Here is a 56,063-nt window from a genome sequence, read left to right as displayed (position 1 = left end):
ACCGGGCAGGGACCGGAGCCAGGAGAAGACCAGGATGGACAGGATGAAGAGCGTCGGGATCGCTTGTAGCAACCGACGCACGAGGAAACGAAGCACTTGCAGTCCTTTGGTGCCGGCCCGGGAATCAGGCGCAGGGGGTGGGTGCGGTAGCACCCACCCCCTGCCTTTGGCTGAAATCCAGAATCAGCTCACGGTCACGGTGTTGAAACGCTCGTCGGTGAGCGGGCTCGCCACCAGACCCTTGACCTTCGGGCCGACCACGATCGCCGGGGTCGGGTAGGCGATCGGGATCGCCGGCAGGAAGTCCATGATCTTCTTGTTGACTTCCTGGTACGCCTTGGCGTGGGCGTCACCGGCGGGCGAAGCGTCCGCCGCGCTCAGGGCCGAGAAGAGCTCCGGGTTGTTGAACCCGAACTCCTTCTTCTCCCGGCCGAAGAACGTGCCGACGAAGTTGCCGGCGTCGTTGTAGTCACCGGTCCAGCCGAGCAGGTGGAGGTCCTGCTTGCCGGCCTTCTGCACGTCGTCCTTGTAGCCACCGTTCCACGGCTCGGCGTGGGCCTCGATGTTGATGCCGATCTTCTTGAGGTCCTCGGAGATCGCGGTGAAGGTGTCCGCCGGGTTCGGCATGTACGGACGGCTGACCTCGGTCGGGTAGTAGAACTTGAGCGTCATACCCGTCGCGCCGGCCTCCTGCAGCAGCTGCTTGGCCTTCTCCGGGTCGTACGGGTACTTCGTGACGTCGTCGGTGTAGCCCGAGATGACCTTCGGGACGAACTCGGTCGCGACCTCGGAACCCTCGGCCAGCTTCGACTTCACGAACTGCTCGCGGTTGACGCCGTAGGCCAGCGCCTGGCGGACCTTGACGTCCTTGAGCTTCGGGTTGTTGGCCTGGTTGATGCCCAGGTACAGCACGTTGAACGACGGGCGGATGAGGACCTGCTCGCCGTCGTTGCGCAGCAGGCCGTAATCCGCCGGGCTCGGGTAGTCGTAGCCGTTGATGTCGCCGGCCTTGAGCGCCTGCTTGCGGGCGTTCTCGTCCGGGATCACCTTGAAGATCAGCTTGTCGAGCTTCGCGGGCGACGGGCTGGTGTCGTTGCGCACCAGGGTGATCTCACCCTTGGCCTGGTCCCAGCTCTCGAACTTGAACGGGCCGGTGCCGACCGGGAACTTGTTCGCGTACTCGCTGTAGGTGAACGAGTCGCCGCTCTGGGTGACCTGGTCCGCGTTGTGCGCCTTGAGCGCGGTCGGGCTCTCGATGGAGAACGACGGCAGCGTGAACGCCGACGGGAACGCGCCCTTGGCCTTGTTCAGGTTCAGGACCGCGGTCGTCGGGTCCTTCGCCTCGCAGCTCTTGTAGACGGGGTCGCCGCTCGCGTCGCCCTCGTTCTTGGCGAAGCCCTCGAAGACGTCGCCGTAGTAGATCATCTGGCTCTGGGCGGCGGCGCCCTTCATGTTGTACCAGCGGTCGAAGTTGAAGCAGACCGCCGCGGCGTCCATCGGGGTGCCGTCGGAGAACTTCACGCCGGACTTCAGCGAGAACGTCCAGGTCTTGCCCTCGTTGCCCGACTCCCACTTCTCGGCGAGAGAAGGCTCGAGATCGGCGGTGCCCGGCTTGTTCTGGATCAGCGTGTCGTAGATCTGCCGCGTGATCCGGAATGTCTCGCCCTCGTCGTTGAACGCGGGGTCGAACATCTTCGGGTTTCCGGCGGCGCCGAAGATCATCGTGCCTCCGGTACCACCTCCGGCGCCCTCTTCACGCTTCGAATCCGCACAAGCGGACAGCGAAACCGCGAGCGCGCCGGTGAGCCCGATCAGGGCCACGCGGCGTGTTCGGGTCAGCCGCAACTGCTGCATCTGGCACCCCTTGGGAGATGTTCGGGTTTTAAGTCACCGTCCGGTCGGTCAGGAACTCGACGGACGGTCGGTGTGCCCGCCGACACTAGCGGGAACTCGCCCCAGGCTTAAGTACGTGAGGTTACGATCGCGCTACGTGGGCGCCGATTTGACCGCAATGTGTCCGTAAATCACGACAGACTGTGACCATTTGTGGCTGACCACTCCGCCCAGTGCCGGTTCCCTAACTCAGATGGCGGTACCAACGTTAGCCCGGTCGTGTTGACCGAAAGGGCTTCCCTTGATCGATCCGGAACGGCTCGTTCACGGACGGTGACGGATCGGTTCCCTACGAAAGTCGGGTGTCGGCGGCCGCGGCGGTGCCGTCGACGGCGAACCAGCCGCACTCGAACCGTTGCCAGCGGCCCAGTTCGGCGCGTGCGGCCACGCCGTCGCGCGCCACGGTCCGAGCCAGCCGCGAGGCCGCCGGCCCGCCGGAGAGCCAGCAGAGGCGCGAAAGCAGGGGTCTTACCGAAGTGCGGCCGCACGAGACGCCCTCCAGCACCAGGACTTCCGGCACGGGCACCCGGACGAGGTCACCCGGCCGGGGTGCCCCGGCCGCCCAGTCCATCCGCCGGTAAGCGCCTTCGACGCCGTTCGCGAGGGGCCGCAGGACACCCTCGACCAGCTGTGGCCACCAAGAAACCGGGTCATCCCAGGTCGCGAAGGCATCGGTGCTCACCAGCTCGGTCCGGCACCCGCGAGCACGCAGTTCCGCCACAATCCGGGCGGCCAGTGTGGACTTCCCCGCGCCCGACGGGCCGTCGATGGCCAGCAGGCGCACCGCCCCCAACCGGGCGGGCGCGGCGAGCAGGGCTTCGATCAGCGCGTCACTTGCTGACGCGCTCGACCTCGGGAAGTCCTTTGACGTCGTCCGGCGCGGTGGTCCGCGCCTCCAGCACGGCGATCCGGTCCGCCAGCTCGCGCTTGGCGTCCTCGAGCTCGCAGCGCAGCAGCGCGGTCTCCTCGACCGACGTGCGCACCTCTTCCTCCAGGTGCCCGACCTCGGTGGACAGGTGCAGTGACACCAGTGCCAGCACGACGCCGGCGAGGAGGAAGACGAAGTTCGACGGGGTTTCGACCCCGGTCAGCCGGGCGAGGAACTGCGCGGCCGACGGGATCACGGCCAGCACCACGACGCCGACGGCGACGACCAGCCACACACCCGCGTACTTCTCGCGGAGCTTGCGTCGCCGCATCATCTCGATGACGACGAACAGCACCAGGCAGGCGATGACGATGCTGAGGATGCGCCAACCGGCCATCTTCGCAAGCTCCTTATGCCGAGTCGGAGGAGTCGACCGCGGGGCGGCGCCGGACGAGCGCGAGCAACAGCGCGAGGCCGGCCCGGCCCAGGTAGACCGCCGATTTGACGGGTGAGTGGCTGGGCGTGCCGCCCACCCGTTCCCGCATGATGACCGGAATCTCCTTGATGGTCAGCTTGGCGCGGATGGCCATGACCAGCGATTCCACCGTGTCGCCGAGGTACTCGGCCGGGTAGTAGTAGGCGAACAGCCGGATCGCGCGCGGCCCCATCGCCTTGAAGCCCGACGTGACGTCGGTGAGCTTGGTCTTCGCCAGCCGCGAGAACACGAGCGAAAGCACGACCATCGCGTACTTGCGCGGCCCGCTGGCCTTGTAGGAACCCTTGCCGGCGAAGCGGGAGCCGATCACGATGTCCGCGTCGTCCAGGCCGCGCAGCAGGGCGTCGAGCTCGTCCGGGTCGTGCTGGCCGTCCGCGTCCACCTGCACGACGACGTCGTACCCGCGGGCCGCGGCGTACCGGAACCCGGTGCGCATGGCCCCGCCGACCCCGAGGTTCACCGCGAGCCGGGCCACCTCGGCGCCGGCCGCGCGGGCGAGCTTGGCGGTCTCGTCGACCGAACCGTCGTCGACGACCAGCAGATCGCCGTCCGGCAGGGCGCTCTTCACCTGCTGGATGACCGAAGCGACGCTCGCGGATTCGTTCAGCGCGGGCATCACGATGAGCACGCGACGGCTGCTCACAGGGGTCGTGGACACGCGATCACTTTACCTTTCGGCTCTGCGGCGGACTTCCAGCCCCCGCCGGTCACTGGCCGTCACCGGGCGCGGAACCGGGCGCCGCGCCGGACGTGACCACGCCCTGCTGGCCTTCGATCTCGTAGATCGAGGCGCCGGCGTTGCGGTAGACCAGCTTGAAGCTCGGGTTGGTGTCGAGGTGCTGGAGACCGAGGTCCCGCACCGTCGTCGGCGTGACCTTGCCCGCCCCGACGAACGCGTACCGCACCTTCAGGTCGGTGAGCAGTTCGCGCACCTTCGGGTACTTGTCGACGCCGTTGCCGAACATGCTGAGGTAGCCCGCGTCGGTGGCCAGTTCGGCGCCGTAGAACGTCCACTGCGTCGGCTGCACGCCGGCCAGCGCGTACATCCAGACCGAGCCGTCCGACTTGTCGTTCAGCACCCGCTCGCCGGGCGCGGTGTGCGCGGCGAGCCAGCCGAACGCCGCTTCCTCGTCCTTGGTGACCGTCGGCCCGCCGTTGTAGCTGTTCTGCAGCCGGGCGGCGTTGCGGCCGATGTAGCCACCGCGGCTCAGCCCGCCGACGACCAGCGCGAGCACGACGAGACCGAGGACGGTCAGCGTCGCGGGCTTCAGCTTCGGCAGCCGCGGGGCGGCCTTCGCAGCGAACCAGCCGGCCGCGGTGTGGGCGAACTCGCCGAACGCGACGCAGCCGGCCAGCGGCACGAGGGCCGCGACGCGCCAGTGGTCGTTGTAGAACGGGCTGGTCAAGGTATGCACCAGGCCGGTCTCGAGCGAAACCGTGGCGGCGAACAGCCCGCCCAGCACCACGTACGCGGCGACCATCCACAGCATCCGCCGGTGCTTGACCAGCAGGAACACCCCGATGATGGCCGGGATGCCGATCCACCACTGCGGGAAGTCCGCCATCGGCGAGAACGTGATGGTTTCGCCGACGGCGCCGGTGACCGTCGCTTCGGACGACCAGTAGGCGCTGGTCACGCCGCTGGCGTTGTAGAGCGAAGGCAGGACCACCGGAATACCGAACGCGGCGGCCAGCACGACGGTCGCGATCAGCGACGGTGCCGACCGGCTCCAGGTGATCGGCTCCCAGCGGACCAGGACGGCGACGAGGATCAGCAGGAAGTAGACGATGACCACGAAGACGACGCTCGTGTGCAGGCCCGCGAGCCCGGCCACGCCGACGCCGATCGCCACCGGTCCGGCGATCCCGCGCGGCTCCAGCAGGTGCCGCGCGACCGCGAGGATGGCGGGGATCAAGGCGATGCCAGCGACGTACGGCCACAGCGGACCGCGCCACAGCGAGTCGTAGGGGAAGACGGAGAACGAGGCCGAAACCGCGGCGGCCGCGGCGACGCCGATCGGCGGCATCCGCCAGGCGTGGCACATCGCGGCGACACCCAGCGGGACGGTGAGGACCACCGCCAGCGCGGCCAGGTTCAGGGTCGGCATGATCGTCAGGCCGCCCTTTTCGTAAATCAGGGCGAGCAGCGCGTGGTAGGTGTCCGGGTAGAAGTAGTCCGTCTGGCCCGGCAGGTTCGAGATCGTGCCGACGGTCGACGGCCGGGCGTCGCCGTGCTCGGCGATCCAGCGCACCAGGTTCGCGTGGAACGGCGCGTCCCAGCCCTGCTGGACATTGCCGGTGTTCCGGATGCCCCGCAGGAACGTGACGGTGCCGACACCCATGCCGGCGGCGACGCCGAGGCCGATGAGCACGTGGTCGCGCACGCTGCGCGCCGGCCGCTCCGGCTCTTCCCGGTCGGGGTGGCGGCGCCGGGTGAACCGGGACACCGCGAAGGCGAGCCCGAAACCGGCCGCCGAGACCACGAGCGTCCACAGCGCGACGTCGAGCATCGTCCAGCGGATGCCGAACCGGCCCAGCACCGGGATGCCGAGGGCGACGAGGCCGAAGGTGAGCATCGGCGCGGCGGCGGCCAACGTCCAGCCCCGCAGCCGGATCGCGGCGCCGAACACCAGCCCCGGCAACCAGAACGCGAGCAAAACGAGCAGAACGTTCATCGAATTCGCAGTCCAAACCTCACCGGCGCTTCACGCCGTTCCCGTCCCACCAGCGGGCGCATGCCACCTTACTGGCCACTATGAAGACGCTTCAACGGCGCCCGCGGTTGTCGCGGTCCCGTTCTTCGGGGCACGCCGCAGCACGAAAGCGAGCACGACGGCCAGTCCCAGCGCGGGCGCCGCGGCCAGCGCGACGACCGCGCGGAACACGGTGTCGCCGGGCAGGAAGAGCAGGAGCAGCGACGCCGTGCCGGTGACGACGGCCCAGCTGACCAGCACGAGCTTCGCCTGGGTGCGGGCCACGAGCACGGCCGTGAGCAGCTGCATCGGCACCAGCAGCACCGAAGACCACACCAGCCCCGCGACCGACCAGCCGTCGATGTCGTAGCCGGGGCCGCTGACGAACCGCACCGCCCAGGGGCCGAGCCACAGGCCGACCAGCGCACCGAGCGCGGCCAGGGCCAGCGAGGCGAGGGCACCGAGAGCCAGCACGCGGCGCAGGCGGTGGCGCCCCTCTTCGGTGACCGAAAGCCGGACGACGAACGGCACGGCCAGCGACTGGACCGGCCCGATCAGGGTCAGCGGCAGCCGCGCGATGACCAGCGCGGCGAACAGGGAGCCGACGCGGTCGCCGTCACCGCCCGGAGCCAGCAGGCCGACCAGCGCCGGGTAGCCGGTGATGACCGCCGACGTCAGCGCGGCGCCGGCCAGGAGCATGCCCATCCGGCGGCTGGTGACGCCCCAGCCGTCGCCCTCGACGTGCGGGTCGAGCAGGCGCCGGGCCGGCCGGGCGAACAACAGCCAGGCGAACGAGCCCGCGGCGACCGCGATGGCCAGCGAGACGACGTTGTAGGCGACCGACACGAACAGGACGCCGAGGATGAGCGCGCGCACCGCCGGTTCGGCGACCACGAGCAGGGAGAACGCTTTCACCTTGTGCTGCCCGATCAGCAGCCCGCGGGTGCCGAACTGGCAGGCGAAGGCGACCCCGCCGGCCAGCACGATGACCGCCAGCGACCAGTCGCCGCGGAACAGCCGGTCGTTGATCGGCGGGATCAGCAGGGCCAGCGAGAAAACGGCCGCCACGACCACGCCGACGGCGACCGCGCGCAGCGCCGGGCGGCCCGCCTTGCCGCCGTCGAGGGCCGCCACCGCCGACTGGCGGGACAGCTCCTGCTCCAGCGGCGAAAGGGTGCTGCCGAGACCCATCAGCAGGCCCCAGAACGTGACGAAGAGCGCGTATTCCTGCGGCGGCAGCAGACGCTGGCAGGCGACGGTGAGGACGTAGCCGAGGCCGATCGACACCAGCAGCGAGCTGCCGAGACTGCCCGCCGTCGTCCGGCCGTTGCGCGCGCCGGCCTCCACGCCCTTCACCCCCGCGGCACTCATCGACGCCGGAGCCGGGCCCGCACGGCCATGGCCAGTCCACGCAGGACGCCCGCGCCGAAGCCGCCGGCGAACACCGGCAGCAGCTTGGTGACCGCGCGCGCCTCCGGGCCGGTCGCGCCGCACTTCTTCACGACCTCACCGGCCGCGACGGCACCGAGCACGCCGGCGACCAGGGTCGTCTTCGGCTTCTTGGCGGCGAAGACCACGCCGACGGCACCGGCGGCCAGCGCGCCGAACAGCGCGTTGCGGGCCGGGCCGGGCGAGCCGATGTAGGAGTCCACATAGGTCGTACCGCGGAAGTAGGCCTGCTGCGCGAACTTCTTGAACGAGTCGCGGCCGTTGTAGACGGCGGAGAACCCGGGCGCCAGCCAGATCCGCTCGCGCTCGGCGATCCAGCGCAGCATGCGGGTGTCGTCACTCGCGAAGCGGATGTCGTCGAACAGCGACGTGAACGCCGTGATCGATCCCTCGAGAAGCGCGCGGCGGGCGCAGAAAAACGTCGTGCCCTTCGGGTAGACGTCGAATTCCTCTATTCCATACGACGTCAACCGCGGATTCGCGAAGTATTTGCGCCACGGCACCTTCACCAGCCCGGCCATGAACCCGGCGTACGGATTGTGCTCGGAGGCGACGTCGATGTGCCCGTTCCAGACCGCGCGCTCGGGGTGGTCCACGAGCTGGTCGCGCAGGAACGTCAAGCTGCCTTCGTCGACGATGACGCGGCTGTCGAGCAGCGTGATCCACTCGCCGGACGACTTCGCGATCCCCGCGCTACGCGCCTCGAACCGGCCCGAGTTGGCCTGGCTGAGGACGGTGATGCCGTGCCGTTCGCGCAGCTCGTCGAGCCGCGCCGGCGTGGCGTCGGTGCTGCCGTCGTCCACGACGACGACCTCGATCGGCCAGTTCGCCGCCTCGGCCGAGGCGAGCAGTGCGCCGACACTGCGGTCGATCCAGTCCTGCTCGTTGTAGACCGGGATCACGACACTCAGCGAGGGGAGGAGCGGGTTCGCACTCACCGTGCCGAGGCTACCCGGCGGCCCCCGTGGCGGGTCGGCCAGTATCCTTACGCCACCGCACCCGACCAGAAATGGGCCCTCACGGTGATTTCCTTCATCCTCGGCACCACCGCGGAACTGATCAAGATCGCCCCGGTTTACCACGGGATCGTCGAGCGCGGGGTGCGGCCGAAGATCTGGTTCACCGCGCAGCACGTCGACGAGGTCGCCGACGTCCTCTCCGATCTCGACCTGCCGGAGCCGGACCTCTGGTTCGTGCCGCGTGAGAAGGCGCACAACCTCGAGTCGCCGGCGCAGGTGCCGGGCTGGGCCGCCCAGGTGCTGCGCACCGCGTGGGGCCGCCGCCAGGAGCTCCGCGCCACACTGACCGAGGACGGCCGCCCGCCGCTCGTGCTGGTGCACGGCGACACGTTCACCACGCCGTACGGCGCGCTGATCGGGAAGCGAATCCTCAAGTCGCGGGTCGGGCACATCGAGGCGGGCGCGCGGTCGGGCAGCATCCTGTCGCCGCTGCCGGAGGAGCTGAACCGCAAGATCGCCGCGAAGGTCGTCGACATCCACTTCGCGCCGACGTCACGCGAGGTCGCGAACCTGAAGAACACCCGCGGTGTGGTGGTCGACACCGAGGCGAACACCGCGATCGACTCGATGCGCCTGGCGATCGGCCAGCCGCTGGTGGTCGACGTGCCGGAGAAGTTCGGCCTGGCCACGCTGCACCGCTTCGAGCTGCTGTCCCGGGCGGACAAGTACCGCGAGGCGCTGGAGATCCTGCGTGAAGAGAGCCGCAAGATGCCGGTGCTGTACATGGCCGGCGCGCCGGAGCGCGAGAAGATCCGCGCGCTGGACCTCGAGCACCTCTTCGACGACAAGTTCATCATCCGGCCGAAGCTGCGATACCTGAAGTTCCTGCCGGTGGTCGCGCGCGCCGAGTACGTCGTCACCGACTCGGGCGGTCTGCAGGAGGAGTGCGGCTACCTCGGCATCCCCTGCGCCGTGCACCGCCACCGCACCGAGCGCCACGTCGGCATCGGGGCGAACATCGAGCTGACCGAGATGCGCGGCGACAAGCTGCGCACGTTCCTCGGCAGCTACGCCGAGCGCCGCGGCGACAACTGGACGGACAAGTACCACCCGTCCGAGATCGTCGTGAACACGCTGGCGCAGCTCGGCTACTGCTGATCTTTCACCCCGGCGCGCAGCCCCGGAGCCGTCAGCGGTTCTGGGGCTGCGCGCTGTCGCACGCCGGGACGCGGTAGAGCTTGAACGTGCCACCCTGGTCGATCTGGTCGAAGCCCGCCGAGGGAGCCGGGTAGGCGAGGCCGTCCCACAGGTTGCCGCGCGGGACGTCGTTGGTGAGCAGGTACCGCACGGCGAGCCGGTCCGCGATGGCACAGGCCCGCGGGTCGGTCGCCGCCTGGTTCAGGTGGCGGGCCAGGTAGACCTGGTCGCTCGTGATCCGGCCGATGTTCAGCTGCGGGAACAGCACCTGACGGCGGGTCAGCGCCATCACCACCGGGCTGCCGTTGTACGGCATCTGGGCCACGATCGTGCCGGGCTCGGTGCGCTCGGCGATCCGCTTGAAGAGGTCGTACTCCTCCTGGTTCACCAGCGGATCGATCTTGGGGTAGGCGCTCAGCACGCGGTTGCGGTGGTCGAGGACGTTCAGGCCACCGGTCGACACCAGCACCAGCAGGAGCAGCACCGGCAGCGCGACCGCCGTCGCCCGCGCGGCGAGGTTCTGGCGCCGCTCGAGGAAGTTCGCCGAGCCGAGCCAGGACCGGACCGCGGTGAGCACCGCGAGCACCCCGATCACCGCGAGCGGGACCCCGGTGATCGGCAGCATGGCGGCGAGCCGGTGGGAGTCGGTGTACCAAAACCCGGTGAAGACGTTGCGGCCCGTTCCCTGCACCCCCGCGGCCAACACGAAGAGACCGACGGAGATGACGTGCGCGGCCACCAGCCAGCGCCGGGACCGCTGCCGGAAGCACGACACGGCCCCGGCGATCACGAGCGCGGCCAGTACCCAGCCCGCGCCACGGCCGTTCGTCGCCCCGGTCAGTGCCTCGCCGAGCGCCTGCGACGGCGACTCGATCGGCTTCACGTCCGCGTTCATGGTCCCCGCGAACACCCCGGACTTGACCACGACGAGCCAGTACACCGGCGCGGCCAGCACGATCGGCGCGGCCAGCAGGCCGGCGCGCAACCGGTCACCGCCGCGGTACCGCCGCAGCGACGCCCGGGCGAGGCCGAGGAACAGCAGCGGCAGGGCGATCGCGGCCAGGGTGATCACCGCGTTGGGGTGCGCGATGGTCACGGCCACGGCGAACGCCGGCGCGAGCAGCCACGCCCGGCCGCGGCCGATGGCGTCGTCCTTGGCCAGCTTGGTCACCGAAAGCAGGGCGGCCAGCGCGGCCGGGACGAGCGAGAGCCCCAGCAGGTTGGGCCAGAGGATCCCCCAGCCGAGCATCTCCCAGGGGAACGCGCCGAAGGCGAGGCTGAGCAGGCCGGTGACGCCCAGCGCGAGCTTCGAGGGCCCGGCGAGCTGGCGCATCAGCAAGAGGCAGCCCAGCGGCCAGACGACCAGGGCGATGGTGACCGACAGGATGTTCGCCGCCGCCGGCACCGAGTTGCCGCTGATCATGACGAACAGCGAACCCAGGTCGTGCCAGGCGGCCGGGTAGAACCCGTGGGCGCGGCCCGGCACGCCGAGGGTGTCGATCATGAACGTGGAGGCGTCGCGGGTGTTGAGGATGTTCGCGATCGCGTTGTAGTGGAACGACGAGTCGTCGGTCTGGACCAGTTCTTCCGGACCGCGGATCGACAGCCGGACCGCGAGGGCGCCCAGCAGCACGGCGACGGCGAGACCGGCCGCCGAAGCCCCCACGACCGGCCAGCTGTCCCCGGGCACGGCTTGCGGCAACCGTTTGCGCAACGGCACGACCACGGCGGCGAGCACCAGCGCCAGCCCGGCGAAGACGACCAGCACGAGCAGCGGCGACCAGGCGAGACCGAGCTTCGACGCGGCGATGGCCGTCAGCACCACCACGGCCGTCACGACGACCGGGGCGAGCGCGACGGCCGTCAGGCGGCGCAGGCCGAGCAGGTAGGTGATCGGAAGTCCCGGCAGGACCAGCAGCACCCCGCACAGCACCACGCTGGGCACCGCGTCAAGCCAAGCCATGGCGGAGCTCCTCGCTCATCGGATGAAGGCGCGCGTCGTGCGGACACACATCGAACGCTCGCGCGACCCCCGATCGGCAAGCCGGACGGATTTTTTCACACGCTGACCGGCGCACGGGTACTGGGCTAGAGCGCCCGCCGTCCCGACAGCGCGCGGCCGAGGGTCAGCTCGTCCGCGAACTCCAGGTCACCGCCCATCGGCAGCCCCGACGCCAGCCGCGTCACGCTCAGGCCCGGGAAGTCACGCAGCATCCGCACCAGGTACGTCGCCGTCGCTTCGCCCTCGGTGTTGGGGTCCGTCGCGATGATGATCTCGCTGATGTCGGCTTCGCCGATGCGCTTGAGCAGCTCGCGCATCCGCAGCTGCTCCGGCCCGATGCCCGACAACGGGTCGAGCGCGCCGCCCAGGACGTGGTAGCGGCCCTTGAACTCGCGCGTGCGCTCGACCGCGAGGACGTCCTTCGGCTCCTCGACCACGCAGATGACCGTGAGGTCGCGGCGCTCGTCGCGGCAGATGCGGCACTTCTGCTGCTCGGAGACGTTGCCGCACACCTCGCAGAACTGCACGCCCTCCTTGACCTTGCCGAGGACCTCCTGCAGCCGGGAGATGTCCGCCGGGTCCGCGGCCAGCAGGTGGAACGCGATCCGCTGGGCGCTCTTCGGCCCGACCCCGGGCAGGCGCCCGAGCTCGTCGATCAGGTCCTGGACGACACCTTCGTACAAGTTCGTCAGCCGCCGAAGCCGAGGGCGCCGAGGTCGGGCATGCCGCCACCGCCGCCGAGACCGCCGGCCAGCGGGCCGAGCTTCTGCTCGGTGAGCTTCTGCGCGCTCGCCGACGCGTCGCGGACCGCCGCCACGATCAGGTCGGACAGCGTCTCGACGTCGTCCGGGTCGACGACCTTCGGGTCGATCTGGAGGCTCTTCAGCTGGCTGTCACCGGAGACGGTCGCGGTGACCAGCCCGCCACCGGCGGTACCGGTGACCTCGGTGTTGGCAAGCTCTTCCTGGGCCTCGACGAGCTTCTGCTGCATCTGCTGGGCCTGCTGCATCAGCTGGGAGATGTCGAAGCCGCCGCCGGGTTGCACCATGATCGCACTCGGTCCTCTCTGCACGCCTGTGTCGTCCGCCAGGGTAGTCGCGCCACGGGTGGGCTCGGGTTGTGGCACCGTGGTCGCCGTGCGACGCGCGATTGCCCCTCTGCTGCTGGCCGGTGCCCTGCTGCTCACCGGCTGCGCCGAAGACACCCCGGCAGCGCCGGCGCCCGCTCCCGTGACCACCCGGACGGTCACGCCGACGCCGACGACCGTGACGCCCGCCGCGTCGTCTTCGCCGTCGCTCCCGCCGCCGTCGGCCGCCGCGCCGCCGGTCGGCTCCGGCAAGGTCGTCGTCCTCGACCCCGGCCACAACGGCGGCAACGCTTCGCACCCGGCGGAGATCATCCGGCAGGTGCCCGCCGGGCGCGGGCAGCGCAAGCCGTGCAACACCACCGGCACCTCGACCAACGCCGGCTACCCCGAGCACGCGTTCACGTGGGACGTCTCCCAGCGGGTCGGAGAAGCGTTGGTGAGCAAGGGAATCCGCGTCGTCTACACGCGACAGAACGACACCGGCGTCGGCCCCTGCGTCGACCAGCGGGCCGCGATCGGCAACACCGCGAACGCCGACGCCGTCATCTCCATCCACGCCGACGGCTCGACCGCCGCTGGCGCGAACGGCTTCCACGTCGCGTACTCGTCACCGCCGCTGAACGCCGCGCAGGGCGAGCCGTCGACGCGGCTGGCGCAGGTCGTCCGCGACACGCTGCGCTCGGGCGGCTTCAGCACGTCGAACTACATCGGCGGCAACGGCCTTTCGGCGCGCACGGACCTCGGCGGACTGAACCTCTCGACGCGGCCGTCGGTGCTCGTCGAGTGCGGGAACATGCGCAACGCGGCGGAAGCGGCCCGGATGACCAGCGAAGAGGGACGCCAGCAGTACGCGTCCGCCATCGCCGCGGCGATCGAGGCCTACCTGGCTTCCTGAGCCTCGAGGACGGCTTCGCCGTGGCTCGTCGCCCATTTTGTGAGGACGCCGATGGGCCCGACGAGCGTCTGCCCGAGGGTGGTCAGGCAGTACTCGACGCGCGGCGGGGCTTCGGCGTACACGCGGCGGTCGACGAGGCCGTAGCCCTGGAGCTCGCCGTGGCGCCGGGGACCGCGGCTGAGTGCCATGGGTACCAAGGTACCGAGCGGTACCCATCGGATTCCTAGTCTCGGGGGTATGGAACTTCCCGAAAGCAGCCACCGCCTGTTCGAGCGGCCGTTCAACGCGGTGCTGACGACGATCAACCCGGACGGCTCACCGCAGACGTCGATGGTCTGGGCCAGCCGAAGTACGTGCTGGGCAACCAGGGCTCGCCGACGGCGGTGATCGTGCGGATCACCGCCGACCGGGTCACGGGCATCGGCCCCTGGGCCACCTGACCCCGGCCTCTGGTCAGGCGAGCGGGCGGGCGCCGAGGTGGGCGGCGATCGCGCGGATCACCGCCGACCGGGTCGCGGGCATCAGCCCCGGGCCCCGCCGACCCTCGGTCAGTCGAGCGGGCGGGCGCCCAAGTAGGCGGCGATCGTGCGGATCACGGCCAGCCCTCGGTCAGTCGAGCGGGCGGGCGCCCAAGTAGGCGGCGATCGCGCGGATCACGGCCGCCCCATGGTCAGTCGAGGGGGCGGGCGCCGAGGTGGTCCGAGATCAGCTTGCGGGCTAGCTCGTCCGGGTCCTGGTCCGGCGGCGGTGGGGGCGGTGGCGGGGCGGGGCTGGCGTCCTCGTTGTAGAGGTCGTCGTCGTCCTCGTCGGCGGGTTCCGGGGGCAGCGGGATGTCCGGCTCGGACGTGGCCACCCGGGGCCGGACCGGGGCGGCGGCGGGCGCCGGCGCGGGCCGGGTGGGCGCCGGGGCCGGGGCGGGCGCCGCGGCGGCCGGGGCCGCGGACTGCCGGGTGAACGACCGCTCCGCCGCGGGCGCCGCCTGCTGCGCGCGTGCGGCCGGTGCGGCCGGGGCGTTGCCGTGGACGCAGCGGACCTGCCAGTCGCCACCCACGACGTCCGCCAGCGCGCCCGCGATCTTGCGGGCGTTGTCCTGGTCGGACAGGCGACGGGCCAGTGGCTCGGACTTGTGGGTGAGGGTGAGGGCGTGCCCCTCGACGGTCGCCACGGTCGCCTGGGTCAGCATCGCCTCGAGGCTCCGGCCGCCGGTGAACTTGCGCAGGGCCGTCATGAGCTGCGGCCAGACGTTCCGGATCGCGGCGGCGTCCAGGCCGCCGTCCGCGGTCGCCGGGGCGGAACTGACGGCTTCCGGCGCGACGGCGGCCGCCGCGGCCGGGGCGGGCGTGCCGCCGCCCGGGGTGCGCGGGGTTCCCCAGCCGCTGTCCGAGGACTGGGGTGCCGAGTTGCCGACGCCCGAAGCCGGAGCGGCGGTGGCTGCGGCCGGAGCCGAGGTGGCAGCGGCGGCCGTGCGCGGAGTTCCCTCGCCATCCGCGGGCTGGCCTGCCGCCGGCGCGCGAGTTCCCGAGCCACCGTCAGCGGCCTGACCCACGGGAACCGGCTCAGCAGCCGCGGGCCGGGCAGCCGGTTCAGCTCTCGCCGGCTCCGGGGCCGGCGCCGGATCGGCCGAACCCGGGCGCTGCGACGGACGTGAGAACCGCTCCGACGCCGCCCGCACCGGCGGCTCCACCCCACCCTCGGCAGGCGCTCCGCCTCCAGTGGCCAGCGTCGCTCGGCGCTCCAGCCGCTCGATCCTGGCCAGCAGCGCGTTCTCCGCCTCCGTCACCGACGGCAGCAGCATCCGCGCGCACAGCAGCTCGAGCACCAGCCGGGGCGAGGTCGCCCCGCGCATCTCCAGAAGTCCATTGTGGACGATGTCCGCGTACCGCGACAGCGTCGCCAGGCCGATTCGCTCCGCCTGCGCGACCATCCGCGACAGCTCTTCCTCCGGCGCCGACACCAGCCCGCCCGCGGAGTCCGGCACCGCGCGCAGCAGCACCAGGTCGCGCAGCCGGTCGAGCAGGTCCGTCGCGAACCGGCGCGGGTCGTGGCCGGCCTCCGTGACCTTCTCGACCGTGCCGAACACCGTCGCGGCGTCCTCGGTCGACAGCGCGTCCACCATGTCGTCGATCAGCGCGACGTCCGTGACACCCAGCAGCGCGACCGCGCGCGAGTACGAAACGCCGTCCGGGCCCGCGCCGGCGAGCAGCTGGTCGAGCACCGACTGCGTGTCCCGCGCCGAACCACCGCCGGCCCGGATGACCAGCGGGTACACCGCCGGCTCGACCTCGACGCCTTCGGCCGCGACGTTGCTCTCCAGGAGCGCGCGCATCGCGCCCGGCGGGATCAGCCGGAACGGGTAGTGGTGCGTCCGCGAGCGGATGGTGGTCAGCACCTTGTCCGGCTCGGTCGTCGCGAAGATGAAGATGACGTGCTCGGGCGGCTCTTCCACGATCTTCAGCAGGGCGTTGAAGCCCTGCGTGGTGACCATGTGCGCCTCGTCGATGATGAACACGCGGTACCGCGACTCCGCCGGCGCGTAGAACGCCTTGTCACGCAGCTCGCGGGCGTCGTCGACACCACCGTGGCTCGCCGCGTCGAGCTCCGTGACGTCGACGCTGCCCGACCCCTCGGGAGCGAGCGCCTTGCACGAGTTGCACTCGCCGCACGGGTCCGGCGTCGGGCCCTTCACGCAGTTCAGCGAGCGCGCCATGATGCGCGCGCTGGAGGTCTTGCCGCAGCCGCGGGGGCCGGAGAAGAGGTAGGCATGGTTGATCCGCCCGGCGGACAACGCCGTGCGGAGGGGTTCGGTCACATGCTCCTGACCGACTACCTCGGCGAACGTAGCCGGACGGTACTTGCGGTACAGCGCGAGAGCCACGCCGCGAGACTACCGGGGGCCACCGACAACTAGGCTCGCCGGTCGTGGCGCGTGCGCGAAAGCCTGGTCCCGCGGCCGGGCGGTACCCGGTCCGGTTCGGGACGGCGGAGCTCCGCCGCGACCTCGACCGCGGCAACGCCTGGCTGGTGTCGGTGGACGGGGTCGCCCAGTCGTACGTCGACCTCGACGAACCGGCCAACCTGGAGTTCGACTACGTCCGGCGGTTCGGCGACGTCGTGGACCAGCTGCCCCCGGGCCCGCTGGACGCGCTGCACATCGGCGGGGCGGCGTGCACGCTGCCGCGCTACGTCGCGGCGGCTCGCCCGGGGTCGCGGCAGCTGGTGTTCGACGCCGACGGCGAGCTGGTCGAGCTGGTCCGCGCGCAGCTGGGCCTGCGGGTGCCGGGCCTGCGCGTCCGGGTGACGGATGGCCGCGAAGGGCTGGCCACGAGACGCGAGGACACGGCGGACCTGGCGGTGGTCGACGCGTTCGAGCGCGCGACCCTGGCCGGCGGCCTGGCCACCCTGGAGGCGACGCGCGCGATCGCGACGATCCTGCGTCCGGAGGGGATCTACCTGGCCAACATCACGGACGGCTCGGGGCTCCCGTTCGCCCGCCGCTTCCTGGCGACGCTGCGCGAGGTGTTCCCCGAGGTCCTGCTGCTGGCGGACCCGGCGGTCCTGAAGGGCCGCCGGTTCGGCAACCTGGTGTTCGCGGCCTCGGCGTCGGACCTCCCGACGGCGGAGATCACCCAGCGAACGGCCTCGGCGGCATTCCCGGCCAGGTGCGTCCACGGCGCGGAGCTGCGAAAGCTGGCCGGAAGGGCGGCCCCGATCACGGACGAGGACCGCCCGCCGTCGCCGCAGCCGCCGGAAGACGTGCTGGGCCTGTTCTGAGCGGCAGACCCGCGAGGCCGTGAGAGAGGCACCGTGGGGTCCGGGGGCTCGGCCCCGGGGAACAACGACGGAGTCGAGCGAGGGGCGGAAGCCCGAGGCAGAGACGAAGGGGACCCCGCGCACCCGTCAGAGCCTGCTTATCCTTGCTGCCTTCCGGCCCTGGGGAGGTTCACAGGGTGGACGCCGCGCGGGGTCCGAGGATCAGTGTAGCGAAGTACCCGCGGCCGCCTGGGCACGGGCCTTCTTGAACGTGTTGTGCAGGACCGCCAGCAGGGCGTCCCGCACCGAAAGCTTCTGCCGCGCGTCGAACGTGATCAGCGGGACGTCCTCGCTGACCGCCAGTGCCCAGCGGATGTCCTCCAGGTTGTGCCCCAGCGACCCGTCGAACATGTTCACCGCCACCACGAACGGCAGGCCCGCGTTCTCGAAGTAGTCGACCGCCGGGTAGCAGTCGTCCATGCGGCGGGTGTCCACGATCACCAGCGCCCCCAGTGCGCCGTGGACCAGGTCCTGCCACATGAAGCCGAAGCGGTCCTGGCCGGGCGTGCCGAACAGGTACAGCTTCACCTCGTCGTCGATCGTGATGCAGCCGAAGTCGAGGGCGACCGTCGTCGTGGTCTTGCGCGGGACGTGGCCCGTGCGGTCCACCGAAGCCGCGACCGACGTGATCGCCGCCTCCGTCGTCAGCGGCTTGATCTCCGAGATGGACGACACCGCCGTCGTCTTGCCGACGCCGAAGCCGCCCGCGATGACGATCTTGACCGGGGCCGGTGGGCGGGCCGCCGGTTCAGTGAATGGCTTCGAGTCCACGAATGACCCTTTCGATCATGCCGAGATCGTGTGAGGTGTGGTTCGCCGGCCGCCGGACGACGACGTAGCCCTGCTCGGCGAGGTCGGCCACCAGCACCCGGGCGACGCCGATGTGCAGGCCGAGCATGGCGGCCACCTCGGCGACCGACACGGTGCTCCGGCAGAGGGAGACGATCTCCTGCCGTTCGAACGTGAGCTTCGGGTGCGACGCCGCCCCGAGGCGGGACGTCATGACCTGCGCCTCGATCTCGAGGCTCTGGTCGACCGGCTGGGCGCGCCCCGAGGTCATCAGGTAAGGCCGCAGCAGCGAAGTGTCCGGCTCTTCGGTCATCACGAACCTACGGTGTTCTTGAGCTCCTCGATCAGGCCCGGCGTCAGGACTTCGGTGGCGCGGTTGGCGAACATCGCCATCTCGTAGGCGATCGTGCCCAGGCTGGCCTGCTTGTTGGCCAGCACGCCCAGCGAGCAGCCGATGCTGATGGTGCAGACCAGCAGGTACCCGTGCTCCAGCTCGATGATCACCTTGTCGGGCGAGCCGAGCGGGTGGCTTTCGGAGACACCGTGGGCGAGGCCGAGCATGGCGGAGGAGATCGCGGCGAGCCGGTCGGCGTTGGACCGCTCGAGCTCCGAGGACACCGCGATCAGCAGCCCGTCGGCCGAGACCGCGATGGCGGCGATCGCGCCGGCCGTGTGCTGTGCGAAACGGCTCACCAGCCAGTTGAAGTTCTGGGCTTCGACGCTGACACCAGCTGCGGGGATGCTCATTTCCTGCTCTCTTCTCGTGCGTCCATTTCCAGGTGTTCCGCCGTCACCACGTCCGCCTTGGCGAGGCCGGCGGCGAACGAGTCGAACGCCGCTCGCTCGGCCGCCGGGTCCCGCCTGCCGCGGCTCACGACGGCACGGGCGGGCGGCCGGCCCGTGGCGGTCACCGGCTTCAGGCCCGGGGCGAGCTGGGCACCGGGGACCCGGCGGACCAGGCCGTCCCGGGCTTCGGCGGCCACCGGGGCACTTTCGCGTGGAGGTGCCGGAGCGGCGGCCCGGGCGAAGGCGTCCTGGAACCCGTCCATCGCGGCCTTGGTCGCCTCCGGGTCGTGCCGCGGTCCTGGCTCCGGCGACACCGGCGCGGTGGTACCCGGGCTCGGCAGCTGGGCCCCGCGGACGCGCCGCTTGAGCCCGCCCCGGCTCGCCGGCTCTTCCGGCTCGGCGTCGGGCCACACCGGGTCCCGCTGGTCGAACCAGAGGAAGCCGTTGCGGGACCCGAGAAGCGCCGGGATCGCCGGCGAAGGCAGTTCGACCGGACGCACTGAGTCCGAAATGGACGCCGCGGCCGCCACCGCGACGGCCTCCGCGGGACGCGCCTCGGGCACGGCCTGAGCCGGGATCACCGGCTTGACCCGCATCACCGAGCGGTGGCTGAACAGCGACGGCGGGATCGTCAGCCGCGCGGTCACGCCGCCGGTGCTCGGCGTCGCGAGCAGCTCGACGCCCAGGTCGTGGCGCCGCGCCAGGCGGCCCACCACGAACAGGCCGAGCACGCTGGTCGGCGCCAGCTCGAGCCGTTCGCGCTCGACGAGCCGCCGGTTCTCCTCGGCCACCTTCTCCGCGGTCATGCCGATGCCGTGGTCGACGATGCTCACCAGGCAGGAGCCGTCGGCGAGGAACATCGTGTCGACCTCGACCGCCGAGCCCGGCGGCGAGAACGACGTCGCGTTCTCCAGCAGCTCGGCGAACACGAGCACCAGGTCGGCGCCGAAGGACGAGGACAGCAGGATCTCCGCGACGACCCCGAGCTTGACGCGCTGGTAGTCCTCGATCTCGGCGAGCGCGGACCGCAGCGCCGTGGACAGCTCGATCGGGCCGGCGATGCGCGTCTCGTCGCGGGTGCCGGACACGACGAGCAGGTTGTCGGCGTTGCGGCGCAGGCGGGTGGAGAGGTGGTCGAGCCGGTAGAGGCTGGCCAGCAGCCGCGTGTCCTGCTCGTCGCGCTCGACCTCGTCGATCAGCGCGAGCTGGCGGCCGACGAGGTTCTGCGTGCGCTTGGCGACGTTCGCGAACATCAGGCTGGTGTTGCGCCGGGTGAGCGCCTGCCGTTCGACCAGCTCGGCCGCAGTGGTCTGGACCCGGTTGAACGCCGCCGCCAGCTCGCCCAGCTCGTCGCTCGAGACGACGTCGATGGTGGCCAGCCGCGGGACCTGCGCCTCGGCCTCCTCGGTGTCGGTCACGCGGACGAGCTCGGTGCCGGCGAGGTCGGCGACCGACGTCGCCGCGGTGGTCAGCCGCCGCAGCGGCCGGGCGATCGAGCGGGACACCGCGACGGCGAGGAAGGCGACCAGCAGGAACAGCAGGCCCGCGCCGACGCCGACCAGCCACGCCAGCCGCGTGCCGGCGTCCGCTCGCCCGGTCGCCGCGTCGGCGATCTCCCCGGTGACCTTCTCCTGGACCAGCTTCCGTTGCCCCGCTTGGCGTTCCGACGCCGCGAGGACGTCGGCGAGGTACTGGCTCGTGCCCGACGTGGTGCGCGGGGCGTCGACCTGGCCGGCGAGCTCGTTGATCCGGCGGCCCGCCTCGCTCTGCTCGACGTTGACGACCAGCGCGGACTGGTCGCTGCCGCCCAGCTGGACGAACCGGTCGGTGAAGATCGGTGCCTGCTGGGTCGCGTCGTCCAGGATCGACCGGCCGGCCTCGGGCGACACCGCCGTCACGATCAACGCCATGCCGCGCAACGAGTTCTCCTCGTTCGCGCGCAGCAGCGCCTCCAGCGCGGTCAGCTCCCGCGTGCCTTCGGCGTCACTGGTGAGCTGCGGGACCAGCCGCAGTGAATCGATTACCGCGCCGATCACCGCGTGGTAGGTGCGGGCGACGCTGTCGAGCGCGACACCGCGGCGCTGCGCGTTCTGCCGCAGCTCGTTCAGCGAGCCGATCCGGGTCAGCGCCGCGGAAAGCTCGTCCGGAGCGTCGGCACCCAGCGACGCCCGCACGCTCTCGACCGCCGTGTCCACCGCCTTCTGCTGCTGCAGCATCTGGTCGGCGGGCGTCGACGGCGTCGCGACGTACGCGCCGGTCAGCAGCCGTTCACGCTGCAGCTGCCAGACCAGGCCACCGAGCTGCTGGGTGTGCCGGGCGACCGTCGCCGACTGCGTCGCGGCCACCGCGCTGTTCGCCTGGGTCAGCACGAACGGCACCGACACCAGCACCACCGCCACCAGCGGGGGCAGGAGCAGCAGGTTCAGCTTGCCGCGAATGCCGAGCCTGGACAGGATTCCCCCGCCACCGGCCCGTTCCACGGTCGCCTCGCCGTGCCTCATCCCCACACCTTCCCGTCTTCCGTTCTCACCCGTCCGCGGCAACCCGGCCGACGTGGCCGCGGTGCTGCTCCCGGACGAGGTCCTCGATCCGGGCGCGCAGCTCGAGGAACCGCGGCTCGCGCTTCACCGCCAGGTCCCGCTCGGCGGGCAGCGTCACCTCGACGTCGGCGGCGATCCGGCCGGGGTCGGAGGCGAGCACCACCACCCGGCCGCCCAGGAACACCGCTTCCTCGACGTCGTGGGTGACCATCAGCACCGTGGTGCCGGTGTCGGCCCAGACCTGGCGGATGAGCACCTGCATGTCCTCTTTGGTCTGGACGTCCAAGGCGCCGAAGGGTTCGTCCAGCAGCAGGACATCCGGTTCGCAGGCGAGCGCCCGCGCGATCGCGACGCGCTGCTTCTGGCCGCCCGAAAGCTGTTTCGGCAGCGACTTGCGCACGGCGTGGAGCCCGGTCTCGGCGAGGTACCAGTCGACGCGCTTGGCGCGCTCGCCCGCGTCGACCGGCAGCAGCTCGAGTCCGAACGCGACGTTCTTCTCGACGGTCCGCCACGGGTACAGCGCGCCGGCCTGGAAGACGAGCCCGCGGTCCGGGCCGGGGCCGGTCACCGGGACGCCGTCGAGCACGATCTCGCCCTCGGTCGGCCGGCTGAGCCCGGCCACCAGCGACAGCAGCGTCGACTTGCCCGAGCCGCTCGCGCCGACGACGCAGACGAACTCGCCGCGCGACACCTCGAGGTCGACGCCGTCGAGCGCGCGGGTCACCTTGCCGCGCACGGTGTAGTCCTTCGCGACGTTCCGCAGCTCCAGCGTCATGCCGCCCACTTCCCGACCTTCGTGCGCAGCAGGCGCAGCAGGACGTCGATGACCAGCCCGGCGATCCCGATGACCACGAGCACGGCGAAGATCTTGTCCGTCTGCAGGAACCGCTGCGCCCGGACGATCCGGTAGCCGAGACCCGCCGAGGAGTTGATCAGCTCGGCGACGACCACGAAGTTCCACGCCGCGGCGGCGTTGACGCGGATCGCGTCGATCATGCCCGGCAGCGCGTGCGGGACGACGACCTTGCGCAGGACCTCGCCCCGGCGCGCGCCGAGGGTGTAGGAGACGTCGATGAGCGACGCCGGCACGCCGCGGACGACGTCGGCGGTCATCAGCGTGTTGAAGAAGACCGTCCCGATGAAGAGGATGGCGATCTTCGACGGCTCGCCGAGGCCGAGCCAGATGATCAGCAGCGGGATGAACGCGCTCGCCGGCAGGTAGCGCAGCAGCCCGATCAGCGGCTCGAAGAACGCCTGCCCCGCGGTGAAACCGCCCATCAGGATGCCGAGCGGCACCGACACCAGCACGGCGAGGCCGAACCCTTCGAGCACCCGCTGGGTCGTCGCCCAGAGGTCGTCGAACAGCTCGCCGGTGCTCGCCATGTCCGCCCCGGCCCGGACCACCGCGGCCGGCGACGGCAGGAACGTCGGGTCGACGACCCCGCTGACGCTCAGCACGATCCACGCGAGGAACGGGATCGCGAACGACAGCACCGCCAGCGTCCAGCGCGCCGACGCGGAAATCGGCGTGCGCAGGGAAAACAGCGGTGACGCGGACTTCGGCGCGCGCCGGCGCGGCAGCGGTCCCCAGGCCGGGCGGCCCGACTCCCGGCGTTCGGCGAGCTGCTGGGTCCGACCGGTCACTGCGGTGCGGCCTTCACGAACTGGTCGTCGAAGAGGCCGTCCAGCGAAGGCCGCTGCTGGGCGAGCCCGGTGCCGACGATGAAGTCGACGATCTTGTTCGCCTGGAAGTCGAGGTGCTGGGCGGTGACTCCCGGGGTGAACGCGTCGAGGTTCTGCTGGCGCGTGAAGATCGTGGTGCCGGCGTCGTAGGACTTGTAGTCCGCGTCGGACACCCCGCCGCGCTTGGCCATGATCCCGACGGCCGCGTCCTTGTTGTTCTTGATCCAGGTCAGCGTCTCGAACCACGTGTTGACCAGTGCCTGTACGTCCTTCGGGTGCTCCTTGACCAGCTTCTGCGACGTGACGAGGTGGTCCGGGATGGCACCGGGGAACTCCGTCGACGTCGAGATCGCGCGGCTGCCCGGGCGCTCGAGGGCCTTCGACGTGAACGGGGCGAACGCGCCCACCGCGTCGACCTGCCCGCCGACGAACGCGGCCGCGGCGGCGTCGGTCGGCAGGTTGACCAGCTCGATGTCCTTTTCGGTCAGCTTCGCCTCCTGCAGCGCGAGCAGCAGCAGGTAGTGGTCGACCGTCCCCTGCTCGACCGCGACCTTCTTGCCCTTCAGGTCGGCGATGGCGTTGATCCCGTCCCGCGCGATGATCTTGTCGTTGCCGGTGGAGTTGTCGTTCACCAGCACGATCGACAGCTTCGCGCCGCCGGAAGCCGAGGAGAGCGTGTCGTTGAGGGTCTGGCTGTTCGCGTCGATGGCCCCGCTGGACAGCGCGTTGATGCTGTCGGTGTAGTTGTCGAAGTACTTCAGGTCGACGTTCACGCCGTTCTTGGCGAACAGTCCCTGTTCCTGCGCCACCTGCCAGGGGAACCAGCCCGGCCAGGCGCTGAACCCGAGGGTGATCTTGCCGCCGGTGCCGGTGGCGGAACTGTCACTGCAGCCCGAAAGCGCGGTGACCCCGGCGAGGGTCAGCAAGGTCAGGAGCACCGTCAGGAGACGGGGGCGGGAACGGGAAATCACAACGAACTCCCAGCTGCGGGGGAAGTGGAGTGGTGCCGTACCCGAGGAATCGCGGTGCTCAGGACTACGGACCGGCGGCGAGCCTAGCGACTAGCACAAGATCTCCACAACGCCCGGGCAATGCAGCCGAACGAGTGACCCCCGGCCGGGCCGACCAGCGATATCAGGCCGTTTCAAGATCGAGTTGGCCGGGTTTCTGTCGGCCGCCCGGCCAAGATCCCGGCCACGAGCACGGGCAATTGCACGGGCTGTAGTCCCTCGTCGTTACGGCACGCCGTGATCATCACCGAGCGCTATTTCCGGGAACCGAACAATCGTTCGCGATGCGCCGGTCAACGGGACCGGAATCGAACAGGTGTGCGCCTCCGCCGATACCGCACCTGCTTCGGATCCGCGAATGATTCCTCGACTGTTAACACGCCGGAAACAATCGGGCGAATTTCGATCAATTGACAGATTTTGTGAGGTCGTAAACCGTCGTGCCGCCGACGGTGGCCGGCGTGAAGTTCTGCTCGACCCACGTCTGGATTTCGCCCGAGGTGCCGCGACCACCGCCGAAGCCGCCGCGCCCGCCAGCGACGAAGTAGTGGACGTCCCCAGCGGCGACGTACTGCTGGAACCGCGCCAGCGTCGGCGCCGGGTCGCTGCCGCTGAAGCCGCCGATCGCGAGCACCGGGCGTCCACTCGAGAGCGCCAGCCCGGCCGACTGCATCGCGCCGCTCTGCGCCGCGGCCCACTTCGTCGTCGTGTTCTTCAGCAGGTCGATCACGGCGGTGTCGGTCTGCCCCTCGCCGAACCCGCCGCCGCCACGGCCGAACCCGCGTCCACTCGCGACGACCGGGCCGGACGACGGCGTGCCACCGGAGTGCGGCGTCGCCGCCGTGGCCAGGGTGAAGGACGCCGTCCCGAGCAGCGCGCCGCACAGGCCGAGCACGGCCACCGCCGGGCCGGAGCGCCGGAGCCGGTCGGCGCCGAAGAGCAGCGCCAGCACCCCGGCCGCGCCGAGCACGAGCAGCGTGTACCGGATCCACGGCTGCCAGTCCGGCGTGCGGGCGAGCAGCACGAAGCCCCAGACGGCGGTGACCGCGAGCAGGACGGCCAGCACCGCGCGGGCCGCGAAGTTCGCCCGGCCGCGCCAGAGCTCACGCGCGGAGATCCCCAGCGTGGCCGCGATCCCCGGGGCCAGCGCGACCGTGTAGTACGGGTGGATGATGCCGCTCATGTAGCTGAACACGAGCGTCGTGACGACCAGCCAGCCACCCCACAGCAGCAGTGCCGCGCGGGTCCGGTCGGTGCGGGGCGCGCGCCGCGTGAACCACAGCCCGGCGACCAGGCCGATCAGCGCGGCGGGCAGCAGCCACGACGCTTCCCCGCCGAACTCGCCGCCGAACAACCGCGTCAGGCCGGTTTCGCCGCCGAAGCCACCGCCGAAACCGCCGGCCCCGCCCGGCGCCGTCCCGCTGCCGCCCCGGCCTTCGCCGAAGATCCGGCCGAGGCCGTTGTAGCCGAACGCCAGCTCCAGCACGGTGTTGTCGGTCGACCCGCTGATGTACGGCCGGTCCGCCACCGGCCAGAGCGCGACGACCACGATCCACCAGCCCGCCGAAACGAGCACCGCCCCGGCCGCGGCGAACAGCTGGCCGATCCGGCGGCCGAGCGACGTCGGCGCCGCGACCGCGTAGGCCAGCACGAACGCGGGCAGGACGAGGAACGCCTGCAGCATCTTGTCGAGGAAGCCGAACCCGACCGCGACGCCGGCGAGCAGCAGCCACTTCGTGCTCGCGTGCTCCAGCGCGCGCACGACGCAGTAGGCGCCGGCGACGAGCAGCAGCACCAGGAAGGCGTCCGGGTTGTCGTAGCGGAACATGAGCGCGGCGACCGGCGTCAGCGCGAGCCCGGCCCCGGCGAGCAGGCCGGCGCCCGGGCCGGACAGCCGTCGCACGGCGAGGTAGAGCAGGCCCACCGAGGCGACGCCGGCGAGCGCGTCCGGCACGAGCAGGCTCCAGCTCGAGAAGCCGAAGAGCCGGCCGGACAGCCCCATGACCCACAGGGAGAACGGCGGTTTGTCGACGGTGACGACGTTGCCGGGGTCGAGCGAACCGAAGAACAGCGCCTTCCAGCTCCACGTGCCGGCCTGGGCGGCCATCGCGTAGAAGTCGTTGGCCCAGCCCGTCTTCGCCAGGTCCCACAGGTAGAGCAGGCCGGTGCCGAGCAGCAGCGCGGCCACGGAAGGCCGGACCCAGCGCGGTTTCCGGGCGGCTTCGGGCGCGGGCTGGGCGTGTTCGGGCGCCGACAGCGTGGTCGTCATGGTTCCGACCGTGTCGGCGCCGCATGTGGTGAACTTGTGCCGAAGCTGTGCGTGCGCTGTGCATCGACCCCGGACGGGTGATCACGCGGGCGCCGGCGCCTCCGGGAACGTGATCTCGAACTCCGTCCGCCCCGGCCGGCTCTGGACGCCGACCCGGCCGCCGTGCGCACCGACCACCGCGGCCACGATCGCCAGCCCGAGGCCGGTGCTCCCCGCCGCCCGTGAGCGCGAGTTGTCGCCGCGGGCGAAGCGCTCGAAGATGTCCGGGAGGACGTCCGGGGAGATGCCGGGGCCGTCGTCCGCCACGCGCAGCCGCAGCACTCCGTCCGAAGTGGACAGTGACGTCGTCACCGTCGTGCCCGCCGGGGTGTGCGTGCGCGCGTTGGCCAGCACGTTGATCACCACCTGGTGCAGCTGACCCGCGTCGCCGAGGACGCCGATCGGCTCGCCGGGGACGTCCATCAGCCACTTGTGGCCCGGGCCCGCGACGTGGGCGTCCGCGACCGCGTCGGCCACCAGCCGGCACAGGTCCACCCACTCGTGCACCACCGGGCGGCCGGAGTCGAGGCGCGCGAGCAGCAGCAGGTCCTCCACCAGCGTCGTCATCCGGCGCGACTCGGACTCGACGCGGCTCATCGCGAACGCGACGTCCGGCGGCACCTCCGCGCCCCCGCGGCGGGTCAGCTCGGCGTACCCGCGGATCGCCGCCAGCGGCGTGCGCAGCTCGTGGCTCGCGTCCGCGACGAACTGGCGGACGCGGTTCTCGCTCGCGTGCCGCGCGGTCAGCGCGTCCGCGACGTGCTGCAGCATCCGGTTCAGCGCCGAGCCGACCTTGCCGACCTCGGTGTTCGGGTCGGTGTCGGCCTCCCGGACCCGTTCCGACAGCGCGACTTCACCGCGGTCCAGCGGCAGCTCGGAGACCCGCGTCGCGGTCGCGGCCAGCCGGTCGAGCGGTTTCATCGTGCGCCGGATCGTCGCCGCCCCGACCGCGCCGGCCACGAGGATTCCCGCGAGCGCGACCCCGCCGAGGATGAAGCCGAGCCGCCAGAGCGTCTCGTTGACGTCTTTGAGCGGCAGGCCGATGACGGTCTTGTCGCCGCTGGGCGAGGTCGTCGAGACGACGCGGTAGTCGCCGAGGGTGCCGCTGAGGACGATGCTGTGCGGTTTCCCGTCGGACGGCACCGCCAGCAGCACCCGCATCTGGTCCTTGTTGAGCTGCCGGTACGGCGCCCGTTTCTTGGTCGGCGAGCCCACGGTGGAGTCGAGCACGGCCCCGGTGCCCCCCGAACCGATCTGGACGGCAGCGAGCGTGCCCTCGCCCTGGCCCAGCGCCCGCAGCGGATCCGGCGGCGGCGCCTCACCGTAGGTCCAGGGCGGCGGCCGTTCCCCGTTGTGCGACGCGCGGTCGCTCGCCGCGGCCAGCCGCTTGTCCTGCTGGCCGACGAGGAACTCGCTCAGCGCGAACTCCGTGACGACGCCGACGACCAGGCACACCAGCGCGAGCAGCGCGGCGAGCTGGAAGATCAGCCGCCGCCGCAGCGACCACGGCCGTTGCGTCCGGAACCGCCGTGGTTCAGCCCGCTGGCTTGAGGACATACCCGGCGCCCCGCATGGTGTGGATCATCGGCTCGCGGTCGGCGTCGATCTTCTTGCGCAGGTAGGAGATGTAGAGCTCGACGATGTTGGCCTGGCCGCCGAAGTCGTAGCTCCAGACGCGGTCCAGGATCTGGGCCTTCGACAGCACGCGCTTGGGGTTGCGCATGAGGTAGCGCAGCAGCTCGAACTCGGTCGCGGTCAGCGGCACCAGCGCGCCACCGCGGTGCACCTCGCGGCTGTCTTCGTCGAGGGTGAGGTCGCCGACGACGAGCGTCGACCCGCTCGCGCCGGTCACCCCGCCGGCCCGGCGCAGCAGCGCGCGCAGCCGCAGCGCGACTTCTTCGAGGCTGAAGGGCTTGGTGACGTAGTCGTCGCCGCCCGCGGTGAGCCCGGCGATGCGGTCCTCGACCGCGTCCTTCGCCGTCAGGAAGAGCACCGGTAGGTGGGGCGCCTCCGACCGCATTCTCCGGAGCACTTCGAGACCGCTGAAGTCGGGGAGCATGACGTCGAGGACGACGGCGTCGGGCCGGAAGTCGCGCGCGATCCGGACGGCTTCGGTGCCGTCGCCCGCGCTGCGCACCTCCCAGCCCTCCATGCGCAGGGCCATCGACACGAGCTCGGCCAGCGTCGCCTCGTCGTCGACGACGAGCACCCGCACCGGGCTCCCGTCGGCGCGGCGCAGGTCGGCCTTGCCGGGGCCGGGTGACGTGGCGTTCATAGCGGTCATAGTGCCACCTTCCCGGCGGCGCATCGGTGCTCACTGTGACCTCGCTGTGCGTTTCCTGTGAGAGTTCGTTCGTTCGAGGCACAGCGCTCGCTGACGCCTCGCACAGCTCAAACACAGCCTCGGCGGCGAGCCTGACCTGGACCAGTGTGGGTACGACCGGAGGACACGATGACGACCGAGCCGACGCCGAACACGCCACCGCAGGGTGAACCGGCCCCCGCCAACTGGGGCGACCCGGCCCCGGCCGCGCCGAAGAAGGGCTGGTCCGGCAAGAAGACGGCGATCGCGGCCGGCATCGCGGTGGTGATCGCGGCCGGCGGCGGCGCGGCGATCTGGGCGGGCACGAGCAGCGCCGACAATTCGGCCCAGCAGGGCCCCGGCGGCTTCGGCGGTCCAGGAGGCGGCCAGTTCCCCGGCCAGGGCGGCCCGGGCGGCGGCTTCGGCAACGGTTTCGGCGGCGGAATGGCTGCGCTGCGCGAAGCGCTCCACGGCGACTTCGTGGTGTCGAACGGAAGCGGCGGTTATACGACGGAGCGCCTCCAGACGGGAGACGTCACGGAGCTGAGCGCGACCTCGGTGACGTTGACGAGCAAGGACGGCTACAAGCAGACGTACACGCTCAACGGCTCAACCCAGAAGACGGGCGAGGTGAAGCAGGGCGACACGAACGTGACGGTGGTGGCCAAGGTCGAGGGCACAACGGCAACGGCGACATCGCTGAGCCAGGCCCAGCAGGGCCAGCGCCAGGGAACAGGCCAACGCCGCGGCGGCGGCTACTCGGCCCGCCCATCGAACTGACGTAGGTGGCGCGGGCTTGCGGGTCAGCCGCACCACCGAACCGAGGTAGGTGAGGCGGGTTCGCCGGGGCAGGCCCTCGCCGCCCAACCGATGGGTGGTGCGGCTCGCCAAGCCAGGCCCGGGCCGCCAACCGAGGCAGGTGGTGCGGCTCGCCGAGCTAAGCCCGCCCCGACCACCCAACTGCGGCAGGTGAGGCGGCTTGCCGGTCCGCGCCGCCAACCAAGGCAGGTGGCGCGGCTCGCCGGGCCAAACCCGCGCCGCCCGCCGGACCGAGGTACGTGACCCGGGCCCACCAGACCAGGCCTTCGCCGCCTGCCGGACCGAAATAGGCGAGGCGGCCCGCCGGGCCAGGCCCGGGCCGCGGCCGGCGCGAGGTAGGTGAGGCGGCCCGCCAGGCCAGGTCCGGGCCGCCCCAACCGAAGTAGGTGGTGCGGCCCGCCGGGCCGCGGCCGGCGCGAGGTTGGTGAGGCGGCCCGCCGGGCCAGGTCCAGGCCGCCCAACCGAAGTAGGTAGCGCGGCCCCACCAGGCCAAGCCCGCGCCGCCCGCCGGACCGCGGTAGGCGACCCGGCCCGGCCGCACCACCCGACCGACCACGGCCGGGGGCGCCCTGCCCGGCAGCCCCCGGCCCGTCCCAACCGCCCCAAGCTCCCACGAACCTTCCCGACCAGGGATCGCCCCGATGCTGCGGACCCCTCCCGCAGCATCGGGGCGTTCCCGCCCACCGTTGCCGCCGACTAGGGCAGAGTTGCGGGCGTGCACGACATCAGCGGGTCCCTGCGGCGCCAGTCGCTGCTGGTCGCGCTCGTCTGTGTTGTCGCCGATGCCGCCCTCTTCACCCTCCGCGGCCCGATCGGCGGGCCAGGGAACGGGACCGGAGCCGGCTGGCAGGCCTGGGCCGTCCTGCTCGGCGGGATCGCCGTCAACGCCGCCCTCGCCGGCCCCGCGCGGTACTCCGGCTGGGTCGCCCTCGCGCACGCCCTGCTCTTCGCCGGCTCGCCGCTTCTCCTCTGCACCTGCACCGGTTACGTCGTCGGGAACAACGCCGGCATCCTGATCGCCGGCTACCGGGCCGGCGCGTGGCTCCGCCCGAAACCCGCCGTCCTCGCGCTTCTCGCCCTGCTCGCCGGCGTCACCGCGGGCTGCGTCGAAGGCGGCGGACGCACCGCGGCCGACTGGCGGCTGATCGCCATCAGCGTCAGTGTCAGCGCGCTCCTGCCGTGGCTGGTCGGCCGGTACACGACCGCCCGGCGCGCCTACATCGCCGATCTCGAGCGCGAAGCCGACGAACGCCGCCAACACGAAGAAGAAGCCGTGCGCAGGGCCGTCACCGAGGAGCGGACGACCATCGCCCGCGACCTCCACGACGTCATCTCCCACCACGTCAGCGCCATCGGCGTGCACGCCGGCGCCGCCCGGCTCGGCCTCCCCGACGACGACGGCCCCGTGCGGAAGTCGCTCGGCGCGGTCGAGTCCGCCAGCCGCTCGGCGATGGCCGACCTGCGCCGGCTGCTCGACCTCCTGCACGCCGAAACCAACGCCGAACAGCCCGGCCTCGACAACCTCGACGAGCTGGTCGAGACCGTCCGCGCGGCCGGCCTGCCGACCCGGCTGACCCTGCGTGGCGAAGCCCGCGAGCTCCCCGGTTCGCTCGACGTCGCCCTGTACCGCATCGCCCAGGAAGCCCTGACCAACGCGCTGCGCCACGGCGAGGGCCCGGTCGAGGTGGAGCTGAACCACGGCCGCACCGAAGTCGTGCTCACGGTGACGAACGGCCTGCGCGCGGACCGCCCTTCACAGAAGGAACACGCCCACCGCGGCCTGGCGGGCATCCGCCAGCGCGTGACCCTGTTCGGCGGCCAGGTCTCCTACGGCGAGACCGGCGGGCACTGGCAGCTGCGCACGACCTTCCCGGTGGAGAGCACATGATCCGCGTCCTGCTGGCCGACGACCACGCGATGTTCCGCTCCGGGATGCGCGCGCTGCTCGACACCCAGGCCGACTTCACCTGCGTCGGCGAGGCCTCCGACGGCCGCGAAGCCGTCGCCGAGACCGCCCGCCTGCGCCCGGACGTCGCGGTCCTCGACGTCCGCATGCCCCGCCTCGACGGCCTCGCCGCGACCGAGGCCATCCTCGCCGCGCCGGGCAACGACACCCGCGTCCTCGTGCTCACGACCTACGACGCCGACGAGTACGTCTACCGCGCGCTGCGCGCCGGGGCGAGCGGGTTCCTGCTGAAGAGCCTGGCGCCGGAGGAGCTGGTCGCGGCGATCCGGGTGGCCGCCCGCGGCGACGCGCTGATCGACCCGTCGGTGACGCGGCGGCTGGTCGCGAAGTTCGCGTCGGTGCTCGAGCCCGCGGCCGCCGAACCGCCCGAGCTGGCCCGGCTCACCTCCCGCGAACGGGAGGTCCTGCTGCTGATCGCCAACGCCTGCAGCAACGCGGAGATCGCGCGGCAGCTGCACGTCGGCGAGGAGACGGTCAAGACGCACGTGTCCCGCGTGCTGAGCAAGCTCGGTCTCCCCGACCGCGTGCACGCCGTCGTGTACGCCTACCGGCACGAACTCGTCCCGGGCGACCGGCCTGCCTAGACTGGCCGCATGAGGCGCTGGATCACCTTCGCGGTCGGGGTAGTGCTCGTGCTCGTCGGCGCCGTCTGGGTGCTGCAGGGCATCGGCGTCATCACCGGCAGCTTCATGACGGGGCAGAAGCTGTGGTTCCTGATCGGGCTCGTCGCGTTCCTGGTCGGAGTCGTGCTGGTCGCGGCGAACCTGACGAAGCGGCGCAAACCTACTTCGTGAAGATCTCGAAGATCGGGTAGCCCGGCGCGATCTCACGCAGCTTCTCGTCGGACGCCTTGGCGTCGACACCGTCGAAGAACACGCCGACCTCGAACTTCCAGCGCTTGAGGTAGGCGCGCAGGATGCCCGGCTTCTCGTCGTCGACGAGCTCGCGGAACGTGAACTCCTCGACGCGCTTCCCGACGCGCAGCGTGCCCTGGCCGGCGGCCCGCAGGTTGCGCACCCACTGCGTCTCGCCACGCGGGGCGACGAGGTACCGCACGCCGTCGACGGTCAGCAGGTTGACCGGCACCGACCGCGGCTCGCCGCTCTTGCGGCCGACGACCGTCAGCACCCGGCTGCCCCACACGCTGAACCCCATCCGGGTCAGCTTCGCGACGGCCTCGTTGAACGCGTTGGTGGCCTTCTTCGGTTCGATGTAGCGGGCGGCGGTCATGGTGTCCTCCGAAGTTTCGGGAGAGCAGTGCTCTCGGTTAAGAGCAGTGAACACCTGAGCACCGCACTCTGTCAAGAGCACTGCTCTCTATTTTGTGCGCCGCTCTCGTCGTGGCACACTGATCCCCATGACCGCCACCAAGACCGCGCGCGAACGTGCCCGCGCCGAGCTCACCCAGGAGATCAAGGACGAGGCCCGCCGCCAGCTCGCCGACGTCGGTGCGCACGGGCTGTCGCTGCGCGCGGTGGCGCGGGAGCTGGGCATGGTGTCGTCCGCGCTGTACCGGTACTTCCCCAGCCGCGACCGGCTGCTGACCGACCTGATCGTCGACGCCTACAACGCGATCGGCGAGGCGGCCGAACAGGCCGACCCCGGCCAGGGCGCCCCCCGCGACCGGTGGCTCGCGATCTGGCACGCGACGCGTGACTGGGCCCGCGCGCACCCGCACGAGTACGCGCTGATCTACGGCTCACCGATCCCCGGCTACCAGGCCCCGCAGGACACCGTCGCCCCCGCCGGCCGGGTCGCGCTCGCCCTGGTCAAGGTCCTCACGCACACGGAACTGCGCGATATCGACGGCGAAGTCGCACCCGAACTGCGCGCCCAGGCCGAGACGCTCACGAAGGTCCTCGGGATCGTCGCCGGGCCCGAGACGGTCACGCGCCTGATCATGGCGTGGACCCAGCTGTTCGGGGCGATCAACTTCGACCTGTTCGGCCAGTACGTCGGCAGCGTCGACCCGGCCGACGCGTTCTTCACGCACTCGGCGACGCGCATGGCGGAGTTCGTCGGCCTTTAGGCGCGCAGCAGCAGGCCGACGGCTTCGGCGAGCTTCCCTGTCAGGGCCGAGACGGTACCGTCGGCCCGACGACATCGCGGGAAAGGCGGGCACGACGTGACGGGGTGGGCCGGGAAGGTCGGCAGGATCCGGGTGATCGGGACCGGGGTGATGGGCCGGGGGATCGTCCAGCTCGCCGCGACCGCGGGGGTGACCGTCGAGCTCGCCGACGTCCGGCGCGAGGCCGTCGCCGAAGCGATCGAGTACGTCGGCGGGATGGTCGACAAGCTGGCCGCGAAGGGCAAGCTCGATGACCCGCGGGCGGTCAAGGACCGGCTGGTCGCGGTGGACGCGCCCGACGCGCCCGCGGACGGCGTCGACCTCGTCGTCGAGGCCGTCCGGGAGGACATCGCGACGAAGCGGGCCCTGTTCGCCGCCCTCGAGCGCGTCTGTCCACAAGAGACGGTCTTCGCGACGAACACCAGCTCGCTGTCGGTCACCGAGATCGCCGCCGAGCTGGCCGACCCCGGCCGGCTGATCGGCCTGCACTTCTTCAACCCGGTGCCGCTGATGCGCCTGGTCGAGGTGGTCCCGGGCACGCGCACGCACGACTGGCTGCCCGCCGAGGCGCTCGAGCTGGTCAAGAGCTGGGGCCACGAGCCGGTGCTGGCGCAGGACGCGCCGGGCTTCCTGGTCAACCACGCCGGGCGCGGCCTGAACACCGAGGCGCTGCAGATCCTCGCCGAGGCGCTGGCCGAGCCCGCCGACATCGACCGCGTCGCGCGGGACGTACTCGGCCTGAAGCTCGGGCCGTTCGAGCTGCTCGACCTGACCGGCCTCGACGTCTCCCACGCGGTGCTGGAGAGCATCTGGAGCGGCTTCCACGGCGAACCGCGGCTGCGGCCGTCGTGGCTGACGCGGCCGAGGGTCGCCGCCGGGTTGTTCGGGCGCAAGAACGGTTCCGGCTTCTACTCGTACGCCGAAGGCAAGCAGCAGGTGGCCGAGGAGCCCGCCGCGCCGCCGAAGCCGTCCGGTCCGGTGTTCGTCGCGGACGAGCACCTCGGCCGCGTGCTGTCGGCGGCCGGCGTGCAGGTGGTGTCGGACGCTTACCCGGACGCGGTCCTGCTCGTCCCGCTCTACGGCGAGTCCACAGTGGACGCGGGCACCCGCGCCGGGCTGCCGCTGGACCGCGTCGCCGGCGTCGATCCCCTGGGCGGCTACGAGCGGCGCCTGACGATGTCCGTCCACCCGGGACTCGATCCGGCCGCGGGCCGCGCGGCCTGGGGCGCGCTGGCGGCGACGGGCCACCCGGTGACGGTGGTCCGCGACGGCCCGGCCCCGATCGCCCAGCGCCTCCTGGCGTCCATCGTCAACACGGCGTGCTTCATCGCGGGCCAGAACCTGGCGTCGCCGGCGGACATCGACACGGCGGTCCGGCTGGGGCTGGGTTACCCGCGTGGCCCGCTGGCCTGGGGAGACCTCGTCGGCGGCGACATCGTGCTGCGGATCCTGAATGGTCTGGCCGCGTCGACCGGGGATCCGCGGTACCGGCCGAGCCCGTGGCTGACCGAGCGGGTGGCGCTCAAGCTGCCGCTGACGTCGACCGGGACCACGCCCGCGGACCTGCGCTCCTGACGCACGGACGGAACCAGGCCGTTTCCGAGGAGGACGGCCTGGTTCACCAGGGGCGGTCGACTGCCCCGCCGGCGGCGGTGTAGGTGATGTAGCCGCCCAGGAAGTCGCTGCGGTACACGCCGTTCGACAGGGACTCGTCCGACGTCGGGTAGCGCAGGTACGAGCGCTCCCAGCCGAGGGCCGCCCAGCGCTTCCGGATCTCGCCCTTCACGACGTGCGCACCGGTCGCGTTCGTGTAGTAGATCGAGTGACCGAGGCTGAAGTGGTTGAACCGGCCGACACCGTCCGGCGTCCCGTCTTCGTCGTCGACCGGATAGCCGAGACCGCGCTCGTAGCCGTACTCCGCCCACTTCTTGCGGATCTCACCGTAGATCGCGTGCGCGCCGAGCTGGGGCGTGTAGTAGATCGAACCGACGTTGGTGCCCTTGACGAAGTGGTTGTACCGCCCGATTCCGTCCGGTGTCCCCAGTTCATCGGTGGTCGGGTACCCGAGACCACGCTCGTAGTCCAGCGCCGCCCACTTCCGCCGGATCTCCCCGTAGATCGCGTGCGCACCCGTCGCGTTCGTGAAGTAGATCGAACCGACGTTGCCCCCGTTCAGGAAGTGGTTGTACCGCCCGGCACCGTCCGGCGTCCCCAGTTCATCGGTGGTCGGATACCCCAGACCACGCTCGTAACCGAGCGCCGCCCACTTCCGCCGGATCTCCCCGTAAACCGTGTGCGCACCGTTCGCGGCCGTGTAGTAGATCGACCCCACGTTGCCGTTGTTGACGAAGTCGCCGTACTGCCCGGCGCCGTCCGACGTCACCGCGGTGTCGGACGTCGGCGGGCCGAACTTGCCGTGCCCGCCGATGGCGAGGTACTTGTCCAGCACCGGACCGGTGACGAACTTCGTGCCTCCCACCGCACTCCAGTACAGGCGGCCGTTCGCGTAGGTCCGGTGGTGGACCGGGCCGTCGGTGACCTCGGTGCCCGCCGGTGCCCCGAGCATCGCCGGCAACTCCGGGTCGGCGTTGTAGCGCTGGTCGATCGGGGTGTCGTAGTTCGCCGTCAACGTCAGGTCGCTCGTGCCGACGGTGACGACCCACGTCCGGTCCGCCGGACCGCCCTGCCAGCCGGCGAACTTCGAGACGCCGTCGGTGCCCAGCAGCGCGGCCTCGACGTCGAAGGTCGCGCCCTCGGTCACCAGCGCCGTGTTGACGCCGCCCTCGACCGGGATGCTCAGCGCCGCGGGCTGCGTGCTGAGCAGGGTGATCCGGTGCCGGCGCGGCATCGCGGTGTACGTCTTGGACGTCTTGACGCCCGCGCTGTCGGTCACCGTCGCGGTGAACTCCATCCGGGAGTCCGGGTGCTCGGTGAACGGCTGCGCGAAGCTCGTCCCGTCGCCGCCGACGCCGGGGTGCGAGTGGCACGTCGCTTCGCTCGGGCAGTGCCGGACCGCGGTGGTCCACGTGACCGGCAGCGTGCCGTCCTCGGCGTCCGTCGCGGTGGCACTGACGCTGACCTGCTGGTTCACCGCGAACGTCGCCGCGGTCCCGGGCGTGGTCAGCACGAGCTGCGGGGTGTGGTTGCCGGGCGCGACCGCGATGGTGGTCGTGCCGGTGGCCCCCAGCGGGTCCCGGACCGTCAGCTTCGCGGTGAAGGAACTGGCGCCCGCCGCGTACTGGTGACCGACGGCGGGGCCAGCGTCGGTCGCGGTGGTCCCGTCGCCGAAGTCCCAGTCGTACTTCAGCGGGTCGCCGTCGTAGTCGACCGACGTGGAGCCGTCGAACGACACCGTGCGGGTGTCCGGGTCGGTGGTCGTCGTGGCCCTCGCCTCCGGCGCGGTGTTGCCGGACGAGTAGCTCATCCGCCGCAGGGTGCCGCTCAGGATGTCGGCGTAGACGATGTCGCCGTTCGGCGCCGCCGCGAACTTCACCGGGCCGCCGATGCCGGTGAAGACCGGCGGGTTCTCCGGGGCCTGCGTGAGCTTGCCCTGGTCGTCGTAGCGCAGCGTCCAGATCTTCTGGCCGACGTAGTCGCCGAAGAAGTACGAGCCGCGGTAGGCCGCCGGGTAGCTGGATCCGTTGTAGACGATCCCGCCGGTGACGCTGTTGCCCTGCATGACGCCGCTGCCGTGCTGGTACTCGAAGATCGGGGGCTGGTTCGCCACGCCGGCGCAGCCCGCGAGGCCGCTGTAGCCCGGGGTCGCGTGGGCGCCTTCCCAGCAGGGCCAGCCCATGTTCCCGCCGCGCGGGACGACGCTGACCTCTTCCCAGTTGTTCCAGCCGACGTCCCCGGCGACCGGCAGGCCGAGGTTCTGGTCGACGCCGAACCGGAACGGGTTGCGGAACCCCCGCGCGAACACCTTGCTCGCGGCCGACGCGGGGTCGGCGGCGTCGTAGTACGGGTTGCCCGGCACGCCCTTGCCGTCGGCTGTGAGGTGCAGGATCTTGCCGTAGGGCTGGTTGACGTCCTGGGCGCGCAGCGCACCCGGGTCGACCTTCGTGAAGTCGCCGTTGTCCCCGATCGACAGCCAGAGCGTCCCGTCGGTGGCCGCGACGATGCCGTCGATGCCGTGGACGTTGTACATGCCCGGCACCTCGAACAGCGTCTGTTCGCCGGTCAGCCCGGTGGGCGCGCCCGCCGCGTCCACGACGACCGTGAACCGCGCTAGCCGCATGACGAAACCGGTGCCGACGTTGATCGAGCGCGTCAGGTAGATGCGGTGCGACGTCGCGTAGTCCGGCGCGACGGCCAGGCCGACGAGGCCGAGGTCCTCGTTGACGCGGACCGGCAGCGACGCGATCGTCCGGCCGGTCCCGCTCGCCGGCAGCCAGCGGACGTTGCCGCCCTTGCCGGTCACGATGATCGAATTGTCGGGCAGGTACGCGAAGTCCGTGAGCGGGTCCTGTCCCAGCCCGGCGCTGGTGTCCCGCAGTACGAACCCCGGCGGGAGTGCCGCCGCTTCGGCCACCCCCGACGACACCACAGGCAGCAACGCCCCGGTCAGCACCACCGCCACCAGTGCCTTGAGCGCTCTCGACAGCATCCGGCCCCCCTTCCCGACGATGGTTCATCGCCTGAGCAGGGGGGCCAGTTACTTCGACCAGGTGGTTACGGGACGACCTGCACGACGTCACCGATGTGCAGGGTGTTGAAGAACTTCAGGGACGCACCGGCCGACAGGTGGATGCAGCCGTGCGAGTACACCGAGAGGCTGCCGGTGTGGAAGGCGTCGCCCGGGTAGAAGAACACCGAGTTCGGCATCGGCGCGTTGTCGAACTCCTTCGACAGGTGCACCTTCTCCTTCGACAGCACGTGGAACGTGCCGGTCGGCGTCGCGTAGCCCTTGCGGCCCGGCAGCATCGGCACCGGCCCGTAGACGACCTTGCCGCCCTGCAGGATCCACGCCTTGTGCGCGGAGATGTCGACGCAGGCGGCGGTGCCCGACGCGGCGGCCGCGGCGGCGCACGGCACGCCCGGGTCGCTCGCCGGAGCGGCCGGCTTCGGCTTCGGCTTGGGCTTCGGCTTGGTCGTGGTGGTGGTCGGCGCCGGCTTGGTGGTCGACGGCGTCGGCGTGGCACTGGTCGTCGTGGTGGGGGCCGCGGTGGTGCTCGAAGTCGTCGGCGCCCCGCCCCCGGTACCGGCGGCCGCGACCGCCCCGCCGCCGGCGTTCGGCCCCTCGGGCGCCGCCCCTCCCCCGGAGCAGGCGGCCAGCACGAACGCGGTGGCCAGCGCGGCCGCTCCCGCCAGAAGCCTCTTCACGATCCGTTACCCCCATGTTCGATCATCGCTTGTGGACACCCGTAAAGACGGCGGTCACCCGTTGGAGGTTCGTCCGGGAAGGTCACGATTTGGGCAGCCCGGACGGGTGACGCCTCAACCCGCGGGTTGAGGGCGGGTTCCACCCGGCCCCGATCCCGGCGCCGACGAAACCCCGCCGCCGTTCGCCGAAGCTGGGAGCACCCCGGAAACCAAGGAGCCCCGAAATGCCCAGCGCAGCGAACGTCCTGCTCTACGCGGTCATCGCCGCCTTCGTCCTCTACAAAGTCGTCTACAAGCAGGTCCGCGGCACGCTGCTCGACCGCAAGACGCTGGTCCTGATGCCGCTGGTCCTGATCGCCGTCGGCGCCTACCTCACCGCGAAGGCGCTGCCCGGTGCGTCGGCCGCCGAACTCGGGCTGCTCGGCGCCGATCTCGTCGTCCTCGCCGGTCTGGGGGTCCTGCGCAGCACCACGACGACGCTCACCGAGCGTGACGGCACGACGTTCCAGAAGGGTTCGGTCGTCACCATCGGGCTGTGGCTGCTGACCATCGCCGTCCGCGTCGGTCTGGTGGCGCTGGGCACCGCGCTCGGCGTCGCCGGGCCGCTGACGTCCGCGTCGATCGCGCTCACCCTGGGCGTCAGCATCGCGGTGCAGAACGCGACGACGTACTCCCGCGTCCAGCGGCTCGGCCTGCCGCTCGCCGACCGGCGGCCGGCGGCGCTCAGCCGCTGACGCGCCCCAGCATCCTCGCGTACATCCGGCCCGGGCTGGGCACCGACGGCGGCACCAGGAAGCCCGGCAGCGGCGGCAGCCCGCCGACGAACGCGCCGAGCCGCTCGTACAGCGCGGCCGCCCCGGGCGGCCGCGCTTCCGGGTCCTTCTCGAGCATCTCGGCGAGCAGGGCGTTGAGCTGCTTCGGCACCCCCGGCACCGGCGGCGGCAGCTCCTTGACCTGGCGCTCGAACACGGCGTACGCGGTGGGCCCGTCGAAGAGCCGCCGCCCGGTGAGCATCTCGTACAGCACGCACCCCAGCGCGTAGAGATCGCTTCGCGGTTCGGCGCCGCCGCGCTGGATCTGCTCGGGCGCCATGTACGACGGCGTCCCCAGCAGCTGCCCGGCCCGCGTGAACTGCGCGGCGTCGGCCTCGCGGAGCACCGCGAGCCCGAAGTCCATCACCTTGACGCCGCCGTCCGGCCCGAGCATCAGGTTAGACGGCTTGAGGTCGCGGTGGCACACCGCGAGCGCGTGGGCGGCGGTCAGCACCGCGCACGCCTGCGCCGCGATCGCCGCGGCCCACGGCACGGGCAGCGGTCCGTGCTCGGCGAGCAGGTCAGCGACCGTCACGCCGTCGACGAACTGCATGACCTGGAACAACCGGTCGTCGTGGGTGCCGTAGTCGTACAGCGTCGGCACGCCGGGATGGTCGAGCGTCGCCAGAATTCGTGCTTCGCGGGCGAAGCGCGCTTCGAGCTCCTCGTCGCGGCCTGGCAGCCTGAGCAGCTTGATCGCCACGCGCCGGCCCAGCCGGCGGTCGTGCCCGCCGTGCACCGCGCCCATCCCGCCGCGTCCGAGCGGCAGCTCGTCGAGCTCGTAGCGGTCGGCGATCAGCATCCGTTCCCCTATCCGCCTCCTGGGCGGAGCCGTCCTTCGACAAGTCCAGCGAAGCCTAGCCTCACCAGCTCACGGCCCGTTTCCGCCGTCTCGCGCAGGACGGCGTCGAATTCCGCCAGGTTCCGGAAGACCCGGCCGTACTCGCGCTGGACGTCGTTCGGGACGCGCGGGATCCGCACGCGCCGCCCGTCGATCCGGGTCGACGCGGACGCGGCGGGCAGGTCGGCCGCGCGCAGGCAGCCGGCCAGGAAGTCCGCGTCCAGCCGATCCGGGTCGACGCGGTACACCGTAAGCCCCGGACCAACCGCCTCCGGTGGTCCACTGTGGACGTACGCGACCCCGGTCACGGACGCGACCACGTCACCGTCGTCGGCCGTCGGGTGCTCGGCGTCGGCGCGGGCCGCGTGCCGGACCTCGACCACCCCGGCCTTGACCAGCTCGCCGATCGTCGTGAACGCCGGTTCGCCGTCGGCGGCTTCGAGGGGCGGCAGCCGCGGCGCCAGTTCGGCGAACCGGCCCCGCACGGCCTGGAACGCCTGGCCGACGTCCTCGTCGCGGCCACGGCGCCGGGCCGGCGTGAGGTCGACGTCGTCGTCGAGCAGGTCGATGATCCGGACGCCGGACTCGGGGTGCTCGCGGAACTCCTGCCACATTTCGTCCACAGTGGACAGATTGTCGCCCGCCTCGGCCAGCAGCACGGTGGACGGCGGGCGCTGCCCGGGCTCCGGCCGCCGCAGCAGCCAGAGGTCGGGGCCGGCCGGCGTCAGCGTGACGACCGCGCGGACCGCGCCCGCGCGCAGCAGGTTGCCGCGGATGCGCTTGCCGCTGCGCCGCCCGGCCGCCGCGCCCGGCATCAGGATCGCCACCGCACCACCGGGTTCGACGTGGGCGAGGCAGTGCTGCACCCACGCGAGCTCGGGCTCGCCGCGCGGTGGCAGGCCGTACTCCCAGCGCGCGTCGCCGACGAGCTCGTCGTGCCCCCAGGCCCGTTCGTTGAACGGCGGGTCGCACAGCACGGCTTCGGCCGTCCGGCCGGCGAAGGCGTCTTCGCGCAGCGCGTCGACCGCGTAGACCTCGGTTTCGATGCCGCGCAGCCGCAGGCGCGACGTCGCGATCGACGCCGTCATCGGGTCACTGTCCTGCCCCAGCACGGTTTTCGCGCCGCTCGCCAGCGCGAGCGCGCCGAAGCCGCACGCGGGGTCGAGGATCGCCGAGACCGGGCCGGCGAGCCGGGCCATCAGCTCGGCGACCGGCTCCGGTGTGGCCGACAACCGCCGTGAATGCGCCTCGAAGTACCGGCGGCACAACAGTTCGAACGACTCGACCGGCCCGGCCCGGTGCGTCATCTCGCTGAGCAGGGTGATCAGCTCGGGGTCGTCGAGCCTGCTGTCGAAGGTGCCGAGGATCCCGGCCTGGAAGGCGAAGAAGGCACCCGCGCGGCTCACGCGCTCGGCGAGGTCGAGGTCGTCGCCCAGCGCGCGCAGGCGCTGCCACGCGCGTTCGCCCGCGGACAGCTCGAACTTCTTGCCGCGGGCGCGGAACCAGCCGGTGACGGCGGACAGGCCGAACAACGGGCTCGACGCCGTGCCGCCGACGGGCGGGGGGAAGTCCGGGTAGCGACGGCGCCAGTTGCTCACCGCGGCCCGGCCGACCCCGGCGAGCCGCGCGATGTCGGCCGCGCTGACCGTGGCGTCGTCGTCCATGGCGGGAACTCTATCGGAGAGTGCTCCATTCAGCCGAGTTGCTTGTGAACTCAGTCAACCAATGCTTTCATGGGTGCATGACACACGATCGGTACGTCCTCCGGTACGCCGCGGGGTCGGACGTCGGCAAGCGACGCCAGGTCAACGAGGACTCGCTGTACGCGAGTTCCCGCCTGCTCGCCGTCGCCGACGGCATCGGTGGCCAGCCGCACGGCGAAGTCGCCAGCGCGACCGCGGTCGACGTGCTGCGCGAGCTCGACGTCGACCTCCGGCGGATGGACCTCACGGACGTCGACCTGGCCGCGACGCTGGCCGGCGTGGTCAAGTCGATCGACGAAAGACTGACGGAGGTCGCCTCGAACGAGCCGACCACCGCGGGCATGGGCACGACGCTGACGGTCCTGATGTTCGACGGCGTCGAGTTCGCGGCGGCCCACATCGGCGACTCCCGCGGGTACCTGCTGCGCGAAGGCGACCTGCGGCGCCTGACCCGCGACCACACACTCGTGCAGGCCCTGGTCGAGGACGGCCGGGTCGCGGCCGAGGACGCGGCCACGCACCCGCGGCGGTCGCTGCTGATGAAGGCCCTGCAGACGACGGGCTCCAGCGACCCCGACATCTGGACGTTCAAGGCGAAGCCGGGCGACCGCTACCTGCTCTGTTCGGACGGACTGAGCGGCCCGGTGACCGAAGCCACCATGCGCGACATCCTGGCGGCGATCCCGGACCCGGCCGACGTGATCCCGGAGCTGATCCGCCTGGCCAACGAAGGCGGCGGCCCGGACAACATCACGTGCGTGGTGGCCGACGTCGTCGCGGCACCGCCGGCCGCCAACGGCTGAGACCCACCTTCAGGTCCCGGGACGGCCATCCGGTATCGTCTCCTGCGGAGGATTGGCCGAGCGGCCTAAGGCGCACGCTTGGAAAGCGTGTTGGGTTCACGCCCTCGCAGGTTCGAATCCTGTATCCTCCGCACTTGAACAGGCGAAACGCCGGGCCGCGCGCCCGGCGTTTCGTCGTTCCGCTCCGGAAGTCCGTGGCCTGTCCCGAATCCGGCTCGCACGAGCACTTGCCCGTGCGGATGCGGCCGCGCCGCTCGTCCGGGCCCGCGCTGCCCGAAATGTGAAATGTCTTTCGAGCGATTGCCGGACAAATCTGTTCGCCCACAGGGAGTTACGAGCAGGGCTGACCGCAGCCCGTTGCTCCGGTCGCGCTAGTCTCACCCCAACCCGAGCCCGACGCTTCCAGAAAGGCCAGCAGTGGCACGAAAACCGCTCTGACCTGGGGTAGCGCTGGCCAGCGACTTCAGTGTGCGAGATCCGTGCCAGGTCAACCCCGGCACGCACCGTGATCGGCCCGGCCCCGGACGTCCCACGTCCGGGGCCTTGCTGATTCCAAGCCCGTGATCACTCCGCACAATCAGATGATCACGCTGAGTCGTTGGATCTGTTTCAATAGATATCCGCCCCCGTACGACCGAGGAGTAGAGGCCCGATGGCCGGAGTCGAAGAGATCCGCGCTGGCATCGCGCTCGCCAATGAAAAGGCGTCCGCGAGCATCGCCGCCCTGCAGCAGGCAGCGCAGTCTCTCGAAGAAGCCCAGCAGTCGCTCGCACAAGCGACGCAAGGCAGCAGCCAGCACGAAGTGAGCCAGGCGCACGGGTTGCTGGCGGAGGCTCTGCAAGGCATCAACGGCTTGCAGAGCACGGTTCAAGCAAGCATTTCCTCCGCCGACTCCTACTCGGCGCGTCTCTAGCCGGATGACGCTTGCCGAACTCCACCAGCTGCTCACCGCCGTCGTGGCCGGGCTCGCCGACGCGCGCGCCCACTCCGAGCGGGCCACAAGCCTGCTCGGGGAAGCCCGGCAAGCGCTCGTGGACGCCCAGGCCAAGGCCGATCCCTGGCTGCCTTCGCAGTACGCGCAGGCCGGCGAGGGGCTGGACCAGCTCCTCGTCCGGCTGGCCGCTGCCGAAGATCTGGTGAGCGGATACCGGTCGCGCCTGTAATCCTTTTGGGGACACCTTTTCTTGGGGACGCCGATGGCCAACAAGTCAGCCGAGCAACGCAACCGGGTCGAAACCGCCCTCGACCGGGTCCGCCACCAGATCGGGCTGGTCCTGGGTGCGGCGGCCGGGGCGCGCCAAGCCGCGGAGGCCGACCTCGCCAAACTCGAGCTGGAGCGCGACATCGTCCGCGTCGGCATGAACCACGCGAGTGCCGAGCAGCAGAACGAGTGGTCCCGGCACCCCGCCGCGCACGAAGTGTTCGGCGGGCTCGGCAGCGTGCGAAGCGCTTTCTACACCGACTGGGGCAACGGACCCACGACGCTGCGCGAACTCGTCTCGCAGAACGCACCCGGCGCGGCCGGGCTGCCGCCGGGTGACTGGCTCGGGCGCGTCGGCCACAACGCCGGCATCACCTCGCCCGGACTGTGGCGCGTCGGCTCCGCGACGGCCGCCGGCGGCGACGCCACCCGCACGTTCGACGTCGCGGTCCCGCTGCTCGACGAGTCGCACCTGGCGATCACGTCGGCGCCGAAGACGCGGCCCACCATCGACGGCATCGTGCAGAACCTGCTGATCCGCGTGCTTTCGACGTTCGAACCCGGCGCGGTGCGCGTGCACCTGTGGGACATCGGGCAGCTGACCGCGATCCTGCCCGACCTCTACCCGCTGAGCCGCACGAGCGCGCTTTCCCTGTACGACCCGGGCCGGCTCGAGGACCTCCTCGACGAGCTGGCCGGGCACATCCGCCGCATCCACGCGACCGGCATGCAGGCGGGACACACGTCGCTGCGGGAGCTGCGCATCGACCGGCAGGAGCGGGTCGAGCCGTTCCGCATCGTCGTGTTGTACGGCAACGGCGAAACCCTCGAGCCGGAGCGCGCCCGCGACCTCAAACGCGTCGCGAGTGGAGCGCTGGCCGCCGGGATCTGCCTGATCATGATCGACGTCCCGACCGCCGTGAGCGCGTCGGTCGAGACGCTCAGCCTGATCGACGACCGGCAGGCGATCAGCAGCATGACCGGTACCGACCTGGTCGTCACCCTCGATCCGCCGATGCCGTCCGGGCAGGTCATCCGCGCCGCCGACCGGATCGCCGCGGCGCTGATCGCCAAGCAGGGCGGGCCGCGGTCGTTCGACGACCTGATGCCCACAGAGATCGGGCAGGAGAGCTCGGCCCGGGAGCTGCGCGCGCCGGTCGGGTTCTTCGAGGGCGAGCCGGTCGAGGTCGTCATCGGCGACGCGAGCCCGCACGCCCTGATCGGCGGACCGTCCGGTTCGGGCAAGACGAACTTCCTGTACGCGCTGCTCGGCAGTCTCGCGGCGCGGTACACACCGGACGAGCTGGCGCTGTACCTGCTGGACTTCAAGGAAGGCGTCTCGTTCGCCGGGCTGGCACCGGGGCGCAAGGACGCGAGCTGGCTGCCGCACGCTCGGCTCGTCGGCGTCAACGTCAACACCGACCGCGAGTTCGGCCTGGCGCTGCTGCGGTACCTGGCCGACGAGCTGCGGCGCCGGTCCGCGGCCGCGAAGGAGCACGAGGTCACGAACCTCGCCGACCTCCGCGAAGCCGACCCCGGCGGGCACTGGCCGCGGATCGTCGCGGTGATCGACGAGTTCCAGTACCTGTTCGCGGGCCGCGACCAGGTGACGGCCACGGCCACACAGCTGCTGGAGGACATCGCGCGGCGCGGCCGGTCGCAGGGCATCCACATGGTGCTGGCCAGCCAGGACGTCGCCGGCATCGAGGCGTTCTGGGGCAAGCCGGCGGTGTTCGAGCAGTGCACGCTGCGCATCGCGATGCCGAAGGCGCGGCGCGTGCTGGCCGAGACGAACAACGCGGCGGTGTCGGCCCCGAAGTGGCACGGGGTGATCAACCACGACTCCGGCGTCGCGCACGGCAACCAGCTGGCCCACATCCCGGACGCGAGCAGCAAGAACGTGTTCGTCAAGCTGCAGCACCGGTTGTGGGAGGAGTACGCGGGCCGCTTCCCGCGCCCGCGCCTGTTCGACGGGGCGCATTCGCCGGTGCTGGAACAGTTCCCGGCGTACCTGGACCTGAAGCCGAGCTCGCGGCCGCGGGCGCTGCTGGGCCAGTCGATCGACGTCACCGAGGCCGCGTGCGGCGTGGAGCTGCCGCGGGCGCCGGGCCGCAACGTCGCGGTGCTCGGCTCGGCCACCGCCGAAGCGTTGTCCATCATGGACTCGGCGGCGCGCTCGCTGTCGAAGCAGTACGAGCCCGGCGAAATCGAGTTCGTGCTGAGCTGCCCGATCGAGGCCTGCGCCCCGGCGGCGCTGGAGCTGACCGAGCGGCTGCGCGCCGACGGCCACGCGGCCACGCTGGTGGAAGACCTGACCGGCGTGCTGGAGTCGATGACCGGCGCACTGTCCGGCGGCGCGAAAGTCCTGCTCCTGTACGGGGTCGACGCGGCGCTGCCGACGTTGGAGGTCAAGGCCGTCGGGCAGCTGAAGAGCGGCCTCGACCACCTGCGGATGGTGCTGAAGCAGGGCCCGAGCCACGGGGTCCACACGATCGGCTGGTGGCGCAGCATCGCCCGGTTGAAGGACACGCTGGGCTTCGCGGGCACCGACGACATCGGCACGTGGGCGGCGCTCGACGTCCAGGGCAACGAGCTGGCGCCGTTCGCGGCGGGCCAGGTGGTGCACTGGTCACCGCGTCCGGGCCGCGCGTTGTTCTTCGACCGCACGACCCACGGCGCCCCCGAAGTGATCATCCCGTTCCAGCGTCCGGAGAACGCACTGTGACCGACGACGGCGCCACCGCGGCCATGCGGTACAAGGAAATCATCGCCCTCTCCCGCGGCTCGGCGGAGAACCTGCGCGCCTGGGAGCTGGCGCGCGCCGAGGAGCTGGCCGGGCAGATCGAGGAAGCCCAGAACGCCATCGAGACGGCGAAGGAGCGCGAGGCTCGCGCGGCCGAGCGCGCGACCCGCTGGTGGAAGATGGCGCTGCACAACATCCAGGGCCTGCTCTGGCTGGACCCGGGCGACGAGCCCCGCCCGGTCCTGACGGCGCGCCCGGCGTATCTGGAGCGGTACCTCGAGGAGGTCAAGCCCAGTTACCAGGAGCTGGTCCAGGCGGTGCTGGCCCTGGGCTGGCGCGCCAAGCGAGCGGCTTCGAAGCGCGGCGAGCAGCCGCCGCCGGTCTAGACATCGAAGACCGTGCCGTAGGGCTCGTCGTCGACCGCCGGTGTCGGCTTGCGTTGCGGCGCTTGCCTGACCGGCAGCTTCTCGCCAAGCTGCCCGGTCGCGACGACCGCCTCCCGGACGACGGCGGTGATGGTCCGGCTGAGCGTGCCGGCGTCGAGGCGCATGGCTTCGGGCGCGAGCCGCACTTCGCTGACGACGCCACCGGGCCCGGCGAGCACGGTGACGGACCGATCCGGCGAGGTGACGGTGGTGTGGTTGCTCCCGGCGATGCCCGCGAGGAGGCGCCGGTTCTCGGCCTTGCGGTCGTCGATCTGCTTGAGCTGCCACCGCATTTCGTCGATCAGCCGCGGGTTGTCGCTCATGCCACCCTCCCGGGCTGGTACGGGGTGTATACGAATTCGTAGTACTTCAAGTGCCGGTGGACGATCAGGCTGTACCCGCGACTACGTGCGACCCAGGCGAGGTCGTCGATGGCGAGACCGTTTTCGATCATCCTGATGTAGACCTGCTGCCGGCCGTTCAGTTCGGCGGCCAGCTTCGCCATCTGTTTTTTGCGCGGCTTCATCGATCGAGCCACACGAACGACGGTGAGCGTCAGACCTCCGACGGCCACCGCGCCGAACAGCGCGAGGGTCAGCCAATCCGTCGCCGATCGACTGGAGCCGGCCGCCAGCACCATTTCACTCACGTCGTCTCCTCGCTGCGGAGACTCCAAGCGACCTTCGCCGTCGCCTCGGCGACCGCGGGCCAGGCGTCTTCGGACTCCGCCACCACCGACAGGATCACCACGGACCGGCCGTCCGGCAGCGGGATCTGGTACTCCGCCTTGATCTGGGTGCGGACGTCGTCGTCGGGCAGGTGGAACTCGCCGCCGCTGAAGGCCACGATGGCCGGGCCGATCGGGAGCCGAACCGGCCGCACCGCCGCGAGCTTGTGCCGGCTCCGGTACTGCTCGGCCATCGCCGCCACTAAGGCGTCTCGGCTGCCAGGCGCGGTCTCCGGCCACTGGGCGACGCCGAGCGTCAAGGTCGCGACGTCACCCTTGCGCCGGCCGACGGCGAACTTGCCGAAGACGCGGATGCCGTTCGCCCGCATCGCCGGGACGAGCGCCATCAGGTAGCGGCCGAACTCCTCGACGGACGTCCCGGACGCCAGGCTTTCGGCGATGGTCCAGGCGTGGCCGCGGTTCATCTTGTCGTCGGTGCCCACCGGCATCCCGGCGAACCCGGGAGGCAGGTCGATCTGCAGCGGCATCAGCCCCACACCTCGTCTTCCGCCCGCTCCCGCCGACGCGCCGGCGCGTCGTCGGCCCGCATTCCCGCATCGGCCGCATTGCCCAGCGCCACCACCGCCCACGGCGCCGGCCCGGCGACGAGCGTGCCGGCGACCACCGCCGCCTGGCCCATGTCCTTGGGCACCCAATAGTTCTGGAAGTCGTCCCAGGGGCTCTCGAAGTCAGCACCCTTCGCGACTTCTCCTCCTGCCTGGCCGACCAGGGCGCCGTAAGTCGCGACCTTGATCACGCTGTCCGGCATCATCGGGTTGATCCCGGCCAGCGAAGTGACCGCACCGGCCACGTCGAAGGCCAGCGTCTCAGGAGCCACCTCGGCCCCGGCCGCCTTCGCGACCACGTGACCGCTGAGCGCGCCCAGACCGAAGGTGGTGGCGACGAGGCTCGTGACCTCACTGGCCGGCGAGGGGAGAGCGTCGCTCAGGACGCCGAGGCCGTTGCCGATGTCGCCCACGACGTCCGAAAGCTTCGAGATCAGCTCCGCGTGATCCTGGACGAAGTCCCACGCGTCGTCCACTCCATCGGCGAGGGTGTTCGCCAAGTCGGACAGGGCGCCGCCGACGGCGTCGCTCAGCTCGTCGAGGACGTCCGGCTCGTCCGGAGCCAGCTCCTTCGCCTTCAGGAGCGCCTCTGCGACGCGGCCCGCTGCCTCCGTGTGCTCCTGCTGGAGCTGCTTCGCCGCGTCTTGGACGTTCTGGCAGCCGTCGATGGCGGACTGGAGCTGCCGGCCCGCGTCGTCCAGCAGGCGTTGCGCGATCTGCAGCGACTGCTGGTCGGGGAACGTCCGGTTGGCGAGCGCGAGGTCCGGGTTCGCCCGTGCTGCCTCAGCCGCCTTGGCCGCTGCCTCGGCCCGTGCCTCCAGGTCGGCTGCGCGTTTCTGCAGGTCACCGAGGTCTCGGGACCAGCTCTCCAGCGCGTCCGCCGCCTGACTCATCGACCTCGCCGCGCCCTCGAGGTACTGCGGCAGCGGGCCGATGCGCCGCGCGAAGGCGTCGCTCGCTTCGCCCTGCCAGATGCCCTGCTTCCGGACGATCTGCCGCAGCGAGTCGTCGGCCTCGGTCAGGTCGGTGCTCACCGCGCGGTACTTGCCGGCCAGATCGGTGACGCCGTCCAGGTCGCCCGGAGCCGGGTCGAAGCCCAGGGCCGGGAAGTCGCGTGTGCTCATCGGTCGCGCCCGTCCAGGATGTCGGCGATGCCGCCGGTCGCGCCGTCGCCGACCATGCCGCCGCCGGGATCCGCGCGTCCGGCCTGGTCGTTGATGCCCGGCACGCCGCCGGTGACTCCCCCGCCGACCATGCCGTCGTCGCCCAGCACGTTGCCGAACGAGCCGCCGGGCGGGCTTCCGCTCGGCCGGCCGACCCGCGGGTAGTCGCCCCGCCGCCCGTGGGGCACAGTCGGGTCGTCGTCGCCCATCACCATCGAGCCGAACTTCTTCAGCTCGCCGCCGAACTCCGCTTCGATCTGCTCGTACTTCTGCTTCGCCTGCTTCAGCCGCTCAGTAATGTCCGAAGCCGCCTCACCGAGCCGACCGATCCCATAGCCCCAGGCCTCCTCGAAGGAGACCCCCGCCTGGCCCAGCTCCGCCGTCCCCAGCGACCCGAACGCTCCGCCGCCGCCCAGCTTCCTGTTCGCGTCGGCCATCCGGCCCGCTGCCGTGTCGAGGTCACCGATGAGCTTGCCCAGCTCGTCGGCCTTCACCGCGTATCCGTCCACGCCACCCTCCCCTGTGGTCCCGTCACCAGTAAAGACGGCGGCGAACGCGCTGCGGTTTCCCTGTCACCCGATGGTGTGGCACAAAGAAAAGGCCACCACCGGACGATGCCCGGTGGTGGCCTTGAACAGTGAGACTTACGGGAAGTACTTGCCCAGCACCTGCTCCAGGTAGTCGAGCAGGTCGTACAACGCGTCCTGGATCGCGTTGCCGGTGCTCGGCCGGAACCGGATCACCTGCGGGTCGTGGTCGCTGGCCTGGTCGGCGAACTCCGCGTTGATGTGGACGACGTCGTAGTCCACCCCGCGCGGCGCCTTCGACGCCAGGATGTGGTCCAGCACCTGCGACTGACCCTCGAACACGTAGCTGTACCGCTCCGCCTCGGGCACCGACGCGATCAGGTCCTTCAGCGCGCCACCGGCGGTCAGCGTCTGGACTGCGGGCGAGAACGGGTAGTCGTTCAGGTCACCCGCCACGACGATGTTGGCGCTCTTGTCAGCCGCCAGCAACGAATCGACGAACCCGCGCAGCACCGTGGCCTGCTTCGCCCGCTGCACCTCGGAACTGCGCACCGGCGGCTGGAACCGGCCGTGCGTCGGCTGGTCACCGCCCTTGGAGTTGAAGTGGTTGGCGATGACGAACACCGTGCGGCCCTTGAAGACGAACTCGCCGGCCAGCGGCTTCCGGCTGGCCTCCCAGGCTTCGTTCGCCGGGTCGACGCGGCCCGGCGACGCCGTCAGGTGCGCCTTGCCGTGGTCACGGACGACGCCCACCGAAGCGGTCGACGTCCCACCCGGCTTGTCCACAAAGGACACGCGCGCCGGGTTGAACAGGAACGCCACCCGGATGTTGCCGCCCGGCTGGCCGCCGTCCTGGTCGTTCACCGGGTCGATCGAACGCCACTGGTAGCGCGGGCCGCCCTTGGCGACGATGGCGTCGGTGAACTTCTGCAGTGTCTGGTCCGCCGCCACCGTGCCGTCGTCGGTCGCGCCCGTGTTGTCCTGGATCTCTTCCAGGTTCACGATGTCCGGCGTCGCCAGGTGCGTCACGATCGCCTCGCCGAGCCGGTCGTACTTCGCCTGCGGGTCACCGGGCGCCAGGTTCTCGACGTTGTACGTCGCGACAGCGAGCTCGCCCGAACGCTGCTTGCGCGTGGTCTCGCCCTGCAGCCCGTTGTCCTTTTCGGTGCCGAGCACGCTGGCGAACAGCGTGTAGCCACCGAAGTTGCTGTACTCGACCGGGCCCGACGACGTGCCGGTCAGCACGTCACCGACGTTGAGCTTCGGGAACGGCCGCTGGTCGAACGGGATCAGCGAGGACACCTTGAGCACGCCGCTGTTCAGCTGGTCGTAACCCAGGTAGACGCTGCCGCCGCGAACCGACTTGTGCTGGTCCGGCTTGGTCGTCACGTACAGCTCGTTGAACGAGTTCGACGGGCCCACGACCCGAGCGTCGCTCACCGAAACGATCTCGCTCTCGTGCGACTCCCAGAAGTCCAGCGCGTACTTCGCCGGCTCCAGCGGGAGCGACTCGATGTTGCCGCCGGGCGCGGGCGCGTAGGCAACCGGCACGGTGTCGGGGTTGAGCACGGTCGGCGCCGGCAGCGCGTTCCCGTGCGAGCCGACCGTCCACTGTGCACTGCCCAGCTCGGTGAGCGACTGGTAGTTCGACGTCGCCGGCGCGTCCGGGTAGAACTCGCGGACGGTGCCGGCCGCGGTCACCGCGTCGCCGACCGCGACGGCCGGGCTCGTCGAGCCGGTGAACACGAACAGGCCCTCGCTGGTGCGCGGGTCGTTGTCCGGGTTCGGGTCGGTGATCCAGAAGCCGCGCACCGAGCCGAACGTCCTGGTCGCGGTGACGACGCCGGTGACGTCGCTGACCTTCTTGTCCTTGAACGGCGAAATGCGCGTGGTGCCCTGGATTTCGTGGATCTTCGCCGGGGTGCCCGGTTCGCCGGGATCGCCGCCGCCGGTCGTCTCACCCTTGGTGTTGGTCGGCGTCGGGTCGCCGACGGTGAAGTCGGTGGCGTTGTCGTCGGTGTCCACCAGGGACGCGCCGCGCGCGACGGACGTCGCGTTGGCCGGCGCGGCCGTCGGGGCGCCTTCGCGCACGGTCGCCGTGCCGAACCCGACGAGGTCCTTGATCCTCGGGTCGGCGGCGCAGTCCGCGGCGGTCTTGCAGGTCAGCGCGGTCGTCCCGGAGACGAGGGCGATCGTGCCCGCGGTCGCGGACATCGCGATCGTGCCGGTGGCGTCCGGCGTCGGCAGGGCAACGGTTCCCCCGGAACCCTTGCCCTCGGCCACGAGGTAACGCCCGCCCGGCGCGACGCTGCCGGCCAGCTGCGTCACCTGCCAGGTGCTGGACGCGCTCGGCGAGCCGGGCAGGTACTGGACGCTGAAGCCGTCGACGCTCGTGGCGGCAGTACCGTGGTTGGCGAGCTCGACGAAGTCGTTGGTCAACGTGGCGCCGGAGTTGCCGCCACCGCCGTAGACCTCGGCGATGACCGCGTCGGCGCTCGGTGCCGCGAAGGCGGCCGGTGCGGCCACTCCGCCGAGCACCAAGCCGGACGCGACGGCCACCGTCAGCGCGGTCTTGGCTCTGTGGGTCTTGATCACCCTGAGTCCCCTTTGTGCTTGAACAGTCGTGGCATAGTCCCCCGAACAGATGAGGAGGAGGAAGACAAAGGTGCAACGATTCGTAACAACTACTTTCGTCGTCACTCTTTCGGCAGAGCAGGTTTTGTGATCACGCTGGTACTCGGCGGAGACGTCAACGTTCAGGGCCGCGCGAAGCCGTCGACGGCGTTCGAGCGACTGGAACCGCTGCTCAAGGGCGCCGATGTCCGGTTCGCGAACCTCGAAGGACCCCTCGACGCGCCCGCGGCCGAAGCGCTGACGTCGGCAGGCATCGACGTCGTCTCGTGCGCCAACGACCTCACCGTGCCGGCCACCCTCCCGGTCCTCGACCAGGCCGGGATCGCGCACTGCGGCGCCGGCCCGGACCTCGCCGCCGCGCACGCACCCGCGGTGCTCGAACGGGCCGGGGAGAAGGTCGCCTTCCTCGCGTACACGTCACTTCGCCCCTACGGCTCGCATCTGGACTTTCCCGGCGTCGCGCAAGCGTTTGCGACCACGGCCTACCAGCCCGATCCGCGCGTCGCGGAGATCCCGGGCCGCCCGCCGCTGGTGCGCACGTCGCCGGTGCCCGAACACCTCGACCGGCTGGTCGCCGACGTCAAGCAGGCCAAGGCGGCCCACGACCACGTCGTCGTCTCGATGCACTGGGGCCTGCCGGGCCCCGAACTGGCCGAGTACCAGGTCGCCTACGGCCGCGCCGTGATCGACGCCGGCGCCGACCTGGTCGCGGGGCACGGGCCGCACACGATCCAGGCCGTCGAGGTCCACCGCGGCCGTCCGATCCTCTACAGCCTCGGCAACCTCGTCTTCGACTGGCCGGCGATGCGCGGGCGGCACGTCGACGGGCTGCTGGCCGGCTGCATGTTCGGCGACGAACCCCGGCTCGAGCTCATCCCCGTGCGACGCGACGCCGACAACGAGTGCGTACCGCTCGCCGGGGACGAAGCGGGCAAAGTCCTGCAGTACGTCGCGGATCTCTCGGCTCGGCGCTCGACGTCCGTCTCCATCCGGGACGGAATAGCATCGGTAAGCGTTGGCACGTAACTGATCGCGTGCGAGCTGTTACAGGACGCGGCGCGACTGTCACCCATCCGGCGCATCTGCCTTAAATGCTCCCTAAGACCCGGAACAACCCGCGTGAAGCGGCGGTACGGTCTGCGTGAGCCGCCGGAAAAGTGGCACAGACCACTTTTAGACAGCTCTCGACCAGCACGAACACGCGGGGGAGGGAGAACCATCATGTGGGGGCTGATTGTTCTCAGTTGCGTGTTCGTGCTGGTGCTGGGGATAGCCGCGGTCGTGGACCTTCGGGACCACGACCGCGGCGAACACCGCGTCTAGCGCACAGCCTGCTTCGCCTTGTAGCGGCCGATAAGCGTGCGCGCGCCGGCGAGTGCGACCCGCCCGGCGCCCTTCGCGCTCGCGGCCAAGACCGTCGTCCAGTCGAAGTAGTCGCGCCACAGCACGATCCGACCGGCTTCGACCTCGAACGTGCCGCACACCCAGAACTCAGCTTCCCACGCGCCGCGGCGCAGCACGTCGGTGCGTTCGGTGAGCACGACGTTGCCGTCCGAGGCGATGTGGTGCGTCCGCGCCTCGAACCCGGAGCCGAACCGGGCCATCAGCCGCAGCTGTTTTTCGACCGCCGCGACGCCGCGGGCGGGCGGCAACGGCACGTTCTGGTACACGATGTCGCTCGCCGCGAACGTCAGCGCTCGGTCGATGTCGAGGTCTTCGAGGGCCTTCAGGAAACCGGTCACCACTGCCTGGGGTTCATCGGTCATGCCCCCAGGCTAAGGGTCAGAACGGCCGGTCGCCCGCGATGGCGACGCGCTCCGCGATCCGGACGTGCGGGTGGTAGTCGTTGACCGCGTAGTGCTGCGTGGCGCGGTTGTCCCAGAAGGCCACCGAGTTCGGCCGCCAGCCGAACCGGACCTGGAACTCGGGCGTGTGCGCCTGCAGGAAGAGGTACCGCAACAGCCGGTCGCTCTCGGCGCGGTCCATCCCGACGATGTGCGTGGTGAACGCCTGGTTGACGAACAGGGTGCGCCGCCCGGTCTCCGGGTGCGTCCGGACCACCGGGTGCTCGACCGGCGGGAACTCGTCCTGCCACTGCGCGAGGAGCGCGGGATCCGAGAACCGGTCGAAGCCGGGGAGGTAGTCGTGGACCGCGGTGAGCCCGTCGATGCGGGCGCGGACGTCCTCGGGCAGGTTGTCGTAGGCGGCGGCCATGTCGGCCCACATCGTGTCGCCGCCGACGGGCGGCACCTCGATCAGCCGCAGCACCGAGCCGAGCGCCGGGTTGGGCCGCCAGGTGACGTCGACGTGCCAGATGTTCTCGTAGCCGGGCATGGCGGCGGTGCGCTCGAAGCGCGTGACAGCGTCGTCATCGCCCTTGGGGATGAACGGGTTGGTCTCCAGCGCGCCCCAGTTCGCGGCGAACGCGCGCTGCTGCGCGGAGGTGATGTCCTGGTCGCGGAAGAAGATCACCTTCCACTCGAGCAGGGCGCGGTTGAGCTCTTCGCGCAGCTCGGCGGTGACGGGGCGGCGGAGGTCGACGCCGTCGATCTCGGCGCCGATCACCCGGCCGAGCGGGCGGATCCGGAAGAGTTCGTACGGTTCGCTCTCACTCCGGTGCAGGACGCGCGGGCCTTCGAGGAGGCCGTCGGGGGGTGCGATGGCCTCCCGCAGCTGAATCCGGGCAGGCAGCTCTACGGACATGGTTGTGCTCCAAGGGTTTTCGGAGGGGTTCGGACGCCGGGCTCGCGTCAGGCAGGGGGCGAGCCCAGGCGGCCGCGGCGCAGCAGGAGCTCCACGGTGCCTTCCCCGACCGACCGCTTGGAGGCGCGGCCGTGCCACCGGACAGGCGTGCTTTCCGAGGTGGCGGGCATGTGCTCATGGTGTTCTTCCTCCCGCCCTGCGGTCAAGACGTCCACTTGGTGGAACGCGGTCAACGCCGCAGGTCACCGCGATGCGGGCGGCTCGGGAGCATGA

The 56,063-nt window shown here is 71.2% G+C and carries 53 protein-coding genes, 1 tRNA gene and 1 other RNA gene (1 of these 55 running past the window's edge); 18 read left to right on the top strand and 37 right to left on the bottom strand.

The genetic code is table 11. The features are described 5' to 3' along the window. From ACZ7PG_RS20500 to ACZ7PG_RS20465, 8 genes are all read right to left on the bottom strand, one after another. Positions 1–96: the beginning of an ABC transporter permease gene (locus ACZ7PG_RS20500; RefSeq protein WP_470240592.1), read on the bottom strand. The gene continues 906 nt to the left of window position 1, outside the view; 96 of the gene's 1,002 nt are visible here — the first part of the coding sequence; the start codon lies at positions 94–96; the stop codon falls past the left edge of the window. Positions 97–183: 87 nt separating this feature from the next. Beyond that, a complete protein-coding gene (locus ACZ7PG_RS20495) occupies positions 184–1,854 on the bottom strand; it encodes an ABC transporter substrate-binding protein (RefSeq protein WP_470240591.1) in 1,671 nt (556 codons plus the stop codon). 328 nt (positions 1,855–2,182) lie between these two features. Beyond that, the gene (locus tag ACZ7PG_RS20490) at positions 2,183–2,686 is read right to left on the bottom strand and encodes a uridine kinase family protein (RefSeq protein ID WP_470240590.1); all 504 of its coding nucleotides are present in this window, start codon (positions 2,684–2,686) and stop codon (positions 2,183–2,185) included. Positions 2,687–2,723: 37 nt separating this feature from the next. After that, a complete protein-coding gene (locus ACZ7PG_RS20485) occupies positions 2,724–3,158 on the bottom strand; it encodes a DUF2304 domain-containing protein (RefSeq protein ID WP_470240589.1) in 435 nt (144 codons plus the stop codon). A 13-nt stretch (positions 3,159–3,171) separates the two neighbouring features. Beyond that, positions 3,172–3,873: a glycosyltransferase family 2 protein gene (locus tag ACZ7PG_RS20480; RefSeq protein WP_470240818.1), complete on the bottom strand. Its 702-nt coding sequence runs from the start codon at positions 3,871–3,873 to the stop codon at positions 3,172–3,174. A 91-nt stretch (positions 3,874–3,964) separates the two neighbouring features. After that, positions 3,965–5,932 (bottom strand): DUF6541 family protein, encoded by a 1,968-nt coding sequence (locus ACZ7PG_RS20475; protein WP_470240588.1) that lies wholly within the window; start codon positions 5,930–5,932, stop codon positions 3,965–3,967. Positions 5,933–6,010: 78 nt separating this feature from the next. After that, entirely contained in the window at positions 6,011–7,297 is a 1,287-nt protein-coding gene (locus ACZ7PG_RS20470; protein ID WP_470240587.1) for a lipopolysaccharide biosynthesis protein, read from the bottom strand. A 20-nt stretch (positions 7,298–7,317) separates the two neighbouring features. Further along, the gene (locus tag ACZ7PG_RS20465; protein ID WP_470240586.1) at positions 7,318–8,337 is read right to left on the bottom strand and encodes a glycosyltransferase family 2 protein; all 1,020 of its coding nucleotides are present in this window, start codon (positions 8,335–8,337) and stop codon (positions 7,318–7,320) included. An 84-nt stretch (positions 8,338–8,421) separates the two neighbouring features. Between ACZ7PG_RS20465 and ACZ7PG_RS20460 the strand changes: the two genes are divergently transcribed. Beyond that, positions 8,422–9,516, top strand: coding sequence for a UDP-N-acetylglucosamine 2-epimerase (locus ACZ7PG_RS20460; RefSeq protein ID WP_470240585.1), 1,095 nt, complete (start codon positions 8,422–8,424; stop codon positions 9,514–9,516). A 31-nt stretch (positions 9,517–9,547) separates the two neighbouring features. Here ACZ7PG_RS20460 and ACZ7PG_RS20455 read toward each other — a convergent pair whose 3' ends face one another. The 3 genes from ACZ7PG_RS20455 to ACZ7PG_RS20445 all read right to left on the bottom strand — a co-directional run bounded on the left by ACZ7PG_RS20455 (position 9,548) and on the right by ACZ7PG_RS20445 (position 12,605). After that, entirely contained in the window at positions 9,548–11,518 is a 1,971-nt protein-coding gene (locus ACZ7PG_RS20455) for a DUF6541 family protein (protein ID WP_470240584.1), read from the bottom strand. Positions 11,519–11,643: 125 nt separating this feature from the next. Then, entirely contained in the window at positions 11,644–12,240 is a 597-nt protein-coding gene (recR, locus tag ACZ7PG_RS20450; RefSeq protein ID WP_470240583.1) for a recombination mediator RecR, read from the bottom strand. Between the two features lie 5 nt (positions 12,241–12,245). After that, positions 12,246–12,605, bottom strand: coding sequence for a YbaB/EbfC family nucleoid-associated protein (locus tag ACZ7PG_RS20445; protein WP_155549341.1), 360 nt, complete (start codon positions 12,603–12,605; stop codon positions 12,246–12,248). Positions 12,606–12,684: 79 nt separating this feature from the next. Between ACZ7PG_RS20445 and ACZ7PG_RS20440 the strand changes: the two genes are divergently transcribed. Then, positions 12,685–13,539 (top strand): N-acetylmuramoyl-L-alanine amidase, encoded by an 855-nt coding sequence (locus tag ACZ7PG_RS20440; RefSeq protein WP_470240582.1) that lies wholly within the window; start codon positions 12,685–12,687, stop codon positions 13,537–13,539. Here ACZ7PG_RS20440 and ACZ7PG_RS20435 read toward each other — a convergent pair. Then, positions 13,524–13,727 carry a winged helix-turn-helix transcriptional regulator gene (locus ACZ7PG_RS20435; protein ID WP_470240581.1) on the bottom strand — a complete coding sequence of 68 codons (204 nt, stop codon included), beginning with the start codon at positions 13,725–13,727 and terminating at the stop codon, positions 13,524–13,526. The two genes, ACZ7PG_RS20440 and ACZ7PG_RS20435, sit on opposite strands and share 16 nt — an antisense overlap. Before the next feature lie 49 nt (positions 13,728–13,776). On the opposite strand from ACZ7PG_RS20435, the gene ACZ7PG_RS20430 reads away from it, so the two are divergent. Next, positions 13,777–13,926: a hypothetical protein gene (locus ACZ7PG_RS20430; protein ID WP_470240580.1), complete on the top strand. Its 150-nt coding sequence runs from the start codon at positions 13,777–13,779 to the stop codon at positions 13,924–13,926. 283 nt (positions 13,927–14,209) lie between these two features. Here the strand turns inward: ACZ7PG_RS20430 and ACZ7PG_RS20425 are convergent, their stop codons facing one another. Next, on the bottom strand, positions 14,210–16,414 hold the full coding sequence (locus ACZ7PG_RS20425; protein ID WP_470240579.1) for a DNA polymerase III subunit gamma and tau: 2,205 nt from the start codon (positions 16,412–16,414) through the stop codon (positions 14,210–14,212). 44 nt (positions 16,415–16,458) lie between these two features. Here ACZ7PG_RS20425 and ACZ7PG_RS20420 point away from each other — a divergent pair, with 44 nt between their 5' ends. Beyond that, positions 16,459–17,310 carry a spermidine synthase gene (locus tag ACZ7PG_RS20420; protein ID WP_470240578.1) on the top strand — a complete coding sequence of 284 codons (852 nt, stop codon included), beginning with the start codon at positions 16,459–16,461 and terminating at the stop codon, positions 17,308–17,310. Between the two features lie 104 nt (positions 17,311–17,414). Here ACZ7PG_RS20420 and ffs read toward each other — a convergent pair. The 11 genes from ffs to ACZ7PG_RS20365 all read right to left on the bottom strand — a co-directional run bounded on the left by ffs (position 17,415) and on the right by ACZ7PG_RS20365 (position 28,749). Next, positions 17,415–17,509, bottom strand: an RNA gene (ffs, locus tag ACZ7PG_RS20415) — signal recognition particle sRNA small type. A 2-nt stretch (positions 17,510–17,511) separates the two neighbouring features. Then, on the bottom strand, positions 17,512–18,120 hold the full coding sequence (locus ACZ7PG_RS20410; RefSeq protein WP_470240577.1) for a GTP-binding protein: 609 nt from the start codon (positions 18,118–18,120) through the stop codon (positions 17,512–17,514). Beyond that, on the bottom strand, positions 18,098–18,451 hold the full coding sequence (locus tag ACZ7PG_RS20405; RefSeq protein ID WP_470240817.1) for a DUF742 domain-containing protein: 354 nt from the start codon (positions 18,449–18,451) through the stop codon (positions 18,098–18,100). Before ACZ7PG_RS20405 ends, ACZ7PG_RS20410 begins: the two co-directional genes overlap by 23 nt. Further along, positions 18,451–18,885: a roadblock/LC7 domain-containing protein gene (locus ACZ7PG_RS20400; protein WP_364378792.1), complete on the bottom strand. Its 435-nt coding sequence runs from the start codon at positions 18,883–18,885 to the stop codon at positions 18,451–18,453. Before ACZ7PG_RS20400 ends, ACZ7PG_RS20405 begins: the two co-directional genes overlap by 1 nt. Further along, positions 18,882–21,425 (bottom strand): sensor histidine kinase, encoded by a 2,544-nt coding sequence (locus tag ACZ7PG_RS20395; protein ID WP_470240576.1) that lies wholly within the window; start codon positions 21,423–21,425, stop codon positions 18,882–18,884. Before ACZ7PG_RS20395 ends, ACZ7PG_RS20400 begins: the two co-directional genes overlap by 4 nt. 25 nt (positions 21,426–21,450) lie before the next feature. After that, positions 21,451–22,239: an ABC transporter ATP-binding protein gene (locus tag ACZ7PG_RS20390; protein WP_470240575.1), complete on the bottom strand. Its 789-nt coding sequence runs from the start codon at positions 22,237–22,239 to the stop codon at positions 21,451–21,453. Then, positions 22,236–23,108, bottom strand: coding sequence for an ABC transporter permease (locus ACZ7PG_RS20385; protein WP_470240574.1), 873 nt, complete (start codon positions 23,106–23,108; stop codon positions 22,236–22,238). The genes ACZ7PG_RS20390 and ACZ7PG_RS20385 overlap by 4 nt, the downstream gene beginning before the upstream one ends. Further along, a complete protein-coding gene (locus tag ACZ7PG_RS20380) occupies positions 23,105–24,118 on the bottom strand; it encodes an ABC transporter substrate-binding protein (RefSeq protein ID WP_470240573.1) in 1,014 nt (337 codons plus the stop codon). The genes ACZ7PG_RS20385 and ACZ7PG_RS20380 overlap by 4 nt, the downstream gene beginning before the upstream one ends. Before the next feature lie 445 nt (positions 24,119–24,563). Further along, complete coding sequence (locus ACZ7PG_RS20375) at positions 24,564–26,426, bottom strand: glycosyltransferase family 39 protein (protein ID WP_470240572.1); 1,863 nt, start codon at positions 26,424–26,426, stop codon at positions 24,564–24,566. Positions 26,427–26,507: 81 nt separating this feature from the next. Then, entirely contained in the window at positions 26,508–28,022 is a 1,515-nt protein-coding gene (locus tag ACZ7PG_RS20370) for a sensor histidine kinase (protein WP_470240571.1), read from the bottom strand. Continuing rightward, entirely contained in the window at positions 28,000–28,749 is a 750-nt protein-coding gene (locus tag ACZ7PG_RS20365; RefSeq protein WP_360666482.1) for a response regulator transcription factor, read from the bottom strand. Before ACZ7PG_RS20365 ends, ACZ7PG_RS20370 begins: the two co-directional genes overlap by 23 nt. A 168-nt stretch (positions 28,750–28,917) precedes the next feature. Here ACZ7PG_RS20365 and ACZ7PG_RS20360 point away from each other — a divergent pair, with 168 nt between their 5' ends. The 4 genes from ACZ7PG_RS20360 (at position 28,918) to ACZ7PG_RS20345 (ending at position 32,346) form a co-directional block, all read left to right on the top strand. Then, a complete protein-coding gene (locus tag ACZ7PG_RS20360; RefSeq protein WP_470240570.1) occupies positions 28,918–29,547 on the top strand; it encodes a hypothetical protein in 630 nt (209 codons plus the stop codon). Between the two features lie 754 nt (positions 29,548–30,301). Continuing rightward, positions 30,302–31,474, top strand: a complete 1,173-nt coding sequence (locus tag ACZ7PG_RS20355) for a sensor histidine kinase (protein ID WP_470240569.1) — start codon at positions 30,302–30,304, stop codon at positions 31,472–31,474. Beyond that, entirely contained in the window at positions 31,471–32,136 is a 666-nt protein-coding gene (locus ACZ7PG_RS20350; RefSeq protein WP_470240568.1) for a response regulator, read from the top strand. Before ACZ7PG_RS20355 ends, ACZ7PG_RS20350 begins: the two co-directional genes overlap by 4 nt. Positions 32,137–32,145: 9 nt before the next feature. Continuing rightward, positions 32,146–32,346 carry a hypothetical protein gene (locus ACZ7PG_RS20345; RefSeq protein WP_360666471.1) on the top strand — a complete coding sequence of 67 codons (201 nt, stop codon included), beginning with the start codon at positions 32,146–32,148 and terminating at the stop codon, positions 32,344–32,346. Here ACZ7PG_RS20345 and ACZ7PG_RS20340 read toward each other — a convergent pair. Continuing rightward, a complete protein-coding gene (locus ACZ7PG_RS20340; protein ID WP_470240567.1) occupies positions 32,336–32,782 on the bottom strand; it encodes a nitroreductase family deazaflavin-dependent oxidoreductase in 447 nt (148 codons plus the stop codon). The two genes, ACZ7PG_RS20345 and ACZ7PG_RS20340, sit on opposite strands and share 11 nt — an antisense overlap. Before the next feature lie 127 nt (positions 32,783–32,909). Between ACZ7PG_RS20340 and ACZ7PG_RS20335 the strand changes: the two genes are divergently transcribed. Both ACZ7PG_RS20335 and ACZ7PG_RS20330 read left to right on the top strand, forming a co-directional pair. Then, positions 32,910–33,581 (top strand): TetR/AcrR family transcriptional regulator, encoded by a 672-nt coding sequence (locus ACZ7PG_RS20335; RefSeq protein WP_470240566.1) that lies wholly within the window; start codon positions 32,910–32,912, stop codon positions 33,579–33,581. 96 nt (positions 33,582–33,677) lie between these two features. Next, positions 33,678–35,195, top strand: a complete 1,518-nt coding sequence (locus ACZ7PG_RS20330) for a 3-hydroxyacyl-CoA dehydrogenase (RefSeq protein WP_470240565.1) — start codon at positions 33,678–33,680, stop codon at positions 35,193–35,195. Positions 35,196–35,238: 43 nt separating this feature from the next. On the opposite strand, the gene ACZ7PG_RS20325 is transcribed toward ACZ7PG_RS20330, so the two are convergent. Further along, positions 35,239–38,226 (bottom strand): PQQ-dependent sugar dehydrogenase, encoded by a 2,988-nt coding sequence (locus tag ACZ7PG_RS20325; protein WP_470240564.1) that lies wholly within the window; start codon positions 38,224–38,226, stop codon positions 35,239–35,241. A 65-nt stretch (positions 38,227–38,291) separates the two neighbouring features. Further along, a complete protein-coding gene (locus tag ACZ7PG_RS20320) occupies positions 38,292–38,942 on the bottom strand; it encodes a L,D-transpeptidase (protein ID WP_470240563.1) in 651 nt (216 codons plus the stop codon). 224 nt (positions 38,943–39,166) lie between these two features. Between ACZ7PG_RS20320 and ACZ7PG_RS20315 the strand changes: the two genes are divergently transcribed. Beyond that, on the top strand, positions 39,167–39,676 hold the full coding sequence (locus ACZ7PG_RS20315) for a hypothetical protein (protein WP_470240562.1): 510 nt from the start codon (positions 39,167–39,169) through the stop codon (positions 39,674–39,676). Here the strand turns inward: ACZ7PG_RS20315 and ACZ7PG_RS20310 are convergent. Further along, complete coding sequence (locus ACZ7PG_RS20310; RefSeq protein ID WP_470240561.1) at positions 39,666–40,556, bottom strand: serine/threonine-protein kinase; 891 nt, start codon at positions 40,554–40,556, stop codon at positions 39,666–39,668. The genes ACZ7PG_RS20315 and ACZ7PG_RS20310 overlap by 11 nt on opposite strands. 8 nt (positions 40,557–40,564) lie before the next feature. Beyond that, complete coding sequence (locus ACZ7PG_RS20305; RefSeq protein WP_470240560.1) at positions 40,565–42,259, bottom strand: HsdM family class I SAM-dependent methyltransferase; 1,695 nt, start codon at positions 42,257–42,259, stop codon at positions 40,565–40,567. A 77-nt stretch (positions 42,260–42,336) separates the two neighbouring features. Here ACZ7PG_RS20305 and ACZ7PG_RS20300 point away from each other — a divergent pair, with 77 nt between their 5' ends. From ACZ7PG_RS20300 to ACZ7PG_RS20275, 6 genes are all read left to right on the top strand, one after another. Beyond that, positions 42,337–43,101, top strand: a complete 765-nt coding sequence (locus ACZ7PG_RS20300) for a PP2C family protein-serine/threonine phosphatase (protein ID WP_470240559.1) — start codon at positions 42,337–42,339, stop codon at positions 43,099–43,101. 46 nt (positions 43,102–43,147) lie between these two features. Next, a tRNA-Ser gene (locus ACZ7PG_RS20295) sits at positions 43,148–43,232 on the top strand. Between the two features lie 521 nt (positions 43,233–43,753). Then, on the top strand, positions 43,754–44,014 hold the full coding sequence (locus ACZ7PG_RS20290) for a hypothetical protein (RefSeq protein ID WP_003056176.1): 261 nt from the start codon (positions 43,754–43,756) through the stop codon (positions 44,012–44,014). Positions 44,015–44,018: 4 nt separating this feature from the next. Next, entirely contained in the window at positions 44,019–44,264 is a 246-nt protein-coding gene (locus tag ACZ7PG_RS20285; protein WP_125308449.1) for a hypothetical protein, read from the top strand. A 33-nt stretch (positions 44,265–44,297) separates the two neighbouring features. After that, positions 44,298–47,027: an FtsK/SpoIIIE domain-containing protein gene (locus ACZ7PG_RS20280; RefSeq protein WP_470240558.1), complete on the top strand. Its 2,730-nt coding sequence runs from the start codon at positions 44,298–44,300 to the stop codon at positions 47,025–47,027. Beyond that, a complete protein-coding gene (locus ACZ7PG_RS20275) occupies positions 47,024–47,431 on the top strand; it encodes a hypothetical protein (RefSeq protein ID WP_470240557.1) in 408 nt (135 codons plus the stop codon). Before ACZ7PG_RS20280 ends, ACZ7PG_RS20275 begins: the two co-directional genes overlap by 4 nt. Here ACZ7PG_RS20275 and ACZ7PG_RS20270 read toward each other — a convergent pair. The 6 genes from ACZ7PG_RS20270 to ACZ7PG_RS20245 all read right to left on the bottom strand — a co-directional run bounded on the left by ACZ7PG_RS20270 (position 47,428) and on the right by ACZ7PG_RS20245 (position 53,048). Continuing rightward, entirely contained in the window at positions 47,428–47,793 is a 366-nt protein-coding gene (locus ACZ7PG_RS20270) for a YbaB/EbfC family DNA-binding protein (RefSeq protein WP_470240556.1), read from the bottom strand. The two genes, ACZ7PG_RS20275 and ACZ7PG_RS20270, sit on opposite strands and share 4 nt — an antisense overlap. Continuing rightward, on the bottom strand, positions 47,790–48,110 hold the full coding sequence (locus ACZ7PG_RS20265; protein ID WP_470240816.1) for a hypothetical protein: 321 nt from the start codon (positions 48,108–48,110) through the stop codon (positions 47,790–47,792). Before ACZ7PG_RS20265 ends, ACZ7PG_RS20270 begins: the two co-directional genes overlap by 4 nt. A gap of 5 nt (positions 48,111–48,115) precedes the next feature. Then, positions 48,116–48,685: a hypothetical protein gene (locus tag ACZ7PG_RS20260; protein ID WP_470240555.1), complete on the bottom strand. Its 570-nt coding sequence runs from the start codon at positions 48,683–48,685 to the stop codon at positions 48,116–48,118. Beyond that, entirely contained in the window at positions 48,685–49,887 is a 1,203-nt protein-coding gene (locus tag ACZ7PG_RS20255) for a putative T7SS-secreted protein (RefSeq protein WP_470240554.1), read from the bottom strand. The genes ACZ7PG_RS20260 and ACZ7PG_RS20255 overlap by 1 nt, the downstream gene beginning before the upstream one ends. Then, positions 49,884–50,435, bottom strand: coding sequence for a hypothetical protein (locus ACZ7PG_RS20250; RefSeq protein WP_470240553.1), 552 nt, complete (start codon positions 50,433–50,435; stop codon positions 49,884–49,886). The genes ACZ7PG_RS20255 and ACZ7PG_RS20250 overlap by 4 nt, the downstream gene beginning before the upstream one ends. Before the next feature lie 135 nt (positions 50,436–50,570). Beyond that, positions 50,571–53,048, bottom strand: coding sequence for an endonuclease/exonuclease/phosphatase family protein (locus tag ACZ7PG_RS20245; protein WP_470240552.1), 2,478 nt, complete (start codon positions 53,046–53,048; stop codon positions 50,571–50,573). Between the two features lie 126 nt (positions 53,049–53,174). On the opposite strand from ACZ7PG_RS20245, the gene ACZ7PG_RS20240 reads away from it, so the two are divergent. Further along, positions 53,175–54,113 (top strand): CapA family protein, encoded by a 939-nt coding sequence (locus tag ACZ7PG_RS20240; RefSeq protein WP_470240551.1) that lies wholly within the window; start codon positions 53,175–53,177, stop codon positions 54,111–54,113. A 293-nt stretch (positions 54,114–54,406) separates the two neighbouring features. On the opposite strand, the gene ACZ7PG_RS20235 is transcribed toward ACZ7PG_RS20240, so the two are convergent. Together ACZ7PG_RS20235 and ACZ7PG_RS20230 are read right to left on the bottom strand one after the other, a co-directional pair. Then, positions 54,407–54,853: a limonene-1,2-epoxide hydrolase family protein gene (locus tag ACZ7PG_RS20235; RefSeq protein ID WP_470240550.1), complete on the bottom strand. Its 447-nt coding sequence runs from the start codon at positions 54,851–54,853 to the stop codon at positions 54,407–54,409. 16 nt (positions 54,854–54,869) lie between these two features. Next, entirely contained in the window at positions 54,870–55,790 is a 921-nt protein-coding gene (locus ACZ7PG_RS20230) for a TauD/TfdA dioxygenase family protein (RefSeq protein ID WP_470240549.1), read from the bottom strand. Positions 55,791–56,063 lie beyond the last annotated feature (273 nt).

This window comes from Amycolatopsis sp. NPDC114504 (assembly GCF_055633595.1).
This window is presented reverse-complemented; position numbering and strand designations above follow the sequence as displayed.

Excerpts from the sequence above, each read along its gene's own strand:
- ACZ7PG_RS20495 (WP_470240591.1), bottom strand. The coding sequence starts at position 1,854 with ATGCAGCAGTTGCGGCTGACCCGAACACGCCGCGTGGCCCTGATCGGG.
- ACZ7PG_RS20485 (WP_470240589.1), bottom strand. The coding sequence starts at position 3,158 with ATGGCCGGTTGGCGCATCCTCAGCATCGTCATCGCCTGCCTGGTGCTG.
- ACZ7PG_RS20480 (WP_470240818.1), bottom strand. The coding sequence starts at position 3,873 with ATGCCCGCGCTGAACGAATCCGCGAGCGTCGCTTCGGTCATCCAGCAG.
- ACZ7PG_RS20475 (WP_470240588.1), bottom strand. The coding sequence starts at position 5,932 with ATGAACGTTCTGCTCGTTTTGCTCGCGTTCTGGTTGCCGGGGCTGGTG.
- ACZ7PG_RS20455 (WP_470240584.1), bottom strand. The coding sequence starts at position 11,518 with ATGGCTTGGCTTGACGCGGTGCCCAGCGTGGTGCTGTGCGGGGTGCTG.
- ACZ7PG_RS20445 (WP_155549341.1), bottom strand. The coding sequence starts at position 12,605 with ATGGTGCAACCCGGCGGCGGCTTCGACATCTCCCAGCTGATGCAGCAG.
- ACZ7PG_RS20435 (WP_470240581.1), bottom strand. The coding sequence starts at position 13,727 with ATGGCACTCAGCCGCGGTCCCCGGCGCCACGGCGAGCTCCAGGGCTAC.
- ACZ7PG_RS20430 (WP_470240580.1), top strand. The coding sequence starts at position 13,777 with ATGGAACTTCCCGAAAGCAGCCACCGCCTGTTCGAGCGGCCGTTCAAC.
- ACZ7PG_RS20405 (WP_470240817.1), bottom strand. The coding sequence starts at position 18,451 with ATGACCGAAGAGCCGGACACTTCGCTGCTGCGGCCTTACCTGATGACC.
- ACZ7PG_RS20400 (WP_364378792.1), bottom strand. The coding sequence starts at position 18,885 with ATGAGCATCCCCGCAGCTGGTGTCAGCGTCGAAGCCCAGAACTTCAAC.
- ACZ7PG_RS20395 (WP_470240576.1), bottom strand. The coding sequence starts at position 21,425 with ATGAGGCACGGCGAGGCGACCGTGGAACGGGCCGGTGGCGGGGGAATC.
- ACZ7PG_RS20390 (WP_470240575.1), bottom strand. The coding sequence starts at position 22,239 with ATGACGCTGGAGCTGCGGAACGTCGCGAAGGACTACACCGTGCGCGGC.
- ACZ7PG_RS20375 (WP_470240572.1), bottom strand. The coding sequence starts at position 26,426 with ATGACGACCACGCTGTCGGCGCCCGAACACGCCCAGCCCGCGCCCGAA.
- ACZ7PG_RS20370 (WP_470240571.1), bottom strand. The coding sequence starts at position 28,022 with ATGTCCTCAAGCCAGCGGGCTGAACCACGGCGGTTCCGGACGCAACGG.
- ACZ7PG_RS20365 (WP_360666482.1), bottom strand. The coding sequence starts at position 28,749 with ATGACCGCTATGAACGCCACGTCACCCGGCCCCGGCAAGGCCGACCTG.
- ACZ7PG_RS20360 (WP_470240570.1), top strand. The coding sequence starts at position 28,918 with ATGACGACCGAGCCGACGCCGAACACGCCACCGCAGGGTGAACCGGCC.
- ACZ7PG_RS20350 (WP_470240568.1), top strand. The coding sequence starts at position 31,471 with ATGATCCGCGTCCTGCTGGCCGACGACCACGCGATGTTCCGCTCCGGG.
- ACZ7PG_RS20345 (WP_360666471.1), top strand. The coding sequence starts at position 32,146 with ATGAGGCGCTGGATCACCTTCGCGGTCGGGGTAGTGCTCGTGCTCGTC.
- ACZ7PG_RS20340 (WP_470240567.1), bottom strand. The coding sequence starts at position 32,782 with ATGACCGCCGCCCGCTACATCGAACCGAAGAAGGCCACCAACGCGTTC.
- ACZ7PG_RS20335 (WP_470240566.1), top strand. The coding sequence starts at position 32,910 with ATGACCGCCACCAAGACCGCGCGCGAACGTGCCCGCGCCGAGCTCACC.
- ACZ7PG_RS20325 (WP_470240564.1), bottom strand. The coding sequence starts at position 38,226 with ATGCTGTCGAGAGCGCTCAAGGCACTGGTGGCGGTGGTGCTGACCGGG.
- ACZ7PG_RS20315 (WP_470240562.1), top strand. The coding sequence starts at position 39,167 with ATGCCCAGCGCAGCGAACGTCCTGCTCTACGCGGTCATCGCCGCCTTC.
- ACZ7PG_RS20310 (WP_470240561.1), bottom strand. The coding sequence starts at position 40,556 with ATGCTGATCGCCGACCGCTACGAGCTCGACGAGCTGCCGCTCGGACGC.
- ACZ7PG_RS20305 (WP_470240560.1), bottom strand. The coding sequence starts at position 42,259 with ATGGACGACGACGCCACGGTCAGCGCGGCCGACATCGCGCGGCTCGCC.
- ACZ7PG_RS20300 (WP_470240559.1), top strand. The coding sequence starts at position 42,337 with ATGACACACGATCGGTACGTCCTCCGGTACGCCGCGGGGTCGGACGTC.
- ACZ7PG_RS20290 (WP_003056176.1), top strand. The coding sequence starts at position 43,754 with ATGGCCGGAGTCGAAGAGATCCGCGCTGGCATCGCGCTCGCCAATGAA.
- ACZ7PG_RS20285 (WP_125308449.1), top strand. The coding sequence starts at position 44,019 with ATGACGCTTGCCGAACTCCACCAGCTGCTCACCGCCGTCGTGGCCGGG.
- ACZ7PG_RS20280 (WP_470240558.1), top strand. The coding sequence starts at position 44,298 with ATGGCCAACAAGTCAGCCGAGCAACGCAACCGGGTCGAAACCGCCCTC.
- ACZ7PG_RS20270 (WP_470240556.1), bottom strand. The coding sequence starts at position 47,793 with ATGAGCGACAACCCGCGGCTGATCGACGAAATGCGGTGGCAGCTCAAG.
- ACZ7PG_RS20265 (WP_470240816.1), bottom strand. The coding sequence starts at position 48,110 with ATGGTGCTGGCGGCCGGCTCCAGTCGATCGGCGACGGATTGGCTGACC.
- ACZ7PG_RS20260 (WP_470240555.1), bottom strand. The coding sequence starts at position 48,685 with ATGCCGCTGCAGATCGACCTGCCTCCCGGGTTCGCCGGGATGCCGGTG.
- ACZ7PG_RS20255 (WP_470240554.1), bottom strand. The coding sequence starts at position 49,887 with ATGAGCACACGCGACTTCCCGGCCCTGGGCTTCGACCCGGCTCCGGGC.
- ACZ7PG_RS20235 (WP_470240550.1), bottom strand. The coding sequence starts at position 54,853 with ATGACCGATGAACCCCAGGCAGTGGTGACCGGTTTCCTGAAGGCCCTC.
- ACZ7PG_RS20230 (WP_470240549.1), bottom strand. The coding sequence starts at position 55,790 with ATGTCCGTAGAGCTGCCTGCCCGGATTCAGCTGCGGGAGGCCATCGCA.